At 59.4% G+C, this 56,587-nt stretch carries 56 protein-coding genes (2 of these 56 running past the window's edge); 35 read left to right on the top strand and 21 right to left on the bottom strand.

The genetic code is table 11. The annotated features are described in order from the left end of the window. From ASD95_RS15165 to ASD95_RS15110, 12 genes are all read left to right on the top strand, one after another. Positions 1–762 carry the 3' portion of a glycosyltransferase gene (locus tag ASD95_RS15165; protein WP_056724694.1) on the top strand. It extends 537 nt beyond the left edge of the window, so 762 of the gene's 1,299 nt are visible here — the last part of the coding sequence; the start codon falls outside the window, past its left edge; the stop codon is at positions 760–762. A 106-nt stretch (positions 763–868) separates the two neighbouring features. Then, positions 869–1,759, top strand: a complete 891-nt coding sequence (locus ASD95_RS15160; RefSeq protein WP_056724693.1) for a hypothetical protein — start codon at positions 869–871, stop codon at positions 1,757–1,759. A 61-nt stretch (positions 1,760–1,820) separates the two neighbouring features. After that, positions 1,821–2,726 carry an AraC family transcriptional regulator gene (locus ASD95_RS15155; RefSeq protein WP_056724690.1) on the top strand — a complete coding sequence of 302 codons (906 nt, stop codon included), beginning with the start codon at positions 1,821–1,823 and terminating at the stop codon, positions 2,724–2,726. Between the two features lie 285 nt (positions 2,727–3,011). Then, on the top strand, positions 3,012–4,322 hold the full coding sequence (locus tag ASD95_RS15150) for an ABC transporter substrate-binding protein (RefSeq protein WP_056724688.1): 1,311 nt from the start codon (positions 3,012–3,014) through the stop codon (positions 4,320–4,322). Positions 4,323–4,521: 199 nt separating this feature from the next. Next, positions 4,522–5,421 carry a carbohydrate ABC transporter permease gene (locus ASD95_RS15145; RefSeq protein WP_223541245.1) on the top strand — a complete coding sequence of 300 codons (900 nt, stop codon included), beginning with the start codon at positions 4,522–4,524 and terminating at the stop codon, positions 5,419–5,421. Positions 5,422–5,429: 8 nt separating this feature from the next. Beyond that, positions 5,430–6,260: a carbohydrate ABC transporter permease gene (locus tag ASD95_RS15140; RefSeq protein ID WP_056724684.1), complete on the top strand. Its 831-nt coding sequence runs from the start codon at positions 5,430–5,432 to the stop codon at positions 6,258–6,260. A 130-nt stretch (positions 6,261–6,390) separates the two neighbouring features. Further along, positions 6,391–7,494, top strand: coding sequence for an ABC transporter ATP-binding protein (locus ASD95_RS15135; RefSeq protein ID WP_056724682.1), 1,104 nt, complete (start codon positions 6,391–6,393; stop codon positions 7,492–7,494). 16 nt (positions 7,495–7,510) lie between these two features. Beyond that, complete coding sequence (locus tag ASD95_RS15130; protein ID WP_056724679.1) at positions 7,511–8,983, top strand: mannitol dehydrogenase family protein; 1,473 nt, start codon at positions 7,511–7,513, stop codon at positions 8,981–8,983. Positions 8,984–9,168: 185 nt separating this feature from the next. Continuing rightward, entirely contained in the window at positions 9,169–10,674 is a 1,506-nt protein-coding gene (gene xylB / locus ASD95_RS15125; protein ID WP_056724677.1) for a xylulokinase, read from the top strand. 7 nt (positions 10,675–10,681) lie between these two features. Continuing rightward, positions 10,682–11,626, top strand: a complete 945-nt coding sequence (locus ASD95_RS15120) for a carbohydrate kinase family protein (RefSeq protein WP_056724676.1) — start codon at positions 10,682–10,684, stop codon at positions 11,624–11,626. A gap of 290 nt (positions 11,627–11,916) precedes the next feature. Further along, complete coding sequence (locus ASD95_RS15115; RefSeq protein WP_056724674.1) at positions 11,917–12,183, top strand: DUF2790 domain-containing protein; 267 nt, start codon at positions 11,917–11,919, stop codon at positions 12,181–12,183. Between the two features lie 93 nt (positions 12,184–12,276). Continuing rightward, positions 12,277–12,672, top strand: coding sequence for a hypothetical protein (locus tag ASD95_RS15110; protein ID WP_056724672.1), 396 nt, complete (start codon positions 12,277–12,279; stop codon positions 12,670–12,672). Here ASD95_RS15110 and ASD95_RS15105 read toward each other — a convergent pair. Further along, entirely contained in the window at positions 12,669–12,935 is a 267-nt protein-coding gene (locus tag ASD95_RS15105) for a DUF1652 domain-containing protein (protein WP_056724670.1), read from the bottom strand. The two genes, ASD95_RS15110 and ASD95_RS15105, sit on opposite strands and share 4 nt — an antisense overlap. A 279-nt stretch (positions 12,936–13,214) precedes the next feature. Between ASD95_RS15105 and eco the strand changes: the two genes are divergently transcribed. Then, a complete protein-coding gene (gene eco, locus ASD95_RS15100) occupies positions 13,215–13,697 on the top strand; it encodes a serine protease inhibitor ecotin (RefSeq protein ID WP_056724668.1) in 483 nt (160 codons plus the stop codon). Between the two features lie 174 nt (positions 13,698–13,871). Here the strand turns inward: eco and ilvA are convergent, their stop codons facing one another. The 3 genes from ilvA to ASD95_RS15085 all read right to left on the bottom strand — a co-directional run bounded on the left by ilvA (position 13,872) and on the right by ASD95_RS15085 (position 16,668). After that, positions 13,872–14,888: a threonine ammonia-lyase, biosynthetic gene (gene ilvA, locus ASD95_RS15095; protein WP_082562959.1), complete on the bottom strand. Its 1,017-nt coding sequence runs from the start codon at positions 14,886–14,888 to the stop codon at positions 13,872–13,874. A 204-nt stretch (positions 14,889–15,092) separates the two neighbouring features. Next, a complete protein-coding gene (locus ASD95_RS15090; RefSeq protein ID WP_056724666.1) occupies positions 15,093–16,253 on the bottom strand; it encodes a PQQ-dependent sugar dehydrogenase in 1,161 nt (386 codons plus the stop codon). Between the two features lie 67 nt (positions 16,254–16,320). Next, the gene (locus ASD95_RS15085) at positions 16,321–16,668 is read right to left on the bottom strand and encodes a hypothetical protein (protein ID WP_056724664.1); all 348 of its coding nucleotides are present in this window, start codon (positions 16,666–16,668) and stop codon (positions 16,321–16,323) included. A 192-nt stretch (positions 16,669–16,860) separates the two neighbouring features. Here ASD95_RS15085 and ku point away from each other — a divergent pair, with 192 nt between their 5' ends. Further along, a complete protein-coding gene (gene ku / locus ASD95_RS15080) occupies positions 16,861–17,721 on the top strand; it encodes a non-homologous end joining protein Ku (RefSeq protein ID WP_056724663.1) in 861 nt (286 codons plus the stop codon). Positions 17,722–17,785: 64 nt separating this feature from the next. Here ku and lpxO read toward each other — a convergent pair whose 3' ends face one another. Then, positions 17,786–18,685, bottom strand: coding sequence for a lipid A hydroxylase LpxO (gene lpxO / locus ASD95_RS15075; RefSeq protein WP_056724661.1), 900 nt, complete (start codon positions 18,683–18,685; stop codon positions 17,786–17,788). 489 nt (positions 18,686–19,174) lie between these two features. On the opposite strand from lpxO, the gene ASD95_RS15070 reads away from it, so the two are divergent. Together ASD95_RS15070 and ASD95_RS15065 are read left to right on the top strand one after the other, a co-directional pair. After that, positions 19,175–20,761: an ABC-F family ATPase gene (locus tag ASD95_RS15070; protein ID WP_056724659.1), complete on the top strand. Its 1,587-nt coding sequence runs from the start codon at positions 19,175–19,177 to the stop codon at positions 20,759–20,761. A 280-nt stretch (positions 20,762–21,041) separates the two neighbouring features. Beyond that, positions 21,042–22,229, top strand: a complete 1,188-nt coding sequence (locus tag ASD95_RS15065) for an MFS transporter (protein ID WP_056724657.1) — start codon at positions 21,042–21,044, stop codon at positions 22,227–22,229. 84 nt (positions 22,230–22,313) lie between these two features. On the opposite strand, the gene ASD95_RS15060 is transcribed toward ASD95_RS15065, so the two are convergent. Together ASD95_RS15060 and ASD95_RS15055 are read right to left on the bottom strand one after the other, a co-directional pair. After that, on the bottom strand, positions 22,314–23,351 hold the full coding sequence (locus ASD95_RS15060; protein WP_056724655.1) for an alpha/beta hydrolase family protein: 1,038 nt from the start codon (positions 23,349–23,351) through the stop codon (positions 22,314–22,316). Between the two features lie 167 nt (positions 23,352–23,518). Continuing rightward, positions 23,519–24,130 carry an FMN-dependent NADH-azoreductase gene (locus ASD95_RS15055; RefSeq protein WP_056724653.1) on the bottom strand — a complete coding sequence of 204 codons (612 nt, stop codon included), beginning with the start codon at positions 24,128–24,130 and terminating at the stop codon, positions 23,519–23,521. A 131-nt stretch (positions 24,131–24,261) separates the two neighbouring features. Here ASD95_RS15055 and ASD95_RS15050 point away from each other — a divergent pair, with 131 nt between their 5' ends. Beyond that, positions 24,262–25,170 carry a LysR substrate-binding domain-containing protein gene (locus ASD95_RS15050; protein WP_056724651.1) on the top strand — a complete coding sequence of 303 codons (909 nt, stop codon included), beginning with the start codon at positions 24,262–24,264 and terminating at the stop codon, positions 25,168–25,170. Next, on the top strand, positions 25,167–25,526 hold the full coding sequence (locus tag ASD95_RS15045) for an MmcQ/YjbR family DNA-binding protein (RefSeq protein WP_056724649.1): 360 nt from the start codon (positions 25,167–25,169) through the stop codon (positions 25,524–25,526). The genes ASD95_RS15050 and ASD95_RS15045 overlap by 4 nt, the downstream gene beginning before the upstream one ends. Before the next feature lie 11 nt (positions 25,527–25,537). On the opposite strand, the gene ASD95_RS15040 is transcribed toward ASD95_RS15045, so the two are convergent. Together ASD95_RS15040 and ASD95_RS15035 are read right to left on the bottom strand one after the other, a co-directional pair. After that, positions 25,538–25,966 (bottom strand): DUF1294 domain-containing protein, encoded by a 429-nt coding sequence (locus ASD95_RS15040; RefSeq protein WP_056724647.1) that lies wholly within the window; start codon positions 25,964–25,966, stop codon positions 25,538–25,540. Continuing rightward, a complete protein-coding gene (locus tag ASD95_RS15035; RefSeq protein ID WP_056724645.1) occupies positions 25,963–26,793 on the bottom strand; it encodes an undecaprenyl-diphosphate phosphatase in 831 nt (276 codons plus the stop codon). Before ASD95_RS15035 ends, ASD95_RS15040 begins: the two co-directional genes overlap by 4 nt. A gap of 296 nt (positions 26,794–27,089) precedes the next feature. Here ASD95_RS15035 and pnuC point away from each other — a divergent pair, with 296 nt between their 5' ends. The 8 genes from pnuC (at position 27,090) to ASD95_RS14995 (ending at position 33,328) form a co-directional block, all read left to right on the top strand. Next, positions 27,090–27,653 (top strand): nicotinamide riboside transporter PnuC, encoded by a 564-nt coding sequence (pnuC, locus tag ASD95_RS15030; RefSeq protein WP_056724643.1) that lies wholly within the window; start codon positions 27,090–27,092, stop codon positions 27,651–27,653. Next, complete coding sequence (locus ASD95_RS15025; RefSeq protein ID WP_056724641.1) at positions 27,650–28,174, top strand: AAA family ATPase; 525 nt, start codon at positions 27,650–27,652, stop codon at positions 28,172–28,174. The genes pnuC and ASD95_RS15025 overlap by 4 nt, the downstream gene beginning before the upstream one ends. Positions 28,175–28,528: 354 nt before the next feature. Beyond that, entirely contained in the window at positions 28,529–28,966 is a 438-nt protein-coding gene (locus ASD95_RS15020) for a hypothetical protein (RefSeq protein WP_056724639.1), read from the top strand. Between the two features lies 1 nt (position 28,967). Continuing rightward, positions 28,968–29,546, top strand: coding sequence for a hypothetical protein (locus tag ASD95_RS15015; protein WP_056724638.1), 579 nt, complete (start codon positions 28,968–28,970; stop codon positions 29,544–29,546). A gap of 64 nt (positions 29,547–29,610) precedes the next feature. After that, a complete protein-coding gene (locus ASD95_RS15010) occupies positions 29,611–30,462 on the top strand; it encodes a hypothetical protein (protein WP_056724635.1) in 852 nt (283 codons plus the stop codon). A gap of 61 nt (positions 30,463–30,523) precedes the next feature. After that, complete coding sequence (locus ASD95_RS15005; protein ID WP_056724633.1) at positions 30,524–31,204, top strand: C39 family peptidase; 681 nt, start codon at positions 30,524–30,526, stop codon at positions 31,202–31,204. Positions 31,205–31,230: 26 nt separating this feature from the next. Then, positions 31,231–31,992: a hypothetical protein gene (locus ASD95_RS15000; RefSeq protein ID WP_082562958.1), complete on the top strand. Its 762-nt coding sequence runs from the start codon at positions 31,231–31,233 to the stop codon at positions 31,990–31,992. A gap of 46 nt (positions 31,993–32,038) precedes the next feature. Next, a complete protein-coding gene (locus ASD95_RS14995) occupies positions 32,039–33,328 on the top strand; it encodes a hypothetical protein (RefSeq protein ID WP_056724629.1) in 1,290 nt (429 codons plus the stop codon). A 54-nt stretch (positions 33,329–33,382) separates the two neighbouring features. Here ASD95_RS14995 and ASD95_RS14990 read toward each other — a convergent pair whose 3' ends face one another. Beyond that, on the bottom strand, positions 33,383–34,708 hold the full coding sequence (locus tag ASD95_RS14990) for a sigma-54 dependent transcriptional regulator (protein ID WP_056724627.1): 1,326 nt from the start codon (positions 34,706–34,708) through the stop codon (positions 33,383–33,385). 342 nt (positions 34,709–35,050) lie between these two features. Here ASD95_RS14990 and ASD95_RS14985 point away from each other — a divergent pair, with 342 nt between their 5' ends. The 3 genes from ASD95_RS14985 (at position 35,051) to nhaB (ending at position 38,474) form a co-directional block, all read left to right on the top strand. After that, entirely contained in the window at positions 35,051–35,317 is a 267-nt protein-coding gene (locus ASD95_RS14985; RefSeq protein ID WP_007970062.1) for a hypothetical protein, read from the top strand. A gap of 286 nt (positions 35,318–35,603) precedes the next feature. Next, the gene (locus ASD95_RS14980; protein ID WP_056724625.1) at positions 35,604–36,893 is read left to right on the top strand and encodes a hypothetical protein; all 1,290 of its coding nucleotides are present in this window, start codon (positions 35,604–35,606) and stop codon (positions 36,891–36,893) included. 78 nt (positions 36,894–36,971) lie between these two features. Further along, positions 36,972–38,474: a sodium/proton antiporter NhaB gene (gene nhaB, locus ASD95_RS14975; protein ID WP_056724623.1), complete on the top strand. Its 1,503-nt coding sequence runs from the start codon at positions 36,972–36,974 to the stop codon at positions 38,472–38,474. Positions 38,475–38,697: 223 nt separating this feature from the next. Here the strand turns inward: nhaB and ASD95_RS14970 are convergent, their stop codons facing one another. The 6 genes from ASD95_RS14970 to gnd form a co-directional block, all read right to left on the bottom strand. Beyond that, complete coding sequence (locus ASD95_RS14970; protein WP_056724621.1) at positions 38,698–39,930, bottom strand: MFS transporter; 1,233 nt, start codon at positions 39,928–39,930, stop codon at positions 38,698–38,700. After that, positions 39,927–40,652 (bottom strand): 2OG-Fe dioxygenase family protein, encoded by a 726-nt coding sequence (locus ASD95_RS14965; protein ID WP_056724619.1) that lies wholly within the window; start codon positions 40,650–40,652, stop codon positions 39,927–39,929. The genes ASD95_RS14970 and ASD95_RS14965 overlap by 4 nt, the downstream gene beginning before the upstream one ends. A 4-nt stretch (positions 40,653–40,656) precedes the next feature. Further along, positions 40,657–42,024: an ATP-grasp domain-containing protein gene (locus tag ASD95_RS14960; protein WP_056724617.1), complete on the bottom strand. Its 1,368-nt coding sequence runs from the start codon at positions 42,022–42,024 to the stop codon at positions 40,657–40,659. Between the two features lie 30 nt (positions 42,025–42,054). Further along, a complete protein-coding gene (locus ASD95_RS14955) occupies positions 42,055–43,209 on the bottom strand; it encodes a KamA family radical SAM protein (RefSeq protein ID WP_056724615.1) in 1,155 nt (384 codons plus the stop codon). Between the two features lie 304 nt (positions 43,210–43,513). Further along, positions 43,514–45,028, bottom strand: coding sequence for a glucose-6-phosphate dehydrogenase (gene zwf / locus ASD95_RS14950; protein ID WP_056724613.1), 1,515 nt, complete (start codon positions 45,026–45,028; stop codon positions 43,514–43,516). Continuing rightward, entirely contained in the window at positions 45,025–46,005 is a 981-nt protein-coding gene (gene gnd / locus ASD95_RS14945) for a phosphogluconate dehydrogenase (NAD(+)-dependent, decarboxylating) (RefSeq protein WP_056724611.1), read from the bottom strand. Before gnd ends, zwf begins: the two co-directional genes overlap by 4 nt. 272 nt (positions 46,006–46,277) lie before the next feature. Between gnd and ASD95_RS29445 the strand changes: the two genes are divergently transcribed. From ASD95_RS29445 to ASD95_RS14935, 3 genes are all read left to right on the top strand, one after another. After that, positions 46,278–46,442, top strand: a complete 165-nt coding sequence (locus tag ASD95_RS29445) for a DUF6026 family protein (protein WP_177336471.1) — start codon at positions 46,278–46,280, stop codon at positions 46,440–46,442. A gap of 216 nt (positions 46,443–46,658) precedes the next feature. Next, positions 46,659–48,395 carry a phosphoethanolamine transferase CptA gene (locus ASD95_RS14940; protein WP_056724609.1) on the top strand — a complete coding sequence of 579 codons (1,737 nt, stop codon included), beginning with the start codon at positions 46,659–46,661 and terminating at the stop codon, positions 48,393–48,395. A gap of 145 nt (positions 48,396–48,540) precedes the next feature. Further along, entirely contained in the window at positions 48,541–48,750 is a 210-nt protein-coding gene (locus ASD95_RS14935; protein WP_008053741.1) for a hypothetical protein, read from the top strand. Between the two features lie 60 nt (positions 48,751–48,810). On the opposite strand, the gene ASD95_RS14930 is transcribed toward ASD95_RS14935, so the two are convergent. The 3 genes from ASD95_RS14930 to zapE all read right to left on the bottom strand — a co-directional run bounded on the left by ASD95_RS14930 (position 48,811) and on the right by zapE (position 51,145). Then, a complete protein-coding gene (locus ASD95_RS14930; RefSeq protein WP_056724608.1) occupies positions 48,811–49,302 on the bottom strand; it encodes a GNAT family N-acetyltransferase in 492 nt (163 codons plus the stop codon). 116 nt (positions 49,303–49,418) lie between these two features. Further along, positions 49,419–50,000, bottom strand: coding sequence for a DinB family protein (locus ASD95_RS14925; RefSeq protein ID WP_056724606.1), 582 nt, complete (start codon positions 49,998–50,000; stop codon positions 49,419–49,421). A 26-nt stretch (positions 50,001–50,026) separates the two neighbouring features. Further along, positions 50,027–51,145 (bottom strand): cell division protein ZapE, encoded by a 1,119-nt coding sequence (zapE, locus tag ASD95_RS14920; RefSeq protein ID WP_056724604.1) that lies wholly within the window; start codon positions 51,143–51,145, stop codon positions 50,027–50,029. A gap of 159 nt (positions 51,146–51,304) precedes the next feature. Here zapE and ASD95_RS14915 point away from each other — a divergent pair, with 159 nt between their 5' ends. Then, on the top strand, positions 51,305–52,357 hold the full coding sequence (locus ASD95_RS14915; RefSeq protein WP_056724601.1) for an aldo/keto reductase: 1,053 nt from the start codon (positions 51,305–51,307) through the stop codon (positions 52,355–52,357). 130 nt (positions 52,358–52,487) lie between these two features. Here ASD95_RS14915 and speB read toward each other — a convergent pair whose 3' ends face one another. Both speB and ASD95_RS14905 read right to left on the bottom strand, forming a co-directional pair. After that, positions 52,488–53,447 carry an agmatinase gene (speB, locus tag ASD95_RS14910; protein WP_056724599.1) on the bottom strand — a complete coding sequence of 320 codons (960 nt, stop codon included), beginning with the start codon at positions 53,445–53,447 and terminating at the stop codon, positions 52,488–52,490. 20 nt (positions 53,448–53,467) lie between these two features. After that, positions 53,468–54,559, bottom strand: a complete 1,092-nt coding sequence (locus ASD95_RS14905; RefSeq protein WP_056724597.1) for a polyamine ABC transporter substrate-binding protein — start codon at positions 54,557–54,559, stop codon at positions 53,468–53,470. Between the two features lie 101 nt (positions 54,560–54,660). Between ASD95_RS14905 and ASD95_RS14900 the strand changes: the two genes are divergently transcribed. Both ASD95_RS14900 and ASD95_RS14895 read left to right on the top strand, forming a co-directional pair. Continuing rightward, on the top strand, positions 54,661–55,554 hold the full coding sequence (locus tag ASD95_RS14900) for a LysR family transcriptional regulator (protein WP_056724594.1): 894 nt from the start codon (positions 54,661–54,663) through the stop codon (positions 55,552–55,554). Positions 55,555–55,718: 164 nt separating this feature from the next. Continuing rightward, positions 55,719–56,587, top strand: partial view of an enoyl-CoA hydratase/isomerase family protein gene (locus ASD95_RS14895; RefSeq protein ID WP_056724591.1) — the 5' portion only. The gene runs 238 nt beyond the window's last position; the window shows 869 of its 1,107 coding nt (coding positions 1–869); it begins with the start codon at positions 55,719–55,721; its stop codon lies beyond the right edge, outside the window.

Here is a 56,587-nt window from a genome sequence, read left to right as displayed (position 1 = left end):
GAAGTGGAAATCGAATTGCTGGTCGAGCAGTTCAGGTTTGCGCGCAACCTGTTGCACTGGTGCCCGTTGATGGTCGATGTTCCGACCCGTGCGCCGGTACCCTTTGAAGACCGGGCACACTTTCTTCATATCGGTAACTTTCGCCACGCGCCCAACTGGGATGCCGTGCTCTGGTTGAAAACCGCTATTTGGCCGCTGATTCGCGAGCAGATACCCGGCGCTCAATTGCATATCTACGGTGCCTACACACCACCCAAGGCGACGGCCCTGCATAACCCGGCCCAAGGTTTTCATGTGATGAACTGGGCAGAAGACGCTCTGCAAGTCATGTCGTCGGCGCGGGTCTGCATGGCGCCTCTGCGTTTTGGCGCGGGAATCAAGGGCAAGATTGTCGATGCGATGCTCTGTGGCACACCGAATGTGACGACGCCAGTGGGTGCCGAGGCGATGCATGGCGAAGAGGCATGGCCAGGCGCAGTGACCCGTTCGGCACGGGAGTTCGCCGATCATGCCGTGCAACTGCACAACGACAAGACGCGCTGGCTTGACGCCCAGGCGCACGGGCAAACCCTGCTGGCCGGCCGCTACCGCAAATCCGTTCATGGCCCGGCGTTGATCCAGCGGCTGGTCGATTGCCAGCGGGATCTGGCAAACATACGACGAGATAACTTTACCGGCAGCATGTTGCGTCATCACCAGCACAAGAGCACTCAATACATGGCGCAATGGATTGAGGCGAAGAACCGGCTGAATCAGGAGTAGCCCACTTTTCTTGTGCAATACATAGTTACCGCCGTTGCTGTGCCCGACCGGTTAACCTGAGCGCTTCACACCCCATGGACGGGGGTGTTTCGCACAAGGAATGGCCATGACCCGCAACACGCGTGGTTTGCTCGACAAGCAAACCTGGATGAGCAACACCCTCGAGATCGATCAACTCAAACTCACCGATATCGTCTGGCCTGGCGTGCATAACGCCGGCATGGACAAGAAAGCGCCGAACTACGACGTCGTGACCGGCAACTGGACCGCCTGTCAGAACGACACGTTTTCCTGGCAACTGGCCAACGGCGCCCGCGCCTTCGACATCCGTCTGGGCTACAGGGCCGGAGCGGCTCGATCGGGCTTCCACTTTCATCACAACGGCTATCGCTCGCATCGCGTCCTGGACGACCTGATCGACGCGGTGTTGCTGTTCCTCGATCGCAACCCGGACGAATTCATCGTGCTGGACTTCCATCAACTGGCCGATGGCAATAAACCTTTCGATCATCAACGGCTCAATGACTGGCTCGTGCGTCGCCTCGGGCTGCGAGCCGTCCTACCCGGCGACGGACTCAAAACAGTGGGAGAACTGAAAAGCGCCAGCCAGCATCGCCGGGTGATCATGGCGGCACCCGCCGGGCCAGAACTCGATGGCGAATACTTCTGGCCACGCATCCCGCACAAATGGCGCGACAACAGGTTCTCCGCCCCAGCCGAACTGCAACGCTACATCGCGCAGACCCTGGAAGATGCGCCTTACGAAACTTTCCTCTGGTTACTGTCCGCGACCACCTACTCGCTGCTCGGTGGGCCCGGGAATATCAAGCGGCAAATCAACGACTGGTTCAACACCACGGGAAACTGGGTGACGCGTTGCAGCATCATCAGCACCGACTTTTTCGACGAGTCCGACATCGTCCGTTATTGCTGGAGTGCCACCAGCATGAAAGCGGTTTACGGCCGTGCCTTGCATGAACAGACGCACCGGCGGTAGTAGCGCTGGCCCTGCGTCAAGAGGCATGATCCGGGCGGGATAACTACAAAAGCGCCCTGACATGACCCGCACCGCCAGAGTCACCGATCCTTCCTACGAGTTGATGGACGACCACAACGGCTTGTCCATCATCTATCGCCAGCACGGTTTCCCCTGCCCGTTGGTGCGCTGGCATTTCCACAAGGAATACGAGCTGCACCTGATCGTCGCCAGTTCCGGCAAGGTGTTCATCGGCGACTACATCGGCAACTTCTATCCGCAAACCCTGTTCCTGACCGGCCCCAACCTGCCCCACAACTGGATCAGTCAGGTGGCCGAGGATGAAGTGGTGCCAAAACGCGACATGCTGGTCAACTTCACCGACGAGTTGTTCGACAGCGGCTATCAGGTGTTCGCCGAACTCAAGGCCCTGGCACCGCTGCTGGAGCGTGCGCAGTACGGCATCGAGTTTCGCTGCAAGCACACCATCGCCAAGGCGATGGATCTGATGCAGCGCATCGCCGACACGACCGGTGTGACCCGTCTCGGGAATTTTTTCATTCTGCTGGAGTTGCTCGCGGCCACCGACGACTACCAATTGCTCTCTGGCGCCACGACCCCGCAACTGGCCGACGAACACAACATCGATCGCACCAACCGCGCGGTGGATTACATCTTCGCCCATTACGCCCGGGACTTGACGCTGGAGGAAGTCGCCGAGCACCTGGGCATGAAACCGACGTATTTCAGCCGGGTATTCAAGCAGGCCACCGGGCGCAATTTCATCGAGTTCGTCAATCGCCTGCGCATCAGCAAGTCCTGCGAGTTGCTGGCCGATGGCAACAAGCCGGTGACCGATGTCTGCTTCGAATCGGGCTTCAACAATATTTCCAACTTCAACCGGCGCTTCCAGCAACTCAAGGGCATGACGCCTTCTCACTACCGGCGCTTGGTGGTGCAGCGGTTGACCGAGCAAAACCTGGGCTGAAGTCACACCTCAAATCCCTGTGGGAGCGGGCTTGCTCGCTCCCACAGGTACAGCGTTACCCCCTCAAACCTGTACGGATTCAATACCCCTCCTTCGCTGAAAAGCCCTTCCCTGCGTCTACCCCGTAAAACCTCAGTGCAAAAAAGTATCGATCAAAGTGCGATGGATGATTTGTCTCGCCTGCCATTGAAGGATGTAATCAGCACAGATTCTTCCCTGCGCAGGAAGACACAAAAACAATAACTGTCCTTCTGTTTCCCGCCGGGTGCAGAAAAGGAGTGCACGATGCAACCTTCGGTAAAAGCCCTGCTTGCCCTCACCTGCATGACCCTGAGCAGCGTCAGCCTTGGCGCACAGACCCTGACCATCGCCACCGTCAACAACAGCGACATGATCCGCATGCAAAAACTCTCGAAAACCTTCGAGGCCGAGCATCCGGACATCAAGCTCAATTGGGTGGTCCTCGAAGAAAACGTCCTGCGCCAGCGCCTGACTACCGACATCGCCACCCAGGGCGGACAGTTCGATGTGCTGACCATTGGCATGTACGAAGCCGCACTCTGGGGCGCCAAGGGCTGGCTGGAGCCGATGAAGGATTTGCCGGCCAGCTATGCCCTCGACGATGTGTTCCCATCGGTGCGCGAAGGCCTGTCGGTCAAAGGCACGCTGTACGCCCTGCCGTTCTACGCCGAAAGCTCGATCACCTACTACCGCACCGACCTGTTCAAGGATGCCGGCCTGACCATGCCCGAGCGCCCGACCTGGGAGCAGATTGGTGAATTCGCCGCCAAACTGAACAAACCCGGGCAGGAACAGTACGGCATATGCCTGCGGGGCAAGGCTGGCTGGGGCGAGAACATGGCGCTGATCAGCACCGTGGCCAACGCCTATGGCGCGCGCTGGTTCGATGAAAAGTGGCAGCCGGAATTCAACGGTCCCGAATGGAAAAACGCGCTGAACTTCTATGTCGACACCATGAAGAAATCCGGCCCGCCGGGGGCGTCGAGCAACGGTTTCAATGAAAACCTCGCGTTGTTCAACAGCGGCAAATGCGCGATCTGGGTCGATGCCAGCGTCGCCGGATCGTTCGTCACCGACAAGTCCCAGAGCAAGGTCACCGATCACGTCGGCTTCACCTATGCGCCGCATCAGGTCACTGACAAGGGCTCGGCGTGGTTGTACTCATGGGCGCTGGCCATTCCGACCAGTTCCAAGGCCAAGGACGCGGCGAAAACCTTCAGCGCCTGGGCCACATCCAAAGAATACGGCGCACTGGTCGCGGAAAAAGACGGCATCGCCAACGTGCCGCCGGGCACCCGCGCCTCGACCTACAGCGAGGCGTACATGAACGCCGCGCCATTCGCCAAGGTGACGCTGGAATCGCTCAAGGCCGCGGACCCGGGCAAGCCGGGCGCCAGGCCCGTGCCTTACATCGGCATCCAGTTGGTGACCATTCCCGAGTTCCAGGGCATTGGTACCCAGGTCGGCAAATCCTTCTCGGCGGCGCTGATCGGCCAGACCACGGTCGACCAGGCGTTGGCGGCGGCCCAGCAAACCACTGAACGCGAAATGAAGCGCGCGGGTTATCCCAAGTAAGCAGTCCCCTTCCCTGTGGGAGCGGGCTTGCCCGCGATGAGGCAGTCACATTCAACATAGATGTTGGCTGCTCAATCGCCATCGCGGGCAAGCCCGCTCCCACAGGGACCGCGTCGATGCCAGGAATGATTTCTGTCCTGAACATATATGTGTACCCAATCGGTTTAACGCCATGAATACATCAACTGCAAAAGCTCACATGGACATTGCCCAGCCGCAGCACAAAAGCCGTGTGGTCAATCCCGGCTGGTTCCTGGTCAGCCCTTCGGTGGCCTTGCTGCTGTTGTGGATGATCGTACCGCTGGGTATGACCGTCTACTTCTCGACGATTCGCTACAACTTGCTCAATCCCGGCGAAAACGAGTTCGTCGGCCTGGAAAACTTCACCTACTTCCTCACCGACTCGGGCTTCCTGCCCGGCGCCACCAACACCCTGTTGCTGGTGGGCAGCGTGCTGCTGATCAGTGTGGTGCTCGGCGTGCTGATCAGTGCATTGCTGGAGGCCAGTGAGTTTTTCGGTCGCGGCATCGTGCGGGTGATGTTGATCTCGCCGTTCTTCATCATGCCCACGGTAGGCGCACTGATCTGGAAGAACCTGATCTTCCATCCGGTATCGGGGATTCTCGCCTACGTCTGGAAGCTGTTCGGCGCGCAACCGGTGGACTGGCTGGCGCACTACCCGCTGCTGTCGATCATCATCATTGTCTCGTGGCAATGGCTGCCCTTCGCGATCCTGATCCTGATGACCGCCATGCAGTCCCTCGACCAGGAACAGAAAGAAGCCGCGCGCCTGGACGGTGCCGGGCCCATCGCGATTTTCTGGCACCTGACCCTGCCGCACCTGGCGCGGCCGATTGCGGTGGTGGTGATGATCGAAACCATCTTCCTGCTCTCGGTGTTCGCCGAAATCTTCACCACCACCAACGGCGGCCCCGGCTACGCCTCGACCAACCTCGCCTACCTGATCTACAACCAGGCGCTGGTGCAGTTCGATGTCGGCATGGCCTCGGCGGGCGGCCTGATCGCCGTGGTCATCGCCAACATCGCCGCGATCATCCTGGTGCGGATGATCGGCAAAAACCTGACCGACAAAGCCTGAGGCCTGCCATGACTCTTCAACAATCCCGTCGTTTGCAAAGCCTGCTGCTCGGTACATTGGCCTGGGCCATCGCCATCGTGATTTTCTTCCCGATCTTCTGGATGGTGCTGACCAGTTTCAAGACCGAAATCGATGCCTTCGCCACGCCGCCGCAGTTCATCTTCATGCCGACGCTGGAGAACTACCTGCACATCAACGAGCGCAGCGACTATTTCAGTTTCGCCTGGAACTCGGTGGTGATTTCCTTCAGCGCCACCGCCCTGTGCCTGCTGATCGCGGTGCCGGCGGCCTACTCCATGGCGTTCTATGAAACCCGGCGCACCAGGGGCACGCTGCTGTGGATGCTCTCGACCAAGATGCTGCCTCCAGTGGGCGTGCTGATGCCGATCTATCTGCTGGCCAAGAGTTTCGGCCTGCTCGACACGCGGATCGCGCTGATCGTGATCTACACGCTGATCAACCTGCCGATCGTGGTCTGGATGATTTACACCTACTTCAAGGACATCCCCAGGGACATCCTCGAAGCCGCACGACTGGACGGCGCAACGCTGGCCCAGGAGATGCTCCGCGTGTTGCTGCCCATCGCCAAGGGCGGCCTGGCATCCACGGTACTGCTGTCGCTGATCCTGTGCTGGAACGAGGCCTTCTGGTCGCTGAACCTGACCTCGTCGAAAGCCGCGCCGCTCACTGCATTGATCGCGTCCTACTCCAGCCCCGAAGGGTTGTTCTGGGCCAAGTTGTCAGCGGTGTCGACCCTGGCCTGTGCGCCGATCCTGATCTTCGGCTGGATCAGCCAGAAACAACTGGTGCGCGGCCTGTCGTTCGGCGCCGTGAAATGAATCAAAAGCAAAAGATCGCAGCCTGCGGCAGCTCCTACAGGGGGGGCGCGGTGCTTGGGGGCTCTGTGTAGGAGCTGCCGAAGGCTGCGATCTTTTGATCTAAAAAAACAACAAACGGAGGCCCATCATCATGGCCAACCTGAAAATCAAGAATCTGCAAAAAGGCTTCGAAGGCTTTTCCATCATCAAGGGTATCGACCTTGAAGTGAACGACAAGGAGTTCGTGGTCTTCGTCGGCCCCTCGGGCTGCGGCAAATCCACACTGCTGCGGCTTATCGCCGGGCTGGAGGAAGTCAGCGGCGGCACCATCGAACTCGACGGCCGCGACATCACCGAAGTCAGCCCGGCCAAGCGCGACCTGGCGATGGTGTTCCAGACCTACGCCCTGTACCCGCACATGAGCGTGCGCAAGAACATGTCGTTCGCCCTCGACCTGGCCGGCGTGGCGAAAACCGAAGTGGAGAAAAAGGTTGGTGAAGCGGCGCGCATCCTCGAACTGGGGCCGATGCTGGAGCGCAAGCCCAAGCAACTGTCCGGTGGCCAGCGCCAGCGCGTGGCGATTGGCCGGGCCATCGTGCGCAACCCGAAAATCTTCCTGTTCGACGAACCGTTGTCCAACCTCGATGCCGCCCTGCGGGTGCAGATGCGCCTGGAACTGTTGCGCCTGCACAAGGAACTGCAAGCCACGATGATCTACGTGACTCACGATCAGGTCGAAGCCATGACCATGGCCGACAAAGTGGTCGTACTCAATGGCGGCAAGATCGAGCAAGTCGGCTCGCCACTGGACCTCTATCACCAGCCGGCCAACCTGTTCGTCGCCGGTTTCCTGGGCACGCCGAAAATGGGCTTCCTCAAAGGCAAGGTCACCCGCGTCGACAATAAGGGCTGTGAAGTGCAACTGGACGCCGGGACCCGCATCAGCCTGCCCTTGAGCGGCAGGCACCTGAGCGTCGGGAGTGCAGTGACACTGGGCATTCGCCCGGAGCATCTGGAACTGGCCAAACCCGGCGACTGCACCTTGCAGGTCACCGCCGATGTCAGTGAACGCCTGGGCAGCGACACCTTCTGCCACGTCCGCACAGCATCCGGCGAAGCCCTGACCCTGCGTGTTCGCGGCGATCTGTCCAGCCGCTACGGTGAAACCCTGAGCCTGCATCTGGATGCGCAACACTGCCATTTATTCGATGTCGACGGCGTGGCGTTGACCCGTCCGTTGCGCGTTGCTGCCTGATTTCAGAGAGCCTGCGATGAAACTGAACAAACAAAACCTCAGCCGCCTCGCCCCTGAAGTGGCCCTGCCCGCATACGCCCTGGGCGAGACCCGCCAAGGCATCGCGCACATCGGCGTCGGCGGTTTCCACCGTGCCCATCAGGCGTACTACACCGACGCCCTGATGAATACCGGCGAAGGCCTGGACTGGGCCATCTGCGGTGTCGGCCTGCGCGCTGAAGACCGCCGCGCCCGTGACGATCTCAAGGACCAGGACTACCTGTTCACCCTGTTCGAACTCGGCGATAGCGACGACACCGAAGTGCGGGTAATTGGCGCCATCCGCGACATGCTGCTGGCCGAGGACGGTGCCCAGGCGGTGATCGACAAACTGGCCAGCCCCGAGATTCGCATCGTCTCGCTGACCATTACCGAAGGCGGTTACTGCATCGACGACAGCAGCGGCGAGTTCATGGCGCACTTGCCGCAGATCCAGCATGACCTGGCGCACCCGGATGCACCGAAAACCGTGTTCGGTTTCCTCTGTGCCGCACTGGCCAGGCGCCGCGCCACTGGCACAGCGGCCTTCACCCTGATGTCCTGCGATAACCTGCCCCACAACGGCGCCGTCACCCGCAAGGCCCTGCTGGCCTTCGCCGCCTTGCACGACAGCCAGTTGCGCGACTGGATCGACGCCAACGTCAGTTTCCCCAACGCCATGGTCGACCGCATCACGCCGATGACCAGCACTCCTCATCGCCTGCAATTGGCGGACCTGCATGGCGTGGACGATACCTGGCCGGTGGTTTGCGAACCCTTCACGCAGTGGGTGCTGGAAGACCGGTTCGTCAACGGTCGCCCGGCCTGGGAAAAGGTCGGCGTGCAATTCACCGACGACGTCACGCCCTACGAAGAAATGAAGATCAAGCTGCTCAACGGCAGTCATCTGGCGCTGACCTACCTGGGGTTCCTCAAGGGTTACCGCTTCGTCCACGAGACCATGAACGACCCGCTGTTCGTGCGCTACATGCGCACCTACATGGATCTGGACGTGACGCCACAGCTGCCGGCGGTGCCAGGAATCGACCTGACCGAGTACAAGAACACCCTGGTGGCGCGCTTCTCCAATCAGGCGATTGCCGACCAGCTTGAACGGGTGTGTTCGGACGGCTCGTCGAAGTTTCCGAAATTCACCGTACCGACCATCAACCGCTTGATCGCCGATGGCCGCGAGACCCGCCGCGCGGCGTTGGTGGTGGCGGCGTGGGCGCTGTACCTCAAGGGCGTGGATGAGCATGGCGAGACCTACGCGATTGCGGATCCACGGGCGGCATTCTGCCAGGCGCTGGTGGCCGATGATGTGTTGATTACCCAGCGTTTGCTGGCGGTCGAGGAGATTTTTGGTACGGCCATTGCGCGCTCGCCGGAGTTTGTCGCGGCGTTCGAGTGGTGCTGCAACAGTTTGCGTGAGGTTGGGGTGTCGCGGACTCTGGAACGAGTGTTGGCATAAATGTGGCGGTGAGTCTGAGTCCGTCTTCGCGAGCAAGCCCGCTCCCACACTGAAGCGCTGTCGAACACAAATTCGGTGTTCACTACAAATCGACTGTGGGAGCGAGCTTGCTCGCGAAGGCGGCCGGACAGGCACCAGGGATACTGAATCCAGACTTGTATCGAGATGACGACCAAGGATCTTGCATGACAACCCGACAACGCTTCCTCGGCATCGACTGCGGCACCCAGGGCACCAAAGCCATCATCCTCGACGCGGGCAGTGGTGATGTGCTCGGCCAGGGAGTCGCCAGCCACAGCCTGATCAGCGGCCCCGATGGCCGCCGCGAACAGGACACCCAACAGTGGCTGGAAGCCTTCGCCACCGCCACCCGCCGCGCCTTGCTCGCGGCCAAAGTCGATGGCCAGTCTATTCTCGGCATTGGCGTCTCCGGCCAGCAACACGGCCTGGTGCTGCTCGATGAACAGGGGCAGGTATTGCGACCGGCGAAACTCTGGTGCGATACCGAAACCACCGCGGAGAATGACCGACTGCTGGCCCACTTGGGCGGTGAAAAGGGTTCTCTGGAGCGCCTCGGCGTGGTCATCGCGCCGGGCTACACCGTATCCAAGCTGTTATGGACCAAAGAGCAGCATCCCGAGGTGTTCTCCCGGATCGCCCGCATCCTGCTGCCCCACGATTACCTCAACCATTGGCTGACCGGCCGCAGTTGCAGCGAATACGGCGATGCCTCGGGCACCGGGTACTTCAATGTGCGTACGCGCCAGTGGGATGTGCAATTGTTGCGTGACATCGACCCCAGCGGACGCCTGCAAGCGGCGTTGCCGGAATTGATCGATGCCCACCAGGCGGTCGGCACCATTCTGCCAGGCATTGCCGAACACCTGGGCATCAACCCCCAGGCACTGGTGTCCAGCGGTGGTGGGGACAACATGATGGGGGCCATCGGCACCGGCAACATCCAGCCCGGTGCAATCACCATGAGCCTCGGCTCGTCGGGCACGGTGTACGCCTATGCCGATCAGCCGAACATTGCCGCAGATGCAGCGGTCGCCACCTTCTGCTCTTCAAGCGGCGGCTGGTTGCCATTGATCTGCACCATGAACCTGACCAATGCCACCGGCCTGATTCGTGACCTGCTGGACCTCGACATCGATCAGTTCAACGAGCTGGTTGCCCAGGCGCCGATCGGTGCCGACGGAGTGTGCATGCTGCCGTTCTTCAACGGTGAGCGGGTGCCTGCCCTGCCCCATGCCAGCGCCAGCCTGTCGGGCCTGACCATGACCAACCTGACCCGGGCCAACCTGTGCCGCGCGGTGGTCGAGGGCACGACCTTCGGTTTGCGTTACGGACTGGACCTGCTGCGCCACAATGGCTTACAAAGCCGCAGCATTCGGCTGATTGGCGGCGGGTCAAAAAGTGCGGTCTGGCGGCAAATTGTCGCCGACACCATGAATACGCCGGTGATCTGCACCGAACAAAGCGAGGCCGCAGCCTTGGGTGCGGCAATTCAAGCGGCTTGGTGCGTATCCCGGGCAAACGGTCGCGAAGACAGCCTGGCGCAATGGTGCAAGCGCTGCGTAAAACTCGACCCGGCCAGTGAAACCCCGCCCGTCGCCGACAATGTACAAGCCTGCCAGCAGGCGTATGAACGCTATCGACAGCAAGTCGCAACCCTAATTAAAGAGTGAACAAACTATGTACCTGGTGTGTGGCGAAGCGCTGTTCGATTTTTTCAGTGAAAACGACGCCAGTGGGCAGGCGTCCAAAGTGAATTTCAAGGCCATTGCCGGTGGCTCGCCGTTCAATGTGGCGGTGGGCTTGCGCCGATTGGGCGTGGACGCGGCGCTGTTGGCCGGGTTGTCCACCGACTACCTGGGCCGGCGCCTGCTGCAAGTCTTGCAAGATGAAGGCGTGCGCCAGGACTACCTGCTGGATTTTGCCGCGCCGACCACTCTGGCGATGGTCGCCGTGGGGGCCAATGGTTCGCCGCAGTACAGCTTCCGTGGCGAAGGCTGCGCGGATCGACAATTGCAACCGGAGCACCTGCCAGCGCTCGGGCCTGAAGTACGCGGCCTGCATATTGGCTCGTTTTCCCTGGTGGTGCAGCCGATTGCCGACACGCTATTGGCATTGGCGCGCCGGGAAAGCGGCAAGCGCCTGATCAGCCTCGACCCGAACGTGCGCCTGAACCCGCAGCCGGACATCGACCTGTGGCGTAACCGGATCGCGACGCTGGTGGAGCTGGCCGACCTGATCAAGGTCAGCGACGAAGACCTGCATCTGCTGTACCCCGGCCAGGACCCCGCGCAGGTGATCGAAGGCTGGTTACGGCATCGCTGCCAGCTGGTCTTCCTGACCCGGGGTGGCGAAGGTGCGAGCGTGTTCAGCCGGGCTCACGGCTCGTGGTCGACTCCTGCGTCTGCGGTAAAAATCGCCGACACCGTGGGCGCGGGCGATACCTTTCAGGCGGCGCTGATTACCTGGTTGACCGAACAGCAACTGGACTCGATAGAGGGCGTGAAGCAACTTGGCCGCGAACAGATCGACAGCATGCTGAAGTTCGCGGTGCAGGCTGCGGCGCTGACGTGCAGCAAGACCGGGCCGGATTTGCCTTATCGGCAGCAGTTGGATTTGCACTGACACTGACGTCCTCATCGCGAGCAAGCTCGCTCCCACAGGGTTGCGGGTCGTTCACAGCATTTGTGTCCAGCCTTGTTCGCGATGCCTTTCCATCAGGCCCCCGATGGTCTTAACTGATACACAGGATCGCGCACCCGCGACAGGCGGCGTTCAGCCGGGTTAACCCTCGCTTAACCGTGCGATCCAACACTTCACTGGACCGCACGCCCTCAGACTGTTCTGACGCCCAGTGCGGCAAGTTCGACCAGCGACATATCGAACTGACATTCCGTCCGCACCGGAGATCCCTGATGAACACTCGCACCCTGCTGGTTACCGCCGCCCTCGGCTGCGCCGCGTTTGCCGGCCTGGCTCAGGCCACTGACACCACAACCTCCCAAGCCGTGCCCTATCACTACGGCATGCCATTGCATGTCAGCAAAGTGATTTCACTGACCGAGCCGGACACCCTGGAGTGCAAAGTGGTGAAGGCCGAAATGAAGTACATCGATGACACGGGGAAACTCGCAGAAATTTCCTACCGTAAACTTTCTGACGCTTGCGAGAACCAGGGCTGACTGAAAGGTCTGATTTGGTACTTGGCGGTATTCCTTTGAGGGTTGCGGCGCTATGCTTTAGCGCCCCCCCCTCTCTGCCCGCAAGGATTAGCCATGCAGTTGTCGTTTCGCGCACTGTCGATGTTTACCGCAGCCTTATGTCTTTTGCTGAGCCTGGTCTGGGGCCTGACACCGCAATGGTTGTTGTCGTTCTGGGACATCGAGTTTTCATTCGCGGTGGGATTGGTCGCGCGACGCACCGCCGTGCTGTTTGGGGCGTTGAGCGTGTTCTCTTTTCTGGTTCGCAACGCGCCCCCTTGCGCAACCCGCAATGCCCTGAGCCTCGGCTTCGTCGTCGGCAGCTGGGGATTGGCCGTGCTGGGTTTTGCCGAATGGCTCAGTGGCCATGTCGGGCCGGGGATTCTACTGGCGGTCGGATTTGAACTGGCGCTGGGCCTGGCGTTCTTCCAGACCCGGCGCGTGTCCGTGGAACCCGAAACAGCAAGCTAGAGTGCATTGCCCAGCCTGGAATGCGGTTCGACCTCGACGTGATGCTGCCTGGAACGCAGTTGGGCAATCAACTCGTTGATTTCCCGACAACCATTGAGCCCGGAGGCATCGATACCGGTGACCAATAGATCGAGCTGATCGGTTTGCCCGTCTGCATAGACCTTGACGGTCATCGAGAGATCCGGTGACAGCGTGCACTGGCAGCGCTTGGGCAGAAAACTGCTTTCGATGATGTTGCGAATTTCCAAGGCAGAAAGAAACATGGCGACTCCCTCCTTTGTGAGACTGCCTGACAACCGATGCTTGCTCATTTGAAATCCCGGCAAGCTTCAAGGACAGCTACAGCATAAAACATACCCTGAACTTCGTTGTGCAGCTCATCGGTAATTCAAGGGTCCGGGCGAGTTACCTGTAAAACCTGTCATGCAATTTACAATTATAGACCCTGGCGCCCCTGCATATTGCACACCGGATGTCCCGGGTTTGCATTCACTGCGCACGACAGTGAAAATGCCGCCCTTCACTTCAAGCAAGGAGGCATCATGAATTCTTTGACCGTTAACGCTTGCACAGCGCTATTCGCACTGGGGCTTGCCGGGGTGGCGCATGCCGCCAAACTCGAAGACACCGCACCCTTTGCGAAGGCCGAAAGCGGGTTTACCCGCCAGGTGATTCACCTCGCGCCACAGCCCCGGGAAAACGACTTCCAGGTCGAGATCCTGGCCGGCAAGACGATGACCGTCGACTGCAACAACCCGCGTCTGGGTGGCATTCTCGAGGAGAAGAACCTCGAGGGCTGGGGCTATCCGTTCTATCGCCTGGAAAAAGTCATTGGCCCGATGAGCACGCTGATGGCCTGCCCGGCGGGCACGAGCAAGCAGGGTTTTGTACCGGTGGTCGGTGACGGCTTCCTGCTGCGTTACAACAGCAAACTGCCGCTCGTGCTGTACGTGCCCAAGGGCATCGAAGTGCGCTATCGGATCTGGTCGGCGTCGACCAAGGTCGAGAAAGCCGTTCAGGAATAACCCGGCCATCCGGTGTAATGCTGTTCGCTTAAGAGATATTGAAAGTGCAATAAGTAACCTGTGGCGAGGAAGCTTGCTTCCGTTGGACTGCGCAGCAGTCGCAGTTTTGGGGTCGCTTCGCGCCCCAGCGGGAGCAAGCTCCCTCGCCACAGGTACAGTGTTCATCCTTCAATATTACGACGGCATACTGCAGCCCCTCTTGGCGCGCTCGGCCACATGCCCCAGGCTGTCGAAGTTGATATTGGCACCCGAGTCGATCGCCACCAGGGTCTGCCCCAAGGCACCGGTTTGCGCGACGTATTTCTTGATCCCGGCGACGGCGAGCGCACCGGAAGGTTCGGTGATCGAGCGGGTATCGTCGTAGATATTCTTGATCGCGGCGCAAAGCTCATCGTTGCTGACCGTCACCACGTCATCGACGCAAAACCGGCAAACCTCAAAACCGTATGCGCCGATCTGCGCCACCGCCACCCCATCGGCGAAGGTACCTACGCTTGGCAGCACGGCCCGTTCGCCGGCATGCATCGCCGCTTGCAGGCACGCGGAATGTTCCGACTCGACGCCAATGATGCGAACTTCCGGCCGCAGGTACTTCACGTAAGCGGCGATACCCGCGATCAGCCCGCCGCCACCTACCGGAACGAAGATCGCATCAAGCGGCCCCTGATGCTGGCGCAGGATCTCCATGGCCACCGTGCCTTGCCCCGCGATCACCTCCGGGTCGTCGAAGGGCGATACAAAGGTGCGACCGGTTTCCTCGGCCAAATCCAGCGCATAAGCCAGTGCGAACGGAAAGCTTTCGCCGTGCAACACCGCCTCGGCGCCGCGACTGCGCACCCCGATGACTTTCAGTTGCGGCGTCGTGCAGGGCATGACGATGGTGGCGCTGATGCCCAACTCCCGCGCGGCCAGGGCCACGCCTTGGGCATGATTACCAGCAGAAGCGGTGACCACGCCACGAGCCTTTTGCGCCTCGCTCAAGTGCACCAGCTTGTTGTAGGCGCCGCGGATCTTGAAGGAAAAGGTCGGTTGCAGGTCTTCGCGCTTGAGCAGGACCTGGTTACCCAAGGCTTCGGACAAGGCAGGTGCCGGTTGCAACGGCGTGCGCACGGCCAGTTCATACACCGGCGCGGCAAGGATTTTTTTGACGTAGTGTCCAAGCAGGCTTTGCTGGTCGGTCGTAAAACTCATGGTCGTCTCCTGACATTGTTCGGGGCCCGGGAGACAGAAAGTAAAAACCCGCCTCCAGGGCGGGTTGGGTGCTGCAGTCGTGAGCTAGCCCGCCAAATGAGGAATGGCGGTAATAATGCTTGGCTGGCAGCGCAATACGGTGGAAGTCATGGTTCGAAATTAGCCGGGGGTTGATGGCAAGTCAATGGCAAGTTTTCAGATATCTTAGTCAGCCAGCAACTTCAAACCCACCTTATACAACCCACCGTTCTCCTCATCAGTCAAAACATACAAATAGCCGTCCGGCCCCTGCCGCACATCGCGGATGCGTTTTTTAAAATCCCCGAGCAAGCGCTCCTCGTGGATCACCTTGTCGCCATCGAACTCCAGGCGGATCAGTTCCTGGCTGATCAGCGCTCCGATAAACACGTTGCGCTGCCAGGCCTTGAAACGATCGGCATCGTAGAACGCCATGCCACTCAGGCCCGGGGATTTTTCCCAGACATGATTCGGGGCAACGGTACCTTCAGCGGTCTCACCCTTGGCTTCGGGAATCGGTTGACCGGAGTAATTGATGCCATGGGTCGCCAGCGGCCAGCCGTAATTCTTGCCGCGCTCGATGATGTTGACTTCATCACCGCCCAGAGGGCCATGTTCGTTTTCCCACAGCGTGCCGTTCCACGGGTTGAGCGCAGCGCCTTGCGGGTTACGCTGCCCGTAGGACCAGATCTCCGGCCGTACGTTGGCCTGGCCGACAAAGGGGTTGTCCTTGGGCACCGTGCCATCCGGGTAGATGCGCACCACTTTGCCTTGCAGCTTGTCGAGGTCTTGGGCGGTCGGGCGGTCGTTGTTTTCCCCCAGGGTCACGAACAGATAGCCGTCGCGATCAAACACCAGCCGCGAGCCAAAATGGTTGCCGACCGAGAGCTTGGGCTCCTGACGCAGGATCACCTGGAAATCCTTGAGTGCCGTCATATCGTCGGAGAGCCGGCCACGGCCCACCGCCGTGCCGGCCTTGCCGCCCTGGCCGCCACCTTCGGCATAGGACAGATAGACCATCCGGTCCTGCTTGAAGTCGGGTGACAGTGCCACGTCGAGCAATCCACCCTGCCCTTTGGCCCAGACCGTGGGTACGCCATTGAGCGGTGCGGACAACTTGCCTTCGGCGGTCACCAGTCGCAGATTGCCGGGCCTTTCGGTCACCAGCATGCCTTTGCTATCCGGCAGGAATACCAGGGCCCAGGGGTGCTCCAGCCCCGTCACGACGGGGGTGACCTCAAGGGTGCCGTCTTCGCTTTTCATCGTCTGGGCCGGCGCGGAAAGCACAGGGCCGGCGCTAATCAGTACGCTGGCACAGAGGGTTGCCAACAGGTTTTTACGCAACATGCAGGATTCCTTTTCTGATGGAAATGAGACTTGGTGAAAAGTAGCGGGTAGACGTCACGCCTGCCACTCAACGGTTGCTGGTGCCGGTGTCTCGTGGGGGTGGATTGGGAATGAATTTCGGTGGGCTGGCGGGCGCTGTCCGGTCGGGATAGCGATTACCGATGCCACCGTTGTCCAGCGTCGGCGGGCGTGGGACCGGCACGGTATTGGGTCCGCGAATGGCCGGGGCGCTGGGTTGAGTGCCTTGCATACTGTTGGGATTGGCCCGCCGGATCGGGCTGTTGTAAGGATTGTTGCTGGTGCTGCCCGGCAGGTTCTGGGCCAACTGCAACGAAGCAGGGTCGTCAGCCTGGACCAAGGGGCCCAATATGCCACTCAAGGCCAGTGCAATGGCGCCAGACACGTATCGGTTCATGGGGTGCCTCTCTGCGTCCGCGTGGATAAGGACTTCGATACCACGCTACGCCCGAGGTTCGGATTTGTTAACCAAAAACTCCCCGGCAAGAGGTTGCACCCGGTTGATCCAGCCAGGGAGCCGGCGCGCAGCCCACAGAAACTTTTGCCCAGGACCGCAGGTCACCTGAACATCACCTGCGAGTAGACGACCATGGCACGGGCAATCTGGAAAGGCGCAATCAGCTTCGGACTGGTGCACATCCCCGTGGCGCTGGTCTCGGCAACGTCCTCCCGAGGCGTCGATTTCGATTGGCTCGACAGCCGCAGCATGGACCCGGTGGGCTACAAGCGGGTCAACAAAGTCACGGGCAAGGAGGTCACCAGGGAGCACATCGTCAAGGGTGTGCAATACGAAAAGGGCCGGTACGTGGTGCTCAGTGAAGAGGAGATCCGTTCCGCTCACCCACTCTCGACCCAGACCATCGACATTTTTTCCTTTGTCGACGGCAAGCAGATTCCCTTGCAGAACATCGACACGCCTTACTACCTGGCCCCCGACAAGCGCGGCGGCAAAGTCTATGCACTGCTGCGCGAAACCCTGACCAAAACCGGCAAGGTTGCCCTCGCCCGCGTGGTCTTGCATACCCGCCAGCACCTGGCCGCGCTGATGCCTTTGGAGTCCGCGCTGGTCCTGGTGATGCTGCGCTGGCCGGCCGAGGTGCGAAGTCTCGATGAACTGGCGCTGGGCAGCGAAGTGACCAGCCCCGAACTGGCCAAGGGCGAACGGGACATGGCCAGGCGCCTGGTGGAGGACATGAGTGCCGAGTGGACGCCGGATGACTATCGGGACGGCTTTGAGGACAAGATCATGGCCCTGGTGGACAAAAAGGCCCGTGAAGGCAAGATCGAAGACGTCGAAACCGCTTCTGGTGAAGAGGAGCGCAAAACGGCGGATGTCATTGACCTGACCGAACTGCTCAAGCGCAGCCTCGGCAGCAAAGGTGCCGGTAAAGCAGCGGCCAGGCCGAAGCCGGGCAGCAAACCGGTTGCCAGGAAGAAAGTCAGTAAGTGATCCGCTGGATGTCCCGGCTTCTTCGCGAGCAGGCTCGCGAAGCCCAGGTACGCCACACCGAAAATCAGATAAGAATGAAGACCGCCAGCAACCCGGCAAAGATCGACCACTTCTGCAGGTAGTAAAGCTTGCGGTTGCGCTTTTTCAGTTCCTTGGCGCGCAGGCGCACCTTGTAGACCTTGCTGAACAGCCGGTTGAGCCCGCCGGTGTGGTCTCCGTCCTCGTTCGGTGCACCTGCCGCCGACATGACATTACGGCTGAACCAGCGATTGAAAGCCGCCGCCCACCGATACTTCATGGGCCGTTCGACGTCGCAGAACAGGATGATGCGATTGTGTGGCGTGGTGTTCTCTGCGTAATGAATGTAGGTCTCATCGAACATCACCGCTTCGCCATCACGCCAATGGTAGTTCTGGCCATCGACATTGATGTAGCAACCTTCGGCGTTGGGTGTGTCCAGCCCGAGATGATAACGGTACGAACCGGCATACGGGTCGCGGTGGCGCACCAGTCTGGAGCCCGGTGGCAACTCGGCGAACATCGCCGCCTTGATCGAGCCGATGCCCTGCACCAGTTCGGTGGTGCGCGGGCAGAGCTTCATGGCCGACGGGTGGCTATCGCCATACCACTTGAGATAAAAGCGCTTCCAGCCGGTCTTGAAAAACGAGTTGAAACCGACGTCATCGTATTGGTTCGAACGCTTGATCTCGCCGGCGTGAAGCAAGTTCTGGCCTTCGACGCGAATTTCTTCCCAATGTGCCTGCAAGGGGCTCAGGTCGGGAAAATCAGCCGGATCGAGATACGGCTTGTTGGGGATTTTCGAGAACAGATAAAGAAAGCAGTTGATCGGCGCCAGGAACGTCGAGTGATCACTCAACTGGCGGCCCAGCTTGTGGCGCACTCGGCCACGCAGGTGGACGTACGCAATAGAGACAATGTAAATAACGGCAATGATCAGTTTCACGGAAATCGTCACAGGTCGGAAGTATACAAACTGCGCCCTTTACCGGCATGCCGGTCCCCGGGTCTTGTGCAGCGGTTGAATACGAAACAGCGGCCCCTTGGCGCCATCCAGCTACGCCGATTGGTCACCGTTCAGCTGTTAGATGGCATTTTAGCCACAGTTTGTAACCAATAGTTAACCTGTAACTGTGAAAATGTGTCCGCAAAAACCGTCAAAGCGTTGCATAGGCCTCATCGCCCTATCGTTTAAAGAGCCAGACCAGTACAATCGCCGCCAAACTTTACGCGCCCCCAGGTTGAGAGCGGGAAAATCCCCCTTTCAGCGCACATTGACTCGGGCCAGGCGCGCCACATGCTGCTGTCCACTTGATGCCAGATGGATCTTCCACTGCCGATCGGGATGAATGTCCCCGGGTCCGGACAGTGGAACGGGTACTGAACCGGTACTGCCGCACCCCTAGCTACTCTGAATGCTTCGCAGGAAAAACCTTTGATTTCTACAGCTAACATCACGATGCAGTTCGGCGCCAAGCCGCTCTTCGAAAACGTCTCGGTCAAATTCAACGGTGGCAACCGTTACGGTCTGATCGGCGCCAACGGTTGCGGCAAGTCGACCTTCATGAAGATTCTCGGCAATGACCTCGAGCCGTCCGGCGGCCAGGTCATGCTGGAGCCGAACGTGCGCCTGGGTAAATTGCGCCAGGACCAGTTCGCCTACGAAGAATTCACCGTGATCGACACCGTGATCATGGGTCACGAAGAGCTGTGGAAGGTCAAGGCCGAGCGCGACCGCATCTATTCGCTGCCGGAAATGAGCGAAGCGGACGGCATGGCCGTGGCCGAGCTGGAAACCGAATTCGCAGAGATGGACGGCTACACCGCTGAATCCCGCGCCGGTGAACTGCTGCTGGGCCTGGGTATCCCCCTGGAACAGCATTTCGGCCCGATGTCCGAAGTGGCTCCAGGCTGGAAACTGCGGGTATTGCTGGCCCAGGCACTGTTCTCCGATCCTGAAGTGCTGTTGCTCGACGAACCGACCAACCACCTGGACATCAACACCATTCGCTGGCTGGAAACGATCCTCAAGGCGCGTAACAGCACCATGATCATCATTTCCCACGACCGTCACTTCCTCAACAGCGTCTGCACCCACATGGCTGACCTGGACTACGGCGAGCTGCGCCTGTTCCCGGGCAACTACGACGAGTACATGACGGCGGCGACCCAGTCCCGCGAGCAACTGCTGTCGGACAACGCCAAGAAGAAAGCCCAGATCTCCGAACTGCAAACCTTCGTCAGCCGCTTCTCGGCCAACGCCTCGAAAGCCAAGCAGGCCACTTCCCGCGCCAAGCAGATCGACAAGATCCAGCTGGCCGAAGTCAAGCCATCGAGCCGCGTGAGCCCGTTCATCCGCTTCGAACAGACCAAGAAGCTGCACCGCCAGGCCGTGACCATCGAGCAGATGTCCAAGGGCTTCGACGGCAAGACCCTGTTCAAGAACTTCAGCTTCACCGTCGAAGCCGGCGAGCGTGTGGCGATCATCGGCCCGAACGGTATCGGCAAGACCACCCTGCTGCGCACCCTGATGGGCGAACTGACCCCGGACGCCGGTTCCGTGAAGTGGACTGAAAGCGCGGAACTGGGCTACTACGCCCAGGACCACGCCCATGACTTCGAAGACGACGTCAGCCTGTTCGACTGGATGGGCCAGTGGACTCAGGGCGAGCAGATCATTCGCGGCACTTTGGGCCGCATGCTGTTCTCCAACGACGAAATCCTCAAGTCAGTCAAGGTCATCTCCGGTGGTGAGCAAGGCCGCATGCTGTTCGGCAAGCTGATCCTGCAAAAGCCGAACGTACTGGTGATGGACGAACCGACCAACCACCTGGACATGGAATCGATCGAAGCGCTGAACCTGGCGCTGGAAAACTACCCGGGCACGCTGATCTTCGTCAGCCACGACCGTGAGTTCGTATCGTCCCTGGCCACCCGCATCATCGAGTTGAGCCCTAACGGCGTGACCGACTTCAGCGGCACCTACGACGACTACCTGCGCAGCCAGGGTGTGGTGTTCTAAAGGTAGCTACAAGCCTTTAGCTGCAAGCCTCAAGTGAAAAGCCCCGTCCATGTGACGGGGCTTTTTGCGTTTCATGGGTGGGATTTTCTGGGTGGAGAATCCTTCGCGAGCAAGCCCGCTCCCACATTTGGAATGCGTTCCCCTGTGGGAGAGGGCTTGCTCGCGAAGAGGCCATGAGGAACAGTGATAATGTCACGGCAAAAGTAGTTAGCCTGCTTTCTTTTATCCCGACACCGCGCCATGATGCAGGTCTCCCACCGCCGCCCGCGAACGAGCCCTCATGTCTGTGCCGCAAGTGCCTGCGCAAAGCTCCATGGCGATCACCCTGCAGATCGTCTCTATCGTCTTCTATACCTTCATTGCCTTCCTCTGCATCGGATTGCCGATTGCCGTTTTGCCGGGTTATGTCCATGAACAACTCGGGTTCAGCGCCATCGTGGCCGGGTTGACGATCGGCTCGCAATACCTCGCCACCCTGCTCAGCCGCCCCATGGCCGGGCGGATGTCCGACAGCGTTGGTACCAAGCGCGCAATCATCTATGGCTTGTGCGGGATTGTGCTCAGCGGCGTGCTGACCTGGCTGTCGACCCTGTTGCAAGGTTTTCCCTTGCTCAGCCTGCTGATCCTGATCGCCGGGCGCCTGTTGCTGGGGATCGCCCAAGGGTTGATCGGCGTCGGCACCATCAGTTGGTGCATGGGCCAGGTGGGCGCCGAGCATACTGCGCGGTCGATTTCCTGGAACGGCATCGCATCCTATGGGGCGATTGCCATTGGCGCGCCGCTGGGCGTGGTCATGGTGCAACAACTGGGTTACGCCAGCCTGGGCATTGCCTTGTCGCTGCTGGCCCTGGTTGCACTGCTGTTGATTCGCAACAAGCCCTCGGTGCCGGTGGTGCGCGGTGAACGCTTGCCGTTTTGGGCGGTGTTCGGACGCATTGCGCCGTTTGGCGCGAGCCTGAGCCTGGCGTCCATTGGCTATGGCACCCTGACGACCTTTATCACCTTGTACTACGTCAATCGCGGTTGGTCCGGCGCGGCCTACTGCCTGACGGTGTTTGGCGCGTGTTTCATTCTGTCGCGACTGCTGTTCATTTCCGCCATCAGCCGTTTCGGCGGGTTCACCTCGGCCATTGCCTGCATGTGCATTGAGACCGTTGGCCTGGTGCTGCTGTGGCTGGCACCGTCGACCGGTTACGCGCTCATTGGTGCCGGCCTGACCGGATTTGGCCTGTCCCTGGTGTATCCGGCGCTGGGTGTCGAGGCCATCAAACAGGTCCCCAACTCCAGCCGGGGCGCAGGCCTGAGTGCTTATGCTGTGTTTTTCGACCTGGCGCTGGCCATCGCCGGCCCGTTGATGGGCGCAGTGGCGTTGAACCTGGGTTATGCGTGGATTTTCTTCAGTGCGGCGTTGTTGTCGGTGACGGGGTTGGGGCTGACCCTGCTGTTGAAACACCGCGCCATGGCTTGAATCCCTGTAGGAGCTGCCGAAGGCTGCGATCTTTTGATCTTAAAATCAAAAGATCGCAGCCTTCGGCAGCTCCTACAAAGGGATCTATTGATCGGCGGTCTGCATCCCGGCCCGGGTTGCTCTGCCCAGGGTGCGCGAGAAAAAGCTTCCGGCTTCAGCGATCAGATTGCGGTGAATGTCTTGCCGGTCGACGCCATCGGCATCGGTGCACAGCGCGGGCATGATCACGATCTGCTCGTCATTGCACGGCGCCATGAAGACGAAGTGCCCTGCCCCGGCCAGCAGTTTGAAGTCCGGCGCGGTCGGCAGTTTACGCGCCAGTGCCGCGGCGTTCTTGTCGACAGCCACCAACTTGTCGCCATCGCCGCTGTAGAGCAGCACCGGCACATGCACATCGGCCAGGGTGTGGCGGCCGAACTTCAGGCTCAACGGCGCCATCAGCATCAAGGCGTGGACGCGAGGATCAGCCACCGGTTGCAGGTCGTCGCGGTCGACAATCAATTCGCCCTGGGTGTTGCACGCATCGCGGTCGTCCGGGCGCTCCTGGCAGTATCGGCGCAGACGATCCAGGTCCGGGGTCGCGCCGGACAGGATCAATGCAGTCTCACCACCGGCCGAGTAACCGATGACCCCTACCTGGTTGGCATTGACGAACGGCGACAGCATAGGGTCGCCCAAGGTCGCGGTAATGGCTTCGGAGATCTGGATCGGCCGGCCATACAGGTTACTCAAAGTACCGAGTCGGCTGTGATCCCTGGAGTTGTCACCGGGGTGAATCACCGCCACCACGACAAAGCCTTTGCGCGCCAGCGACGTGGCAAGGTCGTGCAGGGCCAGGGGAGTACCGGTGTTGCCGTGGGACAGCATCAGCATCGGGAACCGGCCGATGGCGACCTTGGTGTCCTCCCCGGCTTCGACGGTGTAACCCTCAAGCTTGCTGGTGTGCTCCCGATCACTGGAAGGATAGAAGGCGATGGCCCGCATCGGCTGCAGGTCCAGCGGGTCGAGAAAAGTCATCTCATGGAAGCCGACGCTCCAGTGAGGATGCGGTGCTGGTGCGGCGTGCACTGTATTCAGGCTGCTTAGCAGGCAAATCAGTAAAGCTGCACAAAGACGCATCATGGATGCCCCACCTTGTTACCGGACTTGAGACGTACACCCTGGACTGCATAAGTCGGGCCACAGCCTGAAACGACCAGAAACAAAAAACTCCGCAACTGGTACTTGCGTAACCAGAATACAGAGTTTTTGGGGCTTTACCTGAACGGCTGCCTACTTTTACGCAAGCCTTACGCTGCGGCGAACAATTGCTCGCTGATTTGTGCGTGGGCAGCGCTCATGGCCTTGTTGCGTACGTCGTCACCGTAAGACAGTCCTTCGGCACGCACGATTTCGATATCGGTGATGCCGATGAAACCGAACAGCACCTTCAAATACTCTTCGTGGGCAACACCGGTCGCCTGGCCGGCGTGCATGCCACCGGAAGTCGAGACGATCACGACTTTCTTGCCGCCGCACAGGCCTTCAGGGCCGGCTTCGGTGTAACGGAAGGTCTGGCCGGCAACGGCGATGCGGTCGATCCAGGCTTTGAGTTGAGTCGGGATGGTGAAGTTGTACATCGGTGCGGCAATCACCACGGCATCGGCAGCCAGGAATTCGGCCAGGGTCGAGGCGCTCAGTTCGGCTTCGTGCTGTTGTGCCGCGTTGCGCAGTTCAGCGGTGGTGCCGGCGGCGACCAGGGTGGTGGCGGAGAAATGGCTGATGGCGTCGGCGGCCAGGTCACGGTAGGTCACCACGGCGGTTGGCTCGGCGGCTTGCCAGGCCTTGACGACTTCGCCGCTCAACTGACGGGAAGCCGAGTTGTCGCCCAGGATGCTCGAATCGATATGCAGCAATTTCATGTGGGATCTCCAAGTGAGGATCGCCCACAAGGGCGATCTGATGGGACTAATCCTACACACGAAACCAATAGCTGATTAGACGCTAACAATGCGATAGTTCGTCCCACAGATAGAACAATCGGATTCACATCATGCAAGACCTCAACGACCTGTATTACTTTGCCAAAGTCGTGGAAGCCGGGGGATTCGCCGCAGCCGGGCGTTTGCTGGGCATCCCCAAGTCCCGATTGTCACGGCGCATCGCCGAACTGGAAGAACGTCTTGGCGCACGATTACTGCAACGCACCACCCGACAACTGAAGCTGACGGCCGTCGGTGAACGTTACCTCAGGCACTGCCAGGCGATGCTGCTGGAGGCGGAAATGGCCGACGAAGCCGTGGCCAGCATGTCCAGCGAGCCCCGCGGACGCTTGCGGGTGTCCTGCCCCGTCGGGCTGGCCCACGAAATATTGCCGGGGGTGATCAGCGACTTTCTGGAACGGTTTCCGCAAGTCCAGCTGGAGGTGATGTTGCTCAACCGCCGGGTCGACCTGGTGAACGAAGGCATCGACGTAGCCCTGCGTGTGCGGGAACTGGGAGACGAAGACCCGCTGCTGGTCACTCGCCGCCTGCGTCAGGCGCAGATGCTGATGGTCGCCAGTCCCGGCTTCCTGCTTGGCCGTGAGATCAACCATCCCGAAGATCTGAAAAGCCTGCCGGTGCTCGGTGCCCTGGAAGCCGACCGCCTGGTGCACATCCGCCTGCTGGATCAAAAAGGCAAAAGTTGTGAACTGGCGCTCGAGGCCCGGCTGGGCATCGATGACTTTATCGTGCGCAAGGCCAGCACCCTCTCCGGCCTGGGCTTCACCATGCTGCCCATGATGTATTGCGAGCAGGAACTGGCAAACGGTTCGCTGGTGCAGTTGTTGCCCGACTGGTCGTTGCCCGGTGGCTGGCTGCAAGCGGTCTATCCTCATCGACGCGGAGTCATGCCGGCGGTACGCGCCTGGATTGACCATCTGGTTGAGTCATTCAATGCCTGTGGGGAACGATTGTTATGAAAACCGCACGGATGAGCGAAGAGGATGTCGCGAAATTCTGCCTTAGCCTGCCCGGAGCGCGCGAAGACTATAAATGGGGCGGCGTGCGGGTGTTTTCGATTGCCGGGAACAAGATGTTCGCCTTGCAGGGCCTGCGGGGTGACTCCCTGGCCTTCAAGGTCGATAAGGATCTGTTTCTCGGTCATTGCGACCGCCCGGGGATTCATCCGGCGCCTTATCTGGCGCGCGCCCAGTGGATCATCATGGAAACGCCCTACCCGCTCGGCAGCGAAGAACTACAGGGACTGCTACAGCGTTCCCACCAATTGGTGGTCAGCAGGCTGCCAAAGCGCACTCAAGTCAGCCTGTTGCTATAAGGCGTTGTTGATCAGAACAAGGCGAACAGGTGTGCGCCGAGGAACAGGTGGTCGATCCAGAACACCTGGTGCATGAGCACGATGATCCAGAGCACCAACTGGTACGAGACTTTGCGGGTTTTGTGCCGGAACGCTTGCTGGGCCAGCAAGGCACCGGGCCAGCCTCCGGCGAGTTCCAGCGCATGCAGGACATTCTCCGGCGTACGCCATTGCTCGGCGCGGGCCTTGCGCTTGTCGCTCCAGTACAGGAAAAACGTCACGACGCTGACGATGCCGTAGGCCGCCAGGGGAATCAGCGACACCCCGTGCAGCCATGACGACACCGAACCCGACAGCGGCAATGCGCACAGGATTGCAAACACCAGCCACTTCAGCCGTGGATGACGGATATGTCCCCCGGGCTGGCGCCCGGGGTTATTGCGCGAGCTTGAGTCACTCACGGCTTGACCGCGCTCCAGTCGACCCAGCCGAACTGCCAGGTCGCCAGGATGATCAGGCCGAACACAATGCGATACCAGGCAAACGCCGCATAGCTATGGTTGGCGATGAACTTGAGCAGCCCGCGGACCGCGATCATCGCGAAGACGAACGCCGTGACGAAACCGATCGCGAACACCGGGAAATCAGACGGGACAAACAGGTGACGGTATTTATAGCCCGAGTACACCGCTGCGCCGACCATGGTCGGCATCGCCAGGAAGAACGAGAACTCGGTAGCGGTCTTGCGCGACAGGCCGAACAGTAACCCGCCGATGATCGTCGAGCCCGAACGCGAAGTACCCGGAATCATCGCCAGGCATTGGGCGAAGCCGACTTTCAGGGCGTCTTTCCAGGTAATGTCATCCACCGTTTCGGCGTGGACTTCATGCTGGCGGCGCTCGGCCCACAACATGATGAACCCGCCCACGACCAGCGCCGCTGCCACGGTGATCGGATTGAACAGGTATTCGTGGATCAGGTCAGCGAAGATCACGCCCAACACCACGGCCGGCAAGAACGCGATCAACAGGTTCGCGGTAAACCGCCGGGCGCCCGGCTGGGTCGGCAGGCCGATGACCACGTCGAAGATCTTGCGTCGAAACTCCCATACTACAGCCAGGATGGCACCCAGCTGGATAATGATGTTGAACGCCATCGCCCGCTCGCCCCCGAAGCCGAGCATGTCGGCCACGATGATCTGGTGGCCGGTACTGGAAATGGGCAAAAACTCGGTCAGCCCTTCTACAACCCCAAGAATCAATGCCTGAAAGGCGGTCCAAAGATCCATCAATCCCCCAAAAGGCTATGCGCGCCGGCATGCCCCGTTAGTATTTTTCCAAAGCTTGAATTGCGATCAGCGTAGCTGAAGCCCCGCCTGTCAAGGATCACCACAGCACCGTCAAAATCCTGTGAAAAAACAATCCTGATCAGGGTTTACCCGCGCGGGGCCGAAATCCTATCAGACAAGTCCGCTTGGCGCTGCCGCGTTATCGCGCACCAATGAAGTACACCCGTGCGCCACGGGATTCCCGACGCCAATCCGGTTACAATCGGTCCCCTCTTCGATTTCCCCAAGGAGCCTCCATGTCCGGGCTTGAACTGTTTGCCGCCGCCCTCGGTGTCATTGCCGTCTGGCTGACGGTCAAACAGAACCCCTGGTGCTGGCCCATCGGTCTGGTCATGGTGCTGCTCTATAGCTGGATCTTTTTTGAGGTGAAGCTGTATTCGGACATGCTGCTGCAAGTCATCTATGCCGCCTTGCAGCTTTACGGCTGGTGGCAGTGGACGCGGGCTGGCGAAACGACCCATGGCCGCGAAGTCAGTTGGCTCAACTCACGCTCCGTGGCGTTGAGCCTGGCCATCGGCGCACTCGGCAGCCTGTTACTGGGGGCAGCCATGGCCCACTGGACCGACGCAGCACAACCCTGGCTCGATGCGGCGCTGACCGGATTCAGCCTGGTGGCGCAGGTCTGGATGGCGCAAAAACGTGTCCAGTGCTGGCCGCTATGGATAGCCCTGGATGTGATTTTCGTCGGGCTGTTCATCTATAAGGACCTGTACCTGACCGCCACCCTGTACGGGCTGTTCGCCGTTATCGCCGTGCAGGGCTGGCGCCAATGGCGCGCCGATCCGGCATTGCGCGCATGAAAGTGCTGGTACTCACAGGCCCGGAATCCAGCGGTAAAAGCTGGTTGGCGGCCGAATTGCAACAGCGTTTCGGCGGGGTTCTGGTCGACGAGTATGTGCGTTGGTTCATCGAGCAGAATCCGCGGGACACCACCTTGGCCGACATTCCGGACATCGCCCGCGGTCAATTGGCGTGGGAGGACGAAGCACGGGCGCAACAACCGTCTTTGCTCATCCTCGACACGCACCTGCTGAGCAATGTCCTCTGGAGCCAAACCCTGTTTGGCGACTGCCCCCCCTGGATCGAGCAAGCGCTATTGGCCCGGCATTACGACTTGCACTTGCTGCTGTCGCCGGAACACGTCGAATGGACGGATGACGGCCAGCGTTGCCAGCCCCGATTGAGTGAGCGCCAGGCATTTTTCGAGCAGACCCTGGCCTGGCTGGAGCGCCACGCACAACCGGTTCAAGTACTGCACGGAGATTGGGCCGAACGCCGATCCCTGGCACTGCATGCCGTGACCCGATTGCTCGACGCCTGAGTGGCGTCCGGGGTAATTCCCCCACCATCCCCCCTGCTCCGAGGGAAAGTGTCCGGTCCTGAAACACTCTCCTTGCCTCAAACCGCCCATTTCAGCGTCCCTCGTCGTTTGATCATCGGATTTGTCAAGCCGGTGATACAACGCCCCTGAAACCCTTGCTTTAGAACGGTTTACCCGCAATTAAGGGCTACCTGCGCAGGGTTTCGTCTCACCTTTGAAACATTCTTGGCAAAAGCTATCCGGACAATATCCATAAGCCATTGAATCAACGAGATAATCAAAAACCGGCACAGCTTTCGCTCTTACCTTCATAAAGCCGACCAGAGCCAGCCTGCATGAGAAGGTAAGAACGTCGTGTGGATATTCGATAAAAGAGTCTTGGCGTGCCTGCTGCTGATCGCGAGCGCTGCAGGCACGCTTTTCAGTTTTGACGTTCTAGCCGAAGGCAACGGCGTCATCGTGCTTGACCGCACCATTCACCCAACCCCTATCGGTCGCAGCGGCGGCAGAGATCCGAACCCCAACACCCTCAATGCCAACCCATCGGCCCGCGTCACCGGCGAACTCAGCGACGCGGACATTGCCGGGGTCTCCACCGGAACAGCCCTTCGCCACAGCAACGGACAAAGCCTGGGTGGCCTGCAAGGCCTCAACGCCGTTACCAACCCCAATGGTATGCCCGGCATGTCTGTCGGCCACGGCGGTGGCAGTGGCAGCGCGATTTCCGGAACCGTCAACCGCGCCATGAGCAGCGGCCTCGGCTCACTGGGCAGAATGGCGGGAGGCCAATGAGATGAGTCGGTCCCTGCTTTTACTTGCCCTGTTCGGCTGCACCGGCGTGATGGCCGATCCGGGCGTCAGTTCGGTGAACAACGCCACCCTCCAGGATTCTGCTACTCAATACCGCGGCAACTTCAACGTCAACCAGGCGGCAGGCGATCAGCAGCAGCAAACCAACGTCCGCGCGATCGCCATTGGTACGAATGCCGGTGCAACCACCAGCGTCCGGCAGACAATCACCACGCCCGCCAATCCGTCGATGGATGCGACGGCCACTATTGGCGGACCCTCCTTCAGTAATGGCAACGGCGTACTGGGTGTCAACCAGGGTGCCGGGGCGAACAACCAGATGGCCAATGCCATGCGCATCAGCATCAGCGCTGCACCGCAAGCCATCGACGATAGTGCCCTTTCTCAACAGAACGTGGCGTTGTTACCGAACTCGGGAGCAACTGGCGCCCCAAACGGCAGTCGCCAGGTCGTGACAAGCGACCAGGCCTTCACCGGCAGCCGCGGAGTGATCCAGGTGAACCAGAGTGCCGGGGTGGGGAACCGAATGGCTAACACCTTGAGCATCCGGGTCGCTGACTGACCCCGATACAGTGCGATTAAGGACGAACCAACACTTGACCAACTAATGAGCACGGAGAAACACCATGAACCCGACAACTGCTCTCAAACCTCTGGCTTTCGCTCTGGCGGCAGTGATGGCATTCGCAGCACAAGCAGGCGGTCTTGATGATGATCAAGGCAACGGCCAGAGCAATGCGCATGGCAACAACCACCAGCCCAAAGGCCCGACGCTGGAACAGATTCTGCAGATTACAGCAGGCGCCGGGGCCGTCGTGATGGACTCGCAGGAAAGCAGTGACAGCAGCGTATTGAACCGGGACACCAGGAACGACGCCAAAATCGATAACTCCCTGAACAACTCCAACGGCAACATGGGCGCCAACGTTGCAGCCGGTAACGGCAACCAGCAAGACAACGCCGCCGCCCTTGCCACGGCTGACGAAAGCTTCATCTTCGGCACCGCGGTCGCCGTCTCCAGTGCGACTCAGAAGAGCGCCGGCAACGCCGCCAGGAACCACTCCAACACCAACAACACAACGCTCAACAACGCAGGTAACAGCGGTTCCGGCAACATCGGCATCAACGTGACCACCGGCGACTTCAACCAACAGAAAAACAACCTGGCGATTGCCGTTGCGGGCGGTCGTGTAGCGCAAGCGGCGGCGGCGGCCAACCAAAGCACGTCCGGGCTGAACGTCACCAACAACGGCAACACGACTGATTTCGTAGCCGTGGGTGTATTCGGTCTGGCGGGCGTAACCACTCAACAAGTGATGACGCCTGAGGGTTGGAAACCCCCGGTAACCAACAACGCTTCGATAACGGGCTCGATGAACAACTTCTCCGGCAACGGCGGAGCGAACGTATCGTCTGGCGTGGGCAACCAGCAAAACAACTCGCTGTCCATCTCCGCGGGCTGCAAGTCCTGTCTGTAATCGCGATTGCAATGAAAGCCCCGGCGACGGGGCTTTCCCACAGTCCCAAGGCGTATCGATCATGCGTAAGACTGTCCTTTTCGCCCTGCTCTGCCTGTCTGGCCTGACCCAGGCTGCACAGATGCCGGTTGCCGCCCTGCCGGGTGGCGTGCTGGTGTACAAGCACGTACAGAGTTTGCGCGAGCGCAAGTTCAGCGACATCGTCGAACAGAAAACCGATTTCAGCTGCGGCGCCGCCGCGCTGGCAACGATACTGCGCCAGGCCTATTGGCTCGACGTCGATGAGGAGCACATCATCAAAGGCATGCTGGTCACCGCAGACCAGGACCTTGTGCGTACCCAGGGTTTTTCCATGCTGGACATGAAGCGCTACATAGAACGCATCGGCATGCGCGCCCGGGGCTACAGGATCCCGCCGGAAAGACTCGAAGCCGTGACGATTCCAGTGGTGGTGTTGATGGAAATTCGCGGCTACAAGCACTTCGTGGTGTTGCAGCGGGCGGACAAGAGCTGGGTCTATATCGGCGACCCGGTACTCGGTCACAAACGCTACTCCCATGATGACTTTGTCAAAGGCTGGAATGGCATTATCTTCGCCATCGTCGGCCCTGGTTACGACAAGACCAATGCCTTACGCAGCCCACCGGAACCGCTGACAGCCAAGAACAAGATGGATAACTTCAACCCGGTCAAAGATGCCGAATTGATGGATTTTGGTTTCATACAGAGCGACTTCTTTTAATCGCCAATAAGATGATAGGGAGCAGGATGCTCCGGGAGCAGCAAATGAAAACCTCGTATTGGGTGGTCGCAGCCTGTCTGGCAGCGAACACTTCAGGTTTTGCTGATGAGTTCAGACCCATCGAAATCAAGGACCAGGAACTGGCCGAGTTGCGTGGCCGGTATGTGATGCCGGGGCGGGTCATCAGCTTCGGTGTCGTCATGAGCAGTACCTGGCGCAATGCCAGTGGTGACCTGATCGGAGCCTCCACCTCGATGCAGCTTCAAGCCGCAACGGTCAAACCCCAGTTCTATGTTTCAACCATCAAGCAATCCGGTCATGGCGGTTCGCCCAAATCGGGTAGCGGCCACGTGACGGGGGGCGCTGCGCTGAGTACTTCCCGGGGCATTACCCAGGTCACAAGGGCAGCAGGCGATGGCAACAGCTCAAACAACAACATCGCCATCAACGTCAAGGAGGCCAGCACGGCCCCTGCACTGGTGCCGAGCCAGGGCCAGGCGCTGATAGCCGGTCAAACCATCACCGGCAGCAATGCCGCAGGCAGTGTCGTGGTATCCGCGACCAGTGGTGGCGTTCAGATGGCCATTACCGCCAACAACAATCAGGGTACAAGCGTGCAACAAGTCGCCCAAGGCGGGTTGCTGCAAAACACCCGGTTACTGGGCAGCAGCAATATGGTCGACAACATGACCCAGCTCAACGTAGTGCTTAACAATAATGGCCCGAGTGCGGGTGCACTGGACTGCAACCTCAATCAACTCGCTGCATTACGGACCATGGGCTATTGAACTACGCTGAGTCTGGACCATTAGGCACAAATGGACGGCTTATTCCATGTACCGATCAGTATCACTGCTAGCAGTTGCATGCTTGAGTGCTCTACTCCCGGCGGCGATGTTGCAGGCAGCACCTGACCCGGAACTGGAGGCTCTTAAACAAGAGCTCCTGGAGTTGAAGCAACGATACGAAGTACAGCAAAAAGCCCTGGCGGTTCTCGAACAACGGGTCCGCCAGGTCGAAGAGCAGCCCGCTTCGCCCCCACCCAAACGCCTGGCCAAGTCCCCAGCGGACCTCAAGGGCAATCCAGGAGTCGGCACCGCCTCGGGGGGCGTCGCCGGGGGCAGCGGCAGCTCTTATGGACAATCGCTGGCCAATGACTCACAACCGGCACAAAGTGTTTCGAACCTGTATGACGAAGCCAGCGGGTTCTTCGGCGGTGGCAAGTTCAGCGTCGAAACGGGGATAACCTACTCCCGATACGATACCCGCCAACTGGTCCTCAACGGTTTTCTCGCCCTGGACTCGATCTTCCTGGGCGCCATCAACCTGGACCGGATCAAGGCCGACACCTGGACGCTTGACCTCACCGGCCGTTACAACTTCAACAATCGCTGGCAGTTCGACCTGAACGTGCCGGTGGTCTACCGTGAGTCCACGTATCAGTCCGGTGGCGGCAATAGCGGCTCCGCAAACGTCACGACCGAAGATACCGTCAAGCAAGACCCGACCATAGGTGATGTCAACTTCGGTATCGCCTACAAATTCCTCGACGAATCGGCCAACACCCCGGATGCCGTGATGACCTTGCGCGTCAAGGCGCCTACCGGCAAAGACCCGTTCGGCATCAAGCTGGTTCGGGTGGCCGATAACTCAAACCTGGCCGTGCCTGAATCCTTGCCTACCGGTAATGGCGTCTGGTCGATCACGCCAGGGATCTCGCTGGTCAAGACGTTCGATCCGGCAGTGTTGTTCGGCAGCCTGTCCTACACCTACAACCTGGAAGAGTCTTTCGACGACATCAGCTCCAACCCGGCGCTCAAGACACCGGGCAAAGTTCGCATTGGCGACAGCTTCCAGATTGGCGCCGGTATTGCGTTCGCCTTGAACGAAAAGATGAGCATGTCGTTCTCGGTCTCTGACCTGGTGCAACGCAAAAGCAAGCTCAAGGAAGATGGCGGGGATTGGCAGTCGGTGGTCTCCAGCGATGCCAACGCCGGTTACTTCAACATCGGCATGACCATTGCGGCCACCGACAACCTGACCATCGTGCCCAACCTGTCCATCGGCATGACGGACGATGCCCCGGACTTCCAGTTCAGCCTGAAACTCCCTTACTACTTCTGACCCAAACAAAAAAACCGCTGCAATTGCAACGGGTTTTGGGTTTCCCACCGGGATTCAGCGAATCTGGTGCTTGTGCAACAACCGGTAGAAGGTCGGACGCGACACACCCAGTACTTTGGCCGCGACACTCAGATTATCGCTGTGGCGATTCAATACATCGCACAACGCCTGGCGTTCGGCCCGGGACTTGTATTCTTCGAGGGTACCCATCGGTGCGGCGATTGCATGCTGACTGATCAATCCCAGATCTCGGGCCTCAATCTGGCGGCCTTCGGCCAACACCAGGCCGCGACGGACGCGGTTGGCCAGTTCGCGAACATTGCCTGGCCAGTCGTGCTTGCCCATGGCAATCAACGCGTCGTCGCTGAAACTGCGTGGGCGGCGCCCGGTTTCATGGCTGTAGAAATGGGAAAAGTGGTTGGCCAGCACCGCCAGGTCGCCATGGCGCTCGCGCAGCGGAACAGTCGCCACTTGCAGTACGTTCAAGCGGTAATACAAGTCTTCGCGAAAGCGTTTTTTCTCGATGGCGGCTTCAAGGTCGACGTTCGTCGCCGCCAGAACCCGCACATCCACAGGAATCGGCTGACTGCCGCCGACCCGCTCGATATGTTTTTCCTGGAGGAACCGCAACAGGTTGGCCTGCAACTCCAGCGGCAGGTCACCGATCTCGTCGAGAAACAGAGTGCCACCGTTGGCGGCTTCTATCCGTCCGACCTTGCGTTGGTGCGCGCCGGTAAATGCGCCTTTTTCATGGCCAAACAGCTCGGACTGGATCAAGTGTTCGGGGATCGCCCCACAATTGATCGCGATAAAGGGTTTGCTGTGACGTTGGGACAGACGATGCAGGGTTCGTGCGACCAGTTCCTTGCCAGTGCCGCTTTCACCGCGAATCAACACCGGAGATTCGGTCGGAGCCAGTTTGCTCAACAGTTTTCGCAGTTCACGGACAGGTTTGCTGTCGCCCAGCAATTCGTGCTCGGGCTGGTCAACATGGACCGTACCCTGCCCACGCAACCGCGCCATGCCAAACGCCCGGCCCAGCGTTACCTGAACCCGGGACACATCGAACGGCAAGGTATGAAAGTCAAAAAACCACTCACAGACGAAGTCGCCGACATTTTGCAGTCGCAGTACTTCCTGGTTGAGTACGGCTATCCACTCGGTACCGCTGCGGCTGATCAACGCCTTGACAGCCTCCGGGTGCTCAAGGTGAAAAGGCTGCAAGCGCAGCAAGCCCACGTCGCAGGTTCGGTCAGCGGCGTTCTCCAGCGTGCAGCTGTCAACGTCCCAACCGATATCGCGCAACCCAGGGATCAGGCGATAGCAATCGTCACAGGGGTCCACCACTAGCAAACGTCGTAAGGCAGGCGCGTCGCTCATGACTGTTCCTTGGCGCCAAATTTGCGAAAATTTATTAAAAACAGTCATTTGGCAGACCTGACTGTAACATTAGCAAGAATTTGACAGGGCCTTGTACTGTTTGACTATAGGAGGGTCATAAAACCGGTTATAAGTTGCGATTATGTTAGTCACCTAACGACTCTTTCCTTTCATTCAGCTTTCAATGTCAGGCTCATTCTTGATTATGTGAAATAAAGTGGAAAATTCTTTTGATTGTGTGTGACCCAAACCCCGGTTGCGGGCATCAGTACAAGTAACCAGCTGAACGGTAAGCCCAACCGTCGGCCTGTCACTTGATTGGGCATAGAGAGAGAAGACCCTATGAACGCCCCGCTCCGTATCAACGAAGCACTTCTGATTGCCGACCGCGCATTCAAACCTTTCAAGTGCGTGGCCTGGGCCCCACAAGACGGTAACGGTGAACTCAGCCTGACCGTTATCGACCGCACCAGCACCAGCATTGGCCGCAAGCAGATCCCAAGCAGCGCCTATTCCGATCCTGCGCAACTCGAACTACTGCTGGAACAGGCTCGCGCCGAATTGAGCGAGGAAGGTTACACACTGCAGTCGTGGTCGATGCCGCACTGATCGTTTTGCGGATTACTCCGGAGTAATCCGCGCCCTTTTCCTGTCTTTGGTTCGCAGGTCTTTTTTGCCACGCACACTACTTGACACTGTTTAATTCGAACTTCGCTTGCGCCTGATACATTGCAGGCTCGCCATTGGTTCGAAAAGACACTGTTGTGGCACACAGCGACCCTCCGTCTGTTAGTTCTTACCGTTGTGCATCCCTTCATTCAGGGATTGAATATTCTCCTTATAAGGTCGCCACCCAAACTTCTGGATCATGACGACTCGCAAGGAGATGCGGTGCATGTCAAGCCACTCCGCTTTTGCCTACCCCGCCACCCGGAACACCGCCGGGGCCCTCGACACGTCGTTTGCCGCCAACGGCAAAACCCAGGTCTATTTCGCCGACAGCCTTTTCAGCCTGGCCAATGGCATTGCGATAGATGCCCAAGGTCGCTTGCTGGTGGCCGCAAAAGTCGGCATGGCCGATGGTATCCGCTTTGGCCTGGCCCGCTTGCTCGCGGATGGTTGCGCAGACCTGACGTTCGGCAAACAAGGCAGTGTCATCGGGCAATTCGAACCGGGGTTCGAAGCCATGGCCACCAAGGTCCTGATCCTGCCCGACGGCAATATCCTGCTGGCCGGCCTGCAATACGAAAACGCACACCGCACGCTCCCGGCCCTGGCATTACTGGATCAGGATGGTCGCCTGGTACAAGGCTTTGGCGATAATGGCCGCTGTGTCGTGCGATTGCCTGGCGATCTGTCCCTGGGGATGCGCGATAAATGGCTGCCTCCCGGTGTGCCGGGCGCAGAAGCCTGCGATGTGGCCGTACAGCAAGACGGCCGGATCCTGATCCTGGCCAACCATCACTTCGAACTGGCCGATCACGTCGGTATGTTGATACGACTGGATGTCGAAGGCTCGCTGGACTGTTCGTTCAATGGCCGCGGCTTCGTGATGGTCAGACACCTGCTGATGAATACCTGGCTCGGTAGCCTGACGATACAACGCGATGGCCGAATCCTGGTCGGAGGATCGATCAATTTCCCCGAGGAAGGCTTACTGGCCCGCTATCACCCGGACGGGCGCCTCGACGACCGTTTTGCCGTGGATGGATTCATGACCTTCAAGGCGCAAGGGCGTGGCGCCCGGGTCAGCCGGGTGGTCCAGCAAAACGAGGGCGAAATCCTGTGTTTTGGCTGCAGTCGCGAGCCGATGCACTGCCTGACATTTAAAATGCACAGCAACGGACGACCCGACAGTCATTGCAATGGAGGACACCCGCAGCGGCGGGAAATCGGTTACAGCGGATGCCAGTGGACCGCCGCGCAGTTACAGCCTGATGGCAGTGTGCTCACGGCGGGCGCTACCATCGGCGGTGTCGAAGCAGACTTCATTCTCGGGCGATGCCTGCCCAACGGCCTTCCCGATCGCCGTTTTGGCAAAGGCAGCGGCTATACGCGTACCCGCCTCGGCCCCAGCCTGGATACCGCCACCTGTGTCGCCGCGCAAGCCGATGGCAACATCGTCGTGGGAGGCTATTCGCTGCACGGAAACTACAAGGCGATCATCGCTCGATTCCAGGGATAACCACCGGCATTTTTCCTTCGCTTGATCTTCTGGCGCGCTTGCGGCAAGTTGCGCGCTTCTCAAGACAAGGAGCAGCCGATGTCCGGTTCAATGGCCCAGGCGTTCGCGCACAACTTTCTCGGGCACTCGCCCCGTTGGTACAAGGCCTGCATCGTCGGCTTTCTGATTCTCAATGCCCTGGTGCTGTGGACCGCAGGCCCGGTGGCTGCAGGCTGGCTGATGGTGCTGGAGTTCATCTTCACCCTGGCCATGGCGCTCAAATGCTATCCGCTGATGCCCGGCGGCCTGCTGATGATTGAAGCCCTGCTGCTGAAGATGACCACGCCCCAGGCGCTGTATGACGAGTTGCTGCATAACTTCCCGGTGATCCTGCTGCTGATGTTCATGGTGGCCGGTATCTATTTCATGAAGGACCTGTTGCTGTACCTGTTCTCGCGCCTGCTGCTCGGGGTCCGCTCCAAGGCCCTGCTGGCCCTGATGTTCTGCTTTCTGTCGGCCTTTCTGTCGGCGTTCCTCGATGCCTTGACCGTGACCGCCGTGATCATCAGTGCCGCCGTAGGCTTTTACTCGGTGTATCACCGCGTCGCCTCGGGTAACGATCCGCGCCAGGACAGCGAGTTCAGCGACGACCAACATCTGCCGACCCTGCATCAGGGCGATCTGGAACAGTTCCGCGCCTTCCTGCGTAGCCTGCTGATGCACGGCGCCGTCGGCACCGCGCTGGGCGGTGTTTGTACGCTGGTCGGCGAACCGCAGAACCTGCTGATCGGCCATGAAATGGGCTGGCACTTCACCGAGTTCTTTACCCGGGTTGCGCCGGTATCACTGCCGGTACTGGTTGCCGGGCTGACAACCTGCGTCCTGCTGGAAAAGCTGCGCTGGTTCGGATACGGCACGCTGCTGCCGGATAACGTCCGTGCGGTGCTGGCCAACTACGCCGCCGAAGACAATGCCGAGCGCACCACGCGCCAACGCGCAGCGCTTCTGGTGCAAGGCTTTGCCGCATTGATTCTGATTGCCGGGCTGGCGTTCCACATTGCCGAAGTGGGTTTGATCGGCTTGATGGTGATCGTGTTGATCACCGCCTTTACCGGCATCACCGACGAGCACCGCCTGGGCACAGCGTTCAAGGACGCCATGCCGTTCACCTCATTGCTGGTGGTGTTTTTCGCCGTGGTCGCGGTGATCCACGACCAGCAACTGTTCGCCCCGCTGATCCACTGGGTGCTGACGCTGCCGGCAGACCAGCAACCGGGCATGCTGTTCATCGCCAACGGCCTGCTGTCCGCCATCAGCGACAACGTGTTCGTGGCAACCATCTACATCACCGAAGTGAAGCGCGCGTTCATGGCGGGCGAGATGACCCGCGAACATTTCGAAACCCTGGCCATCGCGATCAATACCGGCACCAACCTGCCGAGCGTGGCGACGCCTAACGGCCAGGCAGCGTTCCTGTTCCTGCTGACCTCGGCGATTGCCCCGCTGGTGCGCCTGTCCTATGGGCGAATGGTCTGGATGGCGTTGCCGTACACCCTGGTGATGGGCTTGCTCGGGTGGTACGCGGTGAGTTACTGGCTGTAACCCCGGAACGAACTTTGGGAGGAAGGTGCTCGTGGCCGCGGAAGACGAGGGAGCGATTCCTCACTAGTAAATGCTCGATCTAACACCCTAATGGTTTTCCGCTCGGGGTACCATTCACCCCAACTAGAACTGATCCCAGAGAGCAAATCATTTATACAATGCCTGGCTCTCTGAGGTGTGCCGCCAGTTGGGCCACCCACTAAATACATCCCCTTCGTTGAACTCAATATTTCCTCCATGCGCCAACGTCGATCGGCAGTTTTTTCATCCATAGCCCCATGACGACCAGTGCGGTTAAAGGTAAGCCATGGAATAAAACAATCACTTGGGCCGGGGTCCACGCCAAATAGAATGGTCCTACCACCAGCATCCCCACTCCGAAGCCGGCCATCTGAATCAGTGTCAATAAACTGAACAGCGGCAGACGCAAGCTATCGGGCTCACTTTGCGCGCGGGAGATCAAGGCCACCTCAGATAAACCATCCCCTATGCCGGCCCACACGACCAACACCAGTGCCAGCCACAACTCGGTTTGTTGAAAGGTCAGAATAAAGCCGCTGGACATCAGCGCCACACCTATCATGAATAAGAGTTCCATGCTTTGCGTGCGACGGTCTTTCAAAACCGCACTGGCCAGGCGCGCACCGACGAACTTGCCACAGGCCCAGACCGCCAGCAGATAACCCATCACCGTTTTTGCCGTGTCCGGCGAAATGTACTGGGACAGCACAGGCCAACCGACGTTATGGGCAGCGCTACCGAGGGTATCGAGCATGCTGATCAGCAACATGGCGGCCAGCACTGGCGCGCCGCGCAGTCCTTTCCTCAGTTCGTGCCACTCAGCAGAGAGCCCCCGATGCGCAACAATGGCTACTGAATACAACGCGCGCAACGGCAGGATCAGACTGGCGGCCACGACATAGGTGCCGATGTTGACGGTAAACACCGCTTCAAATCCCCCTGTTGCGATCAGCAACCCTGACAGCAAACTGCCAAAGACCGCACCGGTGGCTGCGGCAGCGGTGATCCACGCATTGGTACTCACCCGCTGTTCAAGCGCTACCCAGGTGGGTAACTGACTGTTAAGGCCAATGGCAAACAGCGAATTGCACAAGCCGATCCCAAAGGCGATGAAGGGTAGGATGCTCAGCTGATGTGTCGGTATCAGCACTAGCAGGGGCGTCAATAATAGCGCCCTGGCCAAATCCAGCCCGGCCAACGCGCCACGCCCCGCAAAGCGCCGGAAAAACGAAATGCCAAACAGGCTGGCGACAATCCCGCCGATGACGCGGCACGCCAGGAAGATACTGACGAACACCACGCTTTCGCTGAGCCAGTAAACGTAGGTGGACAGCGCCACCATGTTGAGGAACGCGCCAAAATCCGAAACGCCTCTGGCAAAGATGATCAGGTGCGCGTTTCGGGTCGAGCGCGCCAACTGCGGATCGTGGCTCATGAAAGCTGTGCCTCTACGTCAGGTGGCAGGCTGCGAAGGTTCACCAGCAATAAATCGCGCCAGGCCGGCGCCGAATCGGCCTGCGGGCGCACATCGCTGGCCCGGTGGTAAATCCTACGGTCGTTGATCACGATGGTTTCGAGAAATTGCTCCATCGCCAGGTTCAATACCCGACTTTGCTCCGTTTCACTGGCAAAGACCTCCGAGACCACCGGCACTGTATTGCACTCGCCAATGAAGTGCATAAATACCCAGTCCAAGCCATCCTGGTGAATCCCCGAGGTGGTCGGACTGCTGGAATGCGCATCAGCCCTGACCCGAAACTGGTGGATATCAATCGTATAAGTCTGCTTTCCGAGGTGCGGGTCGATCACCGCAAGGTCCGTGGCCAGTAGTTTCTGCATGAGCGAATGCTTGATAAAGCCATCCTCGCAATAGCTCAAGTGATTCACGCCCTTGCGATACTTGATGGCATAGGTCACGGATGATTTGAACTCCGCATTCCTGTCGAGCCGCAGCTGCCGCGAAGGCAACAAACGATAGCGCAGGATGCGGCGTTTACGGTGGGTGTACTCCTTGAACGCCTCGTCTTGCACCAGGTTTGACCAGTACGCTCGAAAGCTCTCCTCTTCACCCGGCTCAATCGGGATTAACTCCCGAAAGTCCCGGACGTGGCAGTAGTGATGCTCGCGCAAATGCGCCGAAATCTGTGAGATGTCCATAACGCTATCCTGCAACCGGGTTATCGAGGATGACACGCAGGTTTTGCCTGATCGCATCATGCAGGACATGGGCGTGTTCGGCATCGTCGACCTTGGTCCAGCACTTGAGCAAGTAGTGCTCTTCGATATCCGCATCGATATAGCTACCGGCTTCCTGCTGGGCATATTCCAGCACACACTCGTTATCATCCAGGTAGTGCATGCCTTCAATGCCCTTGAAATAGCCGCTGTGTTCCGGATAGATCGCCAACATCGAGTAGCTTTGCCCTGCGTCGGCGATCTTTTGCGCTCCAGCATCGAGCTGGGCGTTTATCCCCGGCCCGCCCAGCAGCAACGAGATATACAACTGATAAGGATTGATGGCGGCCAGATCACGGAAGGCTGCGTTGACGTAGAGACCACCCAAGCGCGGGTTGATCTCAATGACCACAGGCCCCTCATCGGTCATCCGAAACTCGAAATGCACCACTGCATTGGTCAGGCCAACCGCGCGCAGGCAATCCACGGCGTATTGGCGAATCTGCTCACACTGGTCCTCAGTAAAGGACGTCGGTGGCGAAATCAGCAGGTTTTCGAGTACGGTGCCATTGCGCTCTGTCAGCATCAATTTTTCGTTGATCAGCAGCGGATGGATCAACTTGCCGACAATCGCACATTCCACACTACCTTCAATGCCTGAGATATAGCCCTCCAGCAGCATGCTGCGCCCTGGAATATTCTCGTGCTGCCGCCCGTTTTCGTCAGGTAGGGTGTGCGCGCAGCCATAGAAATCCGAGCAAGCGGCAGTGCCGTGATTACTGAGAAAATGCGCGTAATGGCTGTGCAACTCTTCCCAGCTGGAACACTTCTTGATAAACACAGAAGCACCGCCAAAGGGGGGTTTGGCAATGAGCGGATAACCTACTCGATCGGCACCCTCCTTGAGGGCTTGTTCATTATTGCAAAGTGCGAACGGCACGGAGCGAAGCTCATGCTTATCCAGTACTCGACGCATCAGGAACTTGTTATTGCAGGCGGCAATGGCCTCAGGGCAGCTGTAAACCAGGCCGAGCCGCTTACAGGCCCGTGCAACAATACAACCCACCTCCCCTTGAGCAGACGGATGCCCTGCGTGGCAGAAAATCGCGCGAATGTTGTACTGCCCATCAAGTTGGCCAACCAGTTTCAAAATTGATACTTCGCTTAACGTATCAAGCAGGAAAACTTCATCACTATCATCCCGAAGTCGTTGCAGGTGATGACGCCCCAACACACCCGCCGTCAAACAAAGTAAACCTTGTTCGCGGGCAGCCGCAAAGTGCGGCTCACGATAACTATAGCGAACAGAAGTACTGTCATCGACATCAATAAAAATAATTGCATCTCGTTTCATGATGGATACTACCTGATTCGGTAAATGGATTCACGCGTCGTGCCAACTGCACCATTGCCCTTCCCAGTTACGGAACCGGTAATGGCGCTGCCCATCGAGAACTTCAAAATGCGGTAAATTTTCAGGTTTCTCAAAATCCAACAAGGGCACGGTGAATTTGCCTTGTGCGTGCGGTAGAACATATTCGGGCATGGCAATGTTGGATACACGCCGCTTAAGGCGATCCATAATGGCGATGACCTGGCTGATTGATGCCTTGTATTCCGATGCGCCCGGTGAGAACGGCATGAAGTGGTACAAGTAATATGGTTTTACACCCAAGCGATAAAGATCGATAAACAGTTTATGTAATGTTTTTTCATCGTCATTCACTCCACACAACAATGGCATGTTAGAGAAGACAATCGGCACCACACTCTGAATACGTTTAACCGCGGCGGCAAAGTCAGCACTCAGTTCAAGCGGGTGGCATACATGCACACCAAAGGCGTTGACGTTGTACTTTTCCAGCATTGCGACCAGTTCATCGGTGATGCGAAACGGGTTAAAGCTTAGGGCTCGCGAATGAATACGGATAAGCAGGTCGTTGCTGATTGAGCGCAACGTCGCCAGGTTCTCTTCTAGCCTGCGGTCAGCCAACATCAAGGGATCGCCACCGCTGAGAATCACCTCTTCAATGGCAGGGTTGTCGCGCACATACTCCACCGATTCCAGGAATGAGTTGGTATTGGCATTGGCTTTCTCGGTATCGACCTGCAAGGTACGCAAGGCTTCAAAGCAGAACTGGCAATACGCATTGCAGGTATTAGTCATCCGCAAGATGACGCGATTATCGTACTTGTGTTGGCAGATAGGAGTCTTCATCTCATGATGCAGCTCCCAATTCTCCGAAGTGCCGTCGTAGTCACCCGGCACATGTTCATTCCAGTAGGGCACCACCTGTTTCCACAGTGGATGTTCCGTCACCGGGCCGCTATCGAGCGAGCGCATGATCAGATCAATATAGTAGGGTGTAATTTGCATCTTACGGTCTTGCAAGTTTCGCTCAATATGAGCGGTGATATCTTCACTCCAGCCGCCGCATGCCACGCGAAGTGCAAGTTCATCACGCACGGCATTCTTCTGCTGCCAGCGCCAGTCTTTCCACTGGCCCGCACCATGAATATTTCGTTCGAAGATCGACATCTATTCAGCGCCTCTGTTAATCATGCACGAGATAACAATGAGGCTAACAAAAATTACTTGCGACGCAGGTGAACATCTATTTCTGAGTGCTACGTAGCCGACGGGCTAAGGTATTTGAGCAGAATACTAAACATCATCGGGCGCATGCAGGTGGAAGGCGTACTGATCCAAATAGATTAGTTGTTTTTTTCATGGCAACGGTCTCCGGTGGGGTCCCCTGTGAAAGCTTAGTGGGCGAACACAGGGGACAGCGGGGTAGCCATTTCATTAGTTTTTTGCATGACTCAATGAGACTGACGCTCGCTCATCCGAGACGGTGCCAGACGCGGCAGTCACGGGTGAGCAATTCTTCGCCGGCCTTGGGGCCGTTTTCCCCGGCGGCATATTGCTGCACGGTGGAATCCTGCTGCCAGGCATCCAGGAACGGTTGCACCGCGCGCCAACCATTTTCGATGTTGTCGGCGCGCTGGAACAGCGTCTGGTCGCCCGTCAGGCAATCGTAGATCAGGGTCTCGTAGCCGGTGGACGGCTGCATCTCGAAGAAGTCCTTGTAGGCGAACCCCAGCTCGATGTTGTCCATTTTCAGGGCCTGACCGGGACGCTTGGCCAGCAGGTCGAACCACATGCCTTCGTTCGGCTGGATCTGAATGCGCAGATAGGTCGGCTGCAGCTCATCGACCTCAGTATCGCGGAACTGTGCATAGGGCGCCGGCTTGAAACAGATCACGATCTCGGTGTCACGCACGCTCATGCGCTTGCCGGTGCGCAGGTAGAACGGCACGCCGACCCAGCGCCAGTTATCGATCATGACCTTGAGGGCCACATAGGTTTCGGTATTGCTGTCGGGGGCGACGTTGTTTTCCTCGCGGTAGCCCGGCAGTGCATTGCCGTCGATCTCACCCGCGGCGTATTGGCCGCGCACCGAGTTGGCGCGGGCCTCCTCCACCGTCCAGGGACGGATCGCGCCAACGACCTTGGCTTTCTCGCCGCGCACCGCATCGGCACCAAACGCCGCGGGCGGTTCCATCGCCACCATCGCCAGCAACTGGAACAGGTGATTGGGCACCATGTCCCGCAGTGCGCCGGTGTGCTCGTAGAAACTGCCACGGGTTTCCACGCCGACGGTTTCCGCGGCGGTGATCTGCACGTGGTCGATGTAGTGATTGTTCCAGAACGCTTCGAACAGGCTATTGGAGAACCGGCTGACCAGGATGTTCTGCACGGTCTCCTTGCCCAGGTAATGGTCAATGCGATAGATCTGCTTTTCCGTCATCACCTTGAGCAGGCAAGCGTTCAAGGCTTCGGCCGTATGCAGGTCGGAGCCGAAGGGTTTTTCGATCACCACCCTTCTGAAGGCCTCGGGGGTTTCTTCCAGCAAGCCGGCCGAACCGAGGCGACGCGCCACTTCACTGAAGAAACGCGGTGCGGTGGCCAGATAGAACACCGCATTACCGGTACCACTGTCGGCGATTTTCGCCGCCAGTGCTTGATAAGTGCTGTCGTCCAGGAAATCGCCCTGGACGTAGCTGATGCCTTTGGCGAGTCTGGACCAGACCGCTGGATCAAGGGTGTGGTCACCCTTGCCAGCCATCTCGTTTCGAATGAATTCTTCGAGCTTTTGCGCAAAGCCTTCATCGCTGATGGCGTTGTGGTCAACGCCGATGATCCGCAGTCCATCCCCGAGTAACCCGTTGCGCTTGAGGTTATACAACGCCGGTACCAACAGACGCTTGACCAGGTCACCGTGGGCGCCAAACAGAAACAGCGTGGTCGGCGGCGCGGGTTCAGCCTTGGATTTTCTGCGGATCGCGTGGGTCATTTTTTCGAGGTCTCCACGTGGCCGCCGAAGCCGAAGCGCTGGGCCGAGAGAACCTTGTCGCCAAAGGTACCTTGCCCACGGGAACGGTAGCGGGAGAACAGCGAGTTCGACAGCACCGGCACCGGCACCGCTTGCTCCATGGCAGCTTCGATGGTCCATTGACCTTCACCGCTGTCGGCCACGGACCCGGAGAAACCGTCAAGTTTCGGATCGCTGGCCAGGGCGTCGGCTGTCAGGTCCAGCAACCACGAGGACACCACGCTGCCACGGCGCCACACTTCAGCGATGTCGGCGACGTTCAGGTCGAAACGCTGGTCTTGCGGCAGGTTCTCGCTGTTTTTGGTCTTGAGGATATCGAAGCCTTCTGCAAACGCCTGCATCATCCCGTATTCAATGCCGTTGTGGATCATCTTCACGAAATGCCCGGAACCGGCCGGACCTGCGTGAATGTAACCGCGTTCGGCACGATCGTCGTCGGACTTGCGGTCCTTGGTGCGCGGGATGTCGCCCATGCCCGGGGCCAGGGTTGCGAACAGCGGGTCGAGGCGCTTAACGGTCTCGGCATCACCGCCGATCATCATGCAGTAACCGCGCTCCAGGCCCCAGACGCCGCCGGACGTTCCGACGTCGATGTAGTGCAGGCCTTTTTCCGAGAGGGTCTTCGCCCGGCGGATATCGTCCTTATAGAAAGTGTTGCCACCGTCGATGATGGTGTCGCCGGCTTCGAGCAAGGTGCTCAGGGTGTCGATGGTTTCTTCGGTCGGCGCGCCGGCCGGCAGCATGACCCAGACCGCACGCGGCCTGGCCAGGCCGGCGACCAGCGCCGGCAGATCGCTGACGCCGGTGGAGCCCTCTGTGGCCAGGGCTTCGACAAAGGCGGTATTGCGATCGTAAACAACGGTGGTGTGCCCGTTGAGCATCAGGCGCCGCGCAATATTGCCGCCCATGCGGCCCAGTCCAATAATCCCGAGTTGCATGTGCTGATGCTCCCTACTACAAATTAAAGTGTGTCAAAGGTTATAGCCCAACGCGACTCATGAGGTTAGTCCAGAGCGTTGGCGTGAAGTTTCCGGGCATTGTGCCCGATCCTGATGGTTAACGTCGGGAATCAAACCGAAGACACAACGACCATGAAAAATAAAAAAGTTCCCTTTGGGGGCAAAAGAAATCAAAATTGGCGCCGATAGTAGATCAGCCCCGGATTTCGAGGCGTACCTACAGTTGAGACACGCCATTTGCGAGGTGAGCAATGGGCACAGTACATACCGCACTGCCAGCACAAACCCTTTACGTCACTATCCGTCGCGATGAATTGCGTCAGTTGAAGGACGAACGCGATCAGTTGAAACAGGAGCTGGCGCAATTGCGGCTATTGCTGCAAGCCAGTCAAGTGCAGCCCCTGGCTGCGGTGTAGCGCACCCCGCTCACCTGATTCCCTCCTTTGAAGCGGGAGCAGTCTGCACTGTTTCCGCACCGGCTCACGCCCTGCCGCCTTTGGCATCTCACGAAATTTTCACAATTGCCCCACGATAATTACTGGTTTAGGTCGCCCGATTCCGCGCGGCCATCGTTCGTCGTCCGCGATATCCAAGTCCCGGCGGTGGTAGTGAATTCTCGGCTGGAGCGCTGAATGTCTTGGTTTAAACGCAGTAAAACCACTGCGGCAGGTTTCGATTGGGCCGGATTCGTCTGGCTGTTTGTATTCTTCTGGTACTTTTCCGGCATTACCCAACTATTGATCCAGCTGACTGGCACCTCCGGCTTTAGCGGGTTCCGCCAGGCCTTCGTCATGAGCGCCATCTGGCTGGCGCCGATGTTGCTGTTCCCCCGGCACACCCGTGTCATGGCTGCCGTGATCGGCGTCGTGCTGTGGGCCTGCTCCATGGCGAGCCTGGGCTATTTCTTCATCTATCAGCAGGAATTTTCCCAGAGCGTCATCTTCATCATGTTCGAGTCGAACGTGGCTGAAGCCGGCGAGTACATGACCCAGTACTTTGCCTGGTGGATGGTCCCGGCGTTCCTGGCCCACAGCGCTTTTTCCTGGTTCCTGTGGACACGCCTGCGCCCGGTGTACCTGTCCCGTGGCAAGGCGCTGGTCGCGGCAACAGCCCTCCTGTTCGCCGTGGTCGCCTATCCGCTGATCAAGCAGACCCAGCGCACCGGCAGTTTCGCCGCCGGTTTCGAGAAGTTCGAAACCCGCATCGAACCCGCGGTGCCATGGCAGATGGCCGTGGCCTATCACCGATACCTCGACACCCTGGCCGGAATGCAGGACATGCTGGAAAGCGCCAGCAAGATTCCACCGCTGCACAACCTCAAGGACGCCATGGCCAACACGCCTGCTACCCTGGTACTGGTGATCGGCGAGTCCACCAACCGCCAGCGCATGAGCCTGTACGGCTATCCCCGGCCAACCACGCCGGAACTGGACAAGCTCAAGGATCAACTGGACGTTTTCGACAACGTCATCACCCCGCGCCCCTATACCATTGAGGCGCTGCAGCAGGTCCTGACCTTCGCCGACGAAGAAAACCCCGACCTGTACCTGTCGACGCCATCGCTGGTCAGCATGATGAAACAGGCGGGTTACAAGACGTTCTGGATCACCAACCAACAGACCATGACCAAGCGCAACACCATGCTCACGACCTTCTCTGAACAGGCCGACGAGCAGGTGTACCTGAACAACAACCGCAACCAGAACGCTGCCCAGTACGATGGCGACGTGATCGAGCCGTTCAACAAGGCCCTGGCCGACGGGGCACCGCGCAAACTCATCGTCGTGCACTTGCTCGGCACGCACATGAGCTACCAGTACCGCTACCCGTCGACCTTCGACAAATTCCAGGACCGCGAAGGCGTACCTGCCGGTATTCGCGATGACCAGTTGCCGACGTACAACAGCTACGACAACGCCGTGCTGTACAACGATTTCGTGGTGTCCAGCCTGATCAAGGACTACGCCCGGACCGATCCCAACGGTTTCCTGCTGTACCTGTCCGACCATGGCGAAGACGTGTTCGATTCCGTGGGCCACGCCACCCTGGGGCGCAACGAGAACAAGCCGACTGCACCGATGTACACCATTCCGTTCATGGCCTGGGCTTCGCCGAAATGGCGCGCAGCCCATGACTGGAACCTCGCCGGTGATCTCTCGCGGCCTTACAGCAGCTCGCACCTGATTCACACCTGGGCGGACCTGGCAGGCCTGAGCTTCGACGAACTCGATCGCAGCAAGAGCCTGGTCAGCGACAGCTTCAAGGCCCGGCCATTGATGATCGGCAACCCGTATGAGCGTGAGCAACGGGCGTTGATCGACTTCAGCCTGATGAAGCCGAGAACGCCACCGACTGTCGTCCAGCAGTAATCCTTTCAGGGGCCGCTTCCGGCCCCTTTTTTCATGCTGGCAAAGTTGATTCCCATTTAACCGAATCGGCGGATAATGCCATTTCGACACTGCTTCATTGATTCATGGACGAAAGGCATCCGACATCTGTAGTGGGAGGCAAACCATGAAACGCACCGCAATGATTCTCGCCGGCCTGATGGCCTTGGGCTCAACCAGCGCTTTTGCCGAAGGTGGAGCCGAACGCATGCGCTATTACTACGAAAGCCTGCGACTGGCCCAGCAAGAAGCCCTCGGCCACCCTATCCAAAGCACCGAACTGCGGGTTCCGGACGATCAAACCGCACAAATGACTGAAACCTACAGACCAAAATGATCCTGGGTCGCACAAGACTGTCGGGCGTCCTGATGGACGCCCTTTTTTTGGCCTGTCGAATCAGAGACTCTTGGTCCAGAACAGCATCCGCCCATGAGCAGGGTCGAACATGCCGGGAGCGAAACCGGCTTTTTCATAGGCCCCCTGGGCCACCGCGTTGCCTTCCAGCACCTCCAGGGTGAGCTTGCAGCAGCCGCGCTGACGGGCAATATCCTCGACCTTTTGCAGCATTTTCTGGCTCAAGCCCAGGCTGCGAAATTTTTTCACCACCGCCACATCGTGCACATTGACCAACGGCCGGCAGGCGAAGGTCGAGAACCCCTCGAAGCAATTGACCAGCCCGGCCGGCTCGCCACCGACAAAGGCCAGCACACTGAAAGCGTGGGGACGCCGGGCAAGCTCTGCCGGAAGTTGCTCCAGTACATTGGCCGGTAATGGCTCGCCGCCCCCCATCGGGTCCTCGGCGTAGTGGTTCAACACCAGACAAATAGCCTCGGCATGCACCGGATTGGTGTAACTGGCCTGAAGCACAAGAATTTCTGCGGAGTCCATTTCCATCCTCGATCACACATGAAGTAGCCCCCAGCATGCAGTCACGCTGAAGTGCCGGCAGACCATAGCGCGAGCACCGTGGTACCGACAATCGCAACCGAGAAAATCTTTGGCGTTCAAGCGCCCCAGATCAACGCCTCCGTCCACCCCAACTCGGCGAAATCCTCGGCCCGCAAGTGCGACTCACCGGCGCAGAAAAACTCGTCGAGTTGCGGTGGCTGGACCGAGGTGCCGCTGAGCATGGCGTGAACCTGGCCGCGGTGATGGATCTGGTGTTCAAACAAGTGGGACAGCAGGCGCAAGCGACTGTCGTGTTGCGGGGTGTCACGGGCGATGGTCACGATTTTGCCGAGGTCGGCGTCACGCATCTGCTCGCAATAGGCGATCAGCCGGCGGTCGACGTGGGCCTGTTCGCCAACCAGGTCCGTTGCCATGAGGCAGGGCTCGTCTTCCTTGAAAAACACCCGGCAATCGGGATGCGGATCGTCGCCGCGCAGTTCGCGCTCCAGGGCGTCCACGTAAAACCAGTCACAGGTGAGGATGTGGTTGAGGGTGGCGCGGATCGTCGGGAAGAAGCTGACCCGGGGTGCGCTCAGTTCCTGCGGGCTCAACTGACGCCAGGCCTTGGCCAGCCGGTGATTGGCCCAGGCGTTCTGATAGGCCATGGTCAGCAAATGGTGCGCCAGGGGCTGATTCATCTTCGCTGCTCCCGATCAAATCCCGATCAAACTTCGGCAAACCGCTGCAGTTGCATTTCCTGCAATCGACTGAGGGTGCGGCGGAACGGGAATTCCAGATAACCCTCGGTGTAAAGCGACGCCATGGGCACTTGCGCTTCAAGGTACAGCGGCACCTTGCGGTCGTAGCATTCGTCCACCAGGGCAATGAACCGTCGCACACCGTCGTCATGCACCGACAACTGCGGCAACTCGCGATCCCCCGCGTCCACCCGCTCGACACCGTCCTCGGTGCCCCGGGCAATGCGCCCGGCGCGTTTCTGTGCGCTGAGGTTGGGCACGTCACTCAACAGAATAGCGCCGTAGGTATCGCACAGGGCGATGAAATCCATGGCGGCGAAGGGTTGCTCGCACAGCGCGGCGTAACGGGTCCAGAGCACGCTCGGGCTGGCCTTGACCACCTCAAGGGTGCGGTAACCGACCTGGATCGATTCGCTCGATACTGACTGGCCGACGCTCAACACCTGGAACACTTCAACCAGCGCGCCAGGCCTGCCGGGCTCGGCCACCCAGTAGCGTTGCGAACCGGCCCCCGGATGCAGGCGATGGTCTTCCCCACCATCCACCGCAATCACCTGCATGTGCTGCTTGATCGCCGCGATGGCGGGCATGAAACGGTCGCGATTGAAGCCGTCGGCGTACAACTGGTCCGGCGGCAGATTGGACGTGCAGACCACTACCACGCCCTGTTCGAACATCACCTGGAACAGGCGCCCGAGAATGATCGCATCGCCGATGTCGTTGACGAACAGTTCGTCGAAACACAGCACCCGCACTTCTTCGGCCAGCTCACGGGCCAGTGCCTTGAGCGGGTCGGCGGTGCCGGTCAGTTGAAACGAGCGCTGGTGCACCCAGCCCATGAAGTGGTGAAAGTGCTGGCGCCGCGCCGGTACCCGCAGGCTTTGGTAGAACTGGTCCATCAACCAGGTCTTGCCCCGCCCCACCGGCCCCCACAGGTACACGCCGGAAATGGGCGCGCGGCCTTCGTGCAGGGCCTCGTGGCATTTTTGCAGGGCCCACACGGCATGTTCCTGGGCCTCGTCCTGGACGAAGCCCTTTTGTTCGATGGCATGCTGCCAGGCGCTTAAGGGGGAATCGATAGTCATGGGCGGCAGTATGCCATTGCGCACGGATAACGCGACCAGTGATCGGCGATTTTATGCCGGGAGGAAAAGCGCCTTGACCAATTAGATTACTAGCATCATATTTAATACATGTTTCATGTAATCTATTAAGCCTTGTCGTCACCCCTCTGGAGTCATCCCATGCATTACAAAGTTTTCGGTCGTAAAACCGGCTTGCGTGTTTCCGAACTGGCGCTGGGCGCCGGTAACTTCGGTACCGGTTGGGGGCATGGCGCCGAGCGTGACGAAGCCATACGGATCTTTGATGGCTACCTGGAAGCCGGCGGCAACTTCATCGATACCGCCAATGGCTATCAGGGCGGGCAGTCCGAAGCCATGCTCAGCGAATTCATCGCCGCAGAACGGGATCGCCTGGTCATCGCCACCAAATACACCCTGGGGACTACGCCGGCGGCCGGCATTTCCCACACTGGCAACAGCCGCAAGAATATGGTGCGTGCCGTCGAAGAAAGCCTCAAACGGCTGAAGACCGAGCATATCGACCTGTTCTGGGCGCACATGAGTGACGGCGTCACGCCCATGGAAGAGATCCTGCGCGGCTTCGACGATCTGGTCAGTGCCGGCAAGATTCATTATGCCGGGCTGTCGAACTTCCCCGCGTGGCGCATCGCCCGCGCCGACCTGCTGGCCGAGGTGCGTGGCTTTGCGCCGATTGCTGCGATCCAGGTCGAGTACAGCCTCGCCGAACGCAGCGCCGAGCGTGAACAACTGCCGATGGCCGAAGCACTGGGTCTGGCCGCGACCCTGTGGTCGCCGCTGGGTGGCGGCTTCCTGACTGGCAAATATCGCAACAGTGAGGGCGACAATCGCGCGAACAAGCTCGGCGTGCTGATTCACGCCGAAAAAAGCGCCCGGGAAACCGCCCTGCTCGACACCTTGATCGATGTCGCCGCAGAACTGGGCGCCAGCCCGACCCACGTGGCCATCGCCTGGTTGCGGGAAAAGTCCCGGCGCTCGACCACGGCGCTGATTCCGATCCTCGGCTCCCGGACCCGTGAACAGTTGGATGCGACGTTGGGCGCGCTGAATGTGCAGTTGAGCACCGAGCAACTGGCGCGACTGGACGGCGTCAGTGACGTGGCCAAGGGCGTGCCGCACGAATCCATTGCCGGTTCGTCCGCGCGGTTCAGCGGTGGCCAGATCCTCGACCTGCCAATCGTTCCAGTGGCCTGACACAAATCATAATTGTGGGAGCGGCGGTGCGGCGATCCGACTTGCTCGCGAAAGCGTCGTATCAGTCGACATTGGTGTTGAATGACACACCGCTTTCGCGAGCAAGCCCGCTCCCACATTGGGTTTTGTATTACTTATCAACCTTATGTCTGGCCGCATACAGACACAGCATCTCCATCGCCAGCGTCGCCGCCGCCAATGACGTGATCTCCGCGCTGTCATAGGCCGGGGCCACTTCCACCACGTCCATGCCCACCAGGTTGATCCCGCGCAGACCACCGAGAATCTCCAGCGCCTGAACCGTGCTCAAGCCGCCGCACACCGGTGTTCCGGTGCCCGGAGCGAACGCCGGATCGAGGCAGTCGATGTCGAAGGTCAGGTACACCGGGTTGTCGCCGACCCGCGCCCGAATCGCCTCGACAATCGCTTCGCAGCCACGTCGATGCACCTGCCGCGCGTCGAGCACTTGAAAACCCTGGTGATCGTCGTTGGTGGTGCGCAAGCCGATTTGCACCGAGCGCGACGGATCCACCAGTCCTTCTTTGGCTGCGTGCCAGAACATGGTGCCGTGGTCGATGCGCTTGCCCTCTTCGTCCGGCCAGGTGTCACTGTGGGCGTCGAAGTGGATCAGCGACAGCGCCCCGTGCTTGCGGGCATGGGCCTTGAGCAGCGGATAGGTGATGAAATGGTCGCCGCCAAAGGTCAGCATTGCCGTGCCAGCATTGAGGATGTGCTCGGCGTGGGCCTCGATCATTTCCGGCGTCGACTGCGGCGAGCCGTAATCGAAATCGCAATCGCCGTAGTCGATGACCGCCAGGTGATCGAACGGATCAAACGTCCACGGCCAGTGGCGTTCCCAGGCGATGCCGGCAGAGGCTGCACGAATGCCCCGTGGTCCGAAGCGGGCGCCGGGGCGGTTGCTGGTCGCGGTGTCGAACGGCACGCCACTGACCGCCACATCTACGCCGCGCAGGTCGCGACTGTAGCGCCGGCGCATGAAACTGGTGATACCGGCGTAGGTACTTTCGGCGGCCGTGCCGTAAAGGCTGTCACGGGTAAGGGCTTGATCGTTCTGCATCGGGACGTCCATTGAAGGCTCCTTCTCTTTTCTTATTGGCGGCTACGGAAAGTGGTCCACAGGCGGGTGCGCTGGCGCATGTCCTTGAGGTTCATGCTGCGGTCGGCGTACAGCCGCTCCCGCACGTCGGCCAGCGGGTAGATGTCCGGATCGGTGCGCACCGCTTCATCCACCAGCGGCGTGGCGGCCTGGTTGGCGGTGGCGAAGAACAAGGTGTTGGTCAGTGCCGCGACGGACTCGGGGCGCAACATGAACTCGATAAAGGCGCGGGCGGCTTCGGGGTGCGGCGCGTCCTTGGGAATCGCCAGGTTGTCTTGCCACACGAGGGTGCCTTCCCGGGGAATCCGGTAGGCGACTTCATAGGGTTTGTTGGCCTTGCGTGCCTGGTCGGCGGCCATGCTCGCGTCGCCGTTGTAGGTCAGCGCCAGGCACACGCTGCCATTGGCCAGGTCGCTGATCTGCCGCCCGGTGGCAACGTACAGCACATTCGGCTGCAACTGATGCAGCAACGCCTCGGCGGCTGACAGATCGTTCTTGTCCGTGCTGTAGGGATCTTTACCCAGGTAATGCAACGCCAGTCCGATTACCTCCTGGGGCGAGTCGAGAATGGCGATGCCGCAGTCTTTCAACTTGCTCGCGTACTCGGGTTTGAACAGCAGGTCCAGGCTGTTGAGCGGCGCATCCGGCACGCGCTGCCTGAGCGCCTCGACGTTCATGCCCAAACCCAGGGTGCCCCAGGTGTAAGGCACGCCGTAACGGTTGCCCGGATCGACAGCGGCGAGTTTTTCCAGCAAGTCAGGATCGAGGTTGGCGTAACCCTTGAGTCCTTCGTGGGGAATCGGTTTCAACGCCCCGGCCGCAAGCCCCCGGGCCAGTACGCTGGAGGACGGCACCACCACGTCATAACCGCTGCCGCCGGTGAGCAACTTGGTCTCCAGTACTTCCGAAGAGTCGAAGGTGTCATAGCGCACATGGATACCCGTCTCCTGCTCGAACCGTTGCAGGGTTTCGGGGGCCACGTAATCGGCCCAACTGTACAGATTGACCACCTTGTCTTCGGCCTGGGCCGATGCGGCCATGGCAAGGAACAGCGCGGGTAAACACAGCTTGAGCATGGGAGCCATGACGAACACCTGACCAGAGGAAGTGGTGGCAGGATGCGTCGTCGGATACATTGGTAAAATATCAAGTTAATTAACCTGACTTTATGACGGAGTAATGTTTGATGCTCGGCCAACTCCATGATCTGGATCTGCAATTGTTGCGTCTGTTTGTCAGCGTGGTGGAGTGCGGCGGCTTCAGCGCCGCCCAGGGCGAGTTGGGGTTGAGCCAGTCGAGCATCAGCCAGCAAATGGCCAAACTGGAAACCCGCCTGGGCTATCGGCTATGCAGTCGCGGCAAGGGCGGGTTCAGGGTCACGCCCAAGGGTGAACAGCTGCTCAACGCCACCCGTGGATTGTTCCAGTCCATCGAAACCTTCCGTCATCAATCCAACGGCGTGGCCGGGCGCTTGATCGGCGAAGTGCGCTTGGGCCTGTCCGAAGCCCTGGATCAATCGGTGCTGCAACGGGTGGCCGAGGCGATCCGGCGCTTCCGTGAGCGGGACGAGTCCGTGCGCATCGAACTGATCAGCGCCATGCCTGGTGAAATGGAGCGTTTGCTGCTGCAACAGCGGCTGGACCTGGCCATCGGCTATTTCTCGCAAGTGCAAAGCGCGTTTGACTACCGCCAGTTGTTCATTGAAACCCAGCATCTGTATTGCGCCCCCGGCCATCCGCTGTTCACCAACCCGGCCCCAAATGATCAGGATCTGCAGGCCTGCGACCGGGTCGATCACCCCTACCGTTTCCTGCGCAGCGACGAACCCTTCCAGGGCAAGTTGTGTTCGGCGCGCTCGGAACAAGTCGAAGGCACCCTCGCCTTCATCCTTTCCGGCAAGCATGTCGGTTACTTGCCCAGCCACTTCGCCCGTGGCTGGGAGGACAAGGGTTTGCTCAGGGCCGTGCGCCGAAGCGACATGAGTTTCGATGTCGCGTTTCATCTGGCCCGGCACCGCGCGCAGGTGGCCGGCGAGGCGCAGAAGGCGTTCGAAGAGGATCTGCTCGCAGCGTTTGCCTGAAATCGCCTTGGTCTACGCTGTAACAATACCGGACACAAACATGCAAAAATGCACAGACAACCTGCACTTATCCGGGTTGTACAAGGCAAATTTGCGCTGATACGATCCGCCATCGCTCGCGCGCGAGCATCTCGATAAAGAACAATAAAAGCAGGGAGTTAGTGATGACTGCTCAGGTTTTTTCTCCCGGGACCCAGTCCATGGATGCCATGCAAAACGAAGTGCTGGCCGAGGTTCGCAACCACATTGGTCACCTGACCCTCAACCGCCCCGCCGGCCTCAATGCCCTCACCCTGGACATGGTGCGCAATCTGCACCGCCAGCTCGACGCCTGGGCCCAGGATCCGCACGTCCATGCCGTGGTCTTGCGCGGTGCCGGGGAAAAAGCCTTCTGCGCCGGCGGCGACATTCGCTCGCTGCATGACAGTTTCAAAAGCGGCGACACCCTGCACGAAGATTTCTTCGTCGAGGAATACGCCCTCGACCTCGCGATCCACCACTACCGCAAACCGGTGCTGGCCCTGATGGACGGTTTTGTCCTCGGCGGCGGCATGGGCCTGGTGCAAGGCGCAGACCTGCGCGTGGTCACCGAGAAAAGCCGCCTGGCCATGCCGGAAGTCGGCATCGGCTACTTCCCGGACGTCGGCGGCAGTTACTTCCTGCCACGCATCCCCGGTGAACTGGGGATTTACCTCGGCGTCAGCGGCGTACAGATTCGCGCCGCCGATGCGCTGTATTGCGGGCTGGCCGACTGGTACCTCGAAAGCGACAAGCTGGGCACGCTGGACGAAAAACTCGATCAGCTCGAATGGCACGACACGCCGCTCAAGGACCTGCAAGGCCTGCTGGCGAGATACGCCGTGCAGCAACTGCCCGATGCACCATTGGCGGCTTTGCGCCCGGCCATCGACCACTTCTTCGCCCAAGCCGACGTGCCGAGTATTGTGGAGCAACTGCGTCAGGTAACGGTCGCCGACAGCCATGAGTGGGCCGTCACCACCGCCAACCTGCTGGAAACCCGCTCGCCGCTGGC

The organism is Pseudomonas sp. Root71 (assembly GCF_001429045.1).
Taxonomy (GTDB): domain Bacteria; phylum Pseudomonadota; class Gammaproteobacteria; order Pseudomonadales; family Pseudomonadaceae; genus Aquipseudomonas; species Aquipseudomonas monachiensis.
The sequence above is the reverse complement of the archived record's forward strand: the minus strand, read 5'-3'. Positions and strand labels throughout refer to the sequence as shown.

What these genes read in the sequence shown, in the direction of transcription:
- ASD95_RS15160 (WP_056724693.1), top strand. Translation starts at nt 869, where the DNA reads ATGACCCGCAACACGCGTGGTTTGCTCGACAAGCAAACCTGGATGAGC.
- ASD95_RS15155 (WP_056724690.1), top strand. Translation starts at nt 1,821, where the DNA reads ATGACCCGCACCGCCAGAGTCACCGATCCTTCCTACGAGTTGATGGAC.
- ASD95_RS15150 (WP_056724688.1), top strand. Translation starts at nt 3,012, where the DNA reads ATGCAACCTTCGGTAAAAGCCCTGCTTGCCCTCACCTGCATGACCCTG.
- ASD95_RS15145 (WP_223541245.1), top strand. Translation starts at nt 4,522, where the DNA reads ATGGACATTGCCCAGCCGCAGCACAAAAGCCGTGTGGTCAATCCCGGC.
- ASD95_RS15140 (WP_056724684.1), top strand. Translation starts at nt 5,430, where the DNA reads ATGACTCTTCAACAATCCCGTCGTTTGCAAAGCCTGCTGCTCGGTACA.
- ASD95_RS15135 (WP_056724682.1), top strand. Translation starts at nt 6,391, where the DNA reads ATGGCCAACCTGAAAATCAAGAATCTGCAAAAAGGCTTCGAAGGCTTT.
- ASD95_RS15130 (WP_056724679.1), top strand. Translation starts at nt 7,511, where the DNA reads ATGAAACTGAACAAACAAAACCTCAGCCGCCTCGCCCCTGAAGTGGCC.
- xylB (WP_056724677.1), top strand. Translation starts at nt 9,169, where the DNA reads ATGACAACCCGACAACGCTTCCTCGGCATCGACTGCGGCACCCAGGGC.
- ASD95_RS15120 (WP_056724676.1), top strand. Translation starts at nt 10,682, where the DNA reads ATGTACCTGGTGTGTGGCGAAGCGCTGTTCGATTTTTTCAGTGAAAAC.
- ASD95_RS15115 (WP_056724674.1), top strand. Translation starts at nt 11,917, where the DNA reads ATGAACACTCGCACCCTGCTGGTTACCGCCGCCCTCGGCTGCGCCGCG.
- ASD95_RS15110 (WP_056724672.1), top strand. Translation starts at nt 12,277, where the DNA reads ATGCAGTTGTCGTTTCGCGCACTGTCGATGTTTACCGCAGCCTTATGT.
- ASD95_RS15105 (WP_056724670.1), bottom strand. Translation starts at nt 12,935, where the DNA reads ATGTTTCTTTCTGCCTTGGAAATTCGCAACATCATCGAAAGCAGTTTT.
- eco (WP_056724668.1), top strand. Translation starts at nt 13,215, where the DNA reads ATGAATTCTTTGACCGTTAACGCTTGCACAGCGCTATTCGCACTGGGG.
- ilvA (WP_082562959.1), bottom strand. Translation starts at nt 14,888, where the DNA reads ATGAGTTTTACGACCGACCAGCAAAGCCTGCTTGGACACTACGTCAAA.
- ASD95_RS15090 (WP_056724666.1), bottom strand. Translation starts at nt 16,253, where the DNA reads ATGTTGCGTAAAAACCTGTTGGCAACCCTCTGTGCCAGCGTACTGATT.
- ASD95_RS15085 (WP_056724664.1), bottom strand. Translation starts at nt 16,668, where the DNA reads ATGAACCGATACGTGTCTGGCGCCATTGCACTGGCCTTGAGTGGCATA.
- ku (WP_056724663.1), top strand. Translation starts at nt 16,861, where the DNA reads ATGGCACGGGCAATCTGGAAAGGCGCAATCAGCTTCGGACTGGTGCAC.
- ASD95_RS15065 (WP_056724657.1), top strand. Translation starts at nt 21,042, where the DNA reads ATGTCTGTGCCGCAAGTGCCTGCGCAAAGCTCCATGGCGATCACCCTG.
- ASD95_RS15060 (WP_056724655.1), bottom strand. Translation starts at nt 23,351, where the DNA reads ATGATGCGTCTTTGTGCAGCTTTACTGATTTGCCTGCTAAGCAGCCTG.
- ASD95_RS15055 (WP_056724653.1), bottom strand. Translation starts at nt 24,130, where the DNA reads ATGAAATTGCTGCATATCGATTCGAGCATCCTGGGCGACAACTCGGCT.
- ASD95_RS15050 (WP_056724651.1), top strand. Translation starts at nt 24,262, where the DNA reads ATGCAAGACCTCAACGACCTGTATTACTTTGCCAAAGTCGTGGAAGCC.
- ASD95_RS15045 (WP_056724649.1), top strand. Translation starts at nt 25,167, where the DNA reads ATGAAAACCGCACGGATGAGCGAAGAGGATGTCGCGAAATTCTGCCTT.
- ASD95_RS15035 (WP_056724645.1), bottom strand. Translation starts at nt 26,793, where the DNA reads ATGGATCTTTGGACCGCCTTTCAGGCATTGATTCTTGGGGTTGTAGAA.
- pnuC (WP_056724643.1), top strand. Translation starts at nt 27,090, where the DNA reads ATGTCCGGGCTTGAACTGTTTGCCGCCGCCCTCGGTGTCATTGCCGTC.
- ASD95_RS15025 (WP_056724641.1), top strand. Translation starts at nt 27,650, where the DNA reads ATGAAAGTGCTGGTACTCACAGGCCCGGAATCCAGCGGTAAAAGCTGG.
- ASD95_RS15015 (WP_056724638.1), top strand. Translation starts at nt 28,968, where the DNA reads ATGAGTCGGTCCCTGCTTTTACTTGCCCTGTTCGGCTGCACCGGCGTG.
- ASD95_RS15010 (WP_056724635.1), top strand. Translation starts at nt 29,611, where the DNA reads ATGAACCCGACAACTGCTCTCAAACCTCTGGCTTTCGCTCTGGCGGCA.
- ASD95_RS15005 (WP_056724633.1), top strand. Translation starts at nt 30,524, where the DNA reads ATGCGTAAGACTGTCCTTTTCGCCCTGCTCTGCCTGTCTGGCCTGACC.
- ASD95_RS15000 (WP_082562958.1), top strand. Translation starts at nt 31,231, where the DNA reads ATGCTCCGGGAGCAGCAAATGAAAACCTCGTATTGGGTGGTCGCAGCC.
- ASD95_RS14995 (WP_056724629.1), top strand. Translation starts at nt 32,039, where the DNA reads ATGTACCGATCAGTATCACTGCTAGCAGTTGCATGCTTGAGTGCTCTA.
- ASD95_RS14990 (WP_056724627.1), bottom strand. Translation starts at nt 34,708, where the DNA reads ATGAGCGACGCGCCTGCCTTACGACGTTTGCTAGTGGTGGACCCCTGT.
- ASD95_RS14985 (WP_007970062.1), top strand. Translation starts at nt 35,051, where the DNA reads ATGAACGCCCCGCTCCGTATCAACGAAGCACTTCTGATTGCCGACCGC.
- ASD95_RS14980 (WP_056724625.1), top strand. Translation starts at nt 35,604, where the DNA reads ATGTCAAGCCACTCCGCTTTTGCCTACCCCGCCACCCGGAACACCGCC.
- nhaB (WP_056724623.1), top strand. Translation starts at nt 36,972, where the DNA reads ATGTCCGGTTCAATGGCCCAGGCGTTCGCGCACAACTTTCTCGGGCAC.
- ASD95_RS14970 (WP_056724621.1), bottom strand. Translation starts at nt 39,930, where the DNA reads ATGAGCCACGATCCGCAGTTGGCGCGCTCGACCCGAAACGCGCACCTG.
- ASD95_RS14965 (WP_056724619.1), bottom strand. Translation starts at nt 40,652, where the DNA reads ATGGACATCTCACAGATTTCGGCGCATTTGCGCGAGCATCACTACTGC.
- ASD95_RS14960 (WP_056724617.1), bottom strand. Translation starts at nt 42,024, where the DNA reads ATGAAACGAGATGCAATTATTTTTATTGATGTCGATGACAGTACTTCT.
- ASD95_RS14955 (WP_056724615.1), bottom strand. Translation starts at nt 43,209, where the DNA reads ATGTCGATCTTCGAACGAAATATTCATGGTGCGGGCCAGTGGAAAGAC.
- zwf (WP_056724613.1), bottom strand. Translation starts at nt 45,028, where the DNA reads ATGACCCACGCGATCCGCAGAAAATCCAAGGCTGAACCCGCGCCGCCG.
- gnd (WP_056724611.1), bottom strand. Translation starts at nt 46,005, where the DNA reads ATGCAACTCGGGATTATTGGACTGGGCCGCATGGGCGGCAATATTGCG.
- ASD95_RS29445 (WP_177336471.1), top strand. Translation starts at nt 46,278, where the DNA reads ATGGGCACAGTACATACCGCACTGCCAGCACAAACCCTTTACGTCACT.
- ASD95_RS14940 (WP_056724609.1), top strand. Translation starts at nt 46,659, where the DNA reads ATGTCTTGGTTTAAACGCAGTAAAACCACTGCGGCAGGTTTCGATTGG.
- ASD95_RS14935 (WP_008053741.1), top strand. Translation starts at nt 48,541, where the DNA reads ATGAAACGCACCGCAATGATTCTCGCCGGCCTGATGGCCTTGGGCTCA.
- ASD95_RS14930 (WP_056724608.1), bottom strand. Translation starts at nt 49,302, where the DNA reads ATGGACTCCGCAGAAATTCTTGTGCTTCAGGCCAGTTACACCAATCCG.
- ASD95_RS14925 (WP_056724606.1), bottom strand. Translation starts at nt 50,000, where the DNA reads ATGAATCAGCCCCTGGCGCACCATTTGCTGACCATGGCCTATCAGAAC.
- zapE (WP_056724604.1), bottom strand. Translation starts at nt 51,145, where the DNA reads ATGACTATCGATTCCCCCTTAAGCGCCTGGCAGCATGCCATCGAACAA.
- ASD95_RS14915 (WP_056724601.1), top strand. Translation starts at nt 51,305, where the DNA reads ATGCATTACAAAGTTTTCGGTCGTAAAACCGGCTTGCGTGTTTCCGAA.
- speB (WP_056724599.1), bottom strand. Translation starts at nt 53,447, where the DNA reads ATGGACGTCCCGATGCAGAACGATCAAGCCCTTACCCGTGACAGCCTT.
- ASD95_RS14905 (WP_056724597.1), bottom strand. Translation starts at nt 54,559, where the DNA reads ATGGCTCCCATGCTCAAGCTGTGTTTACCCGCGCTGTTCCTTGCCATG.
- ASD95_RS14900 (WP_056724594.1), top strand. Translation starts at nt 54,661, where the DNA reads ATGCTCGGCCAACTCCATGATCTGGATCTGCAATTGTTGCGTCTGTTT.